At 63.5% G+C, this 41,495-nt stretch carries 44 protein-coding genes; 16 read left to right on the plus strand and 28 right to left on the minus strand.

All coding sequences use genetic code 11. The annotated features are described in order from the left end of the window. Positions 1 to 198: 198 nt before the first annotated feature. The 21 genes from OJ996_RS25515 to OJ996_RS25615 all read right to left on the minus strand — a co-directional run bounded on the left by OJ996_RS25515 (position 199) and on the right by OJ996_RS25615 (position 25,726). Positions 199 to 717, minus strand: a complete 519-nt coding sequence (locus OJ996_RS25515; RefSeq protein WP_264516593.1) for a hypothetical protein — start codon at positions 715 to 717, stop codon at positions 199 to 201. A gap of 190 nt (positions 718 to 907) precedes the next feature. Further along, a complete protein-coding gene (locus OJ996_RS25520) occupies positions 908 to 1,399 on the minus strand; it encodes a hypothetical protein (protein WP_264516594.1) in 492 nt (163 codons plus the stop codon). A 70-nt stretch (positions 1,400 to 1,469) separates the two neighbouring features. After that, positions 1,470 to 1,892, minus strand: a complete 423-nt coding sequence (locus tag OJ996_RS25525; protein ID WP_264516595.1) for a hypothetical protein — start codon at positions 1,890 to 1,892, stop codon at positions 1,470 to 1,472. A 612-nt stretch (positions 1,893 to 2,504) separates the two neighbouring features. After that, positions 2,505 to 2,957 carry a hypothetical protein gene (locus tag OJ996_RS25530; protein WP_264516596.1) on the minus strand — a complete coding sequence of 151 codons (453 nt, stop codon included), beginning with the start codon at positions 2,955 to 2,957 and terminating at the stop codon, positions 2,505 to 2,507. Beyond that, on the minus strand, positions 2,954 to 7,486 hold the full coding sequence (locus tag OJ996_RS25535; RefSeq protein WP_264516597.1) for a zeta toxin family protein: 4,533 nt from the start codon (positions 7,484 to 7,486) through the stop codon (positions 2,954 to 2,956). Before OJ996_RS25535 ends, OJ996_RS25530 begins: the two co-directional genes overlap by 4 nt. Beyond that, on the minus strand, positions 7,476 to 8,984 hold the full coding sequence (locus OJ996_RS25540) for a hypothetical protein (RefSeq protein ID WP_264516598.1): 1,509 nt from the start codon (positions 8,982 to 8,984) through the stop codon (positions 7,476 to 7,478). The genes OJ996_RS25535 and OJ996_RS25540 overlap by 11 nt, the downstream gene beginning before the upstream one ends. A 40-nt stretch (positions 8,985 to 9,024) precedes the next feature. Continuing rightward, positions 9,025 to 9,621: a hypothetical protein gene (locus tag OJ996_RS25545; protein WP_264516599.1), complete on the minus strand. Its 597-nt coding sequence runs from the start codon at positions 9,619 to 9,621 to the stop codon at positions 9,025 to 9,027. 5 nt (positions 9,622 to 9,626) lie between these two features. Next, entirely contained in the window at positions 9,627 to 10,019 is a 393-nt protein-coding gene (locus tag OJ996_RS25550; protein ID WP_264516600.1) for a hypothetical protein, read from the minus strand. A gap of 52 nt (positions 10,020 to 10,071) precedes the next feature. Then, positions 10,072 to 13,527, minus strand: a complete 3,456-nt coding sequence (locus OJ996_RS25555) for a phage tail protein (RefSeq protein ID WP_264516601.1) — start codon at positions 13,525 to 13,527, stop codon at positions 10,072 to 10,074. Between the two features lie 59 nt (positions 13,528 to 13,586). Then, positions 13,587 to 14,501: a phage connector family protein gene (locus tag OJ996_RS25560; protein WP_264516602.1), complete on the minus strand. Its 915-nt coding sequence runs from the start codon at positions 14,499 to 14,501 to the stop codon at positions 13,587 to 13,589. 106 nt (positions 14,502 to 14,607) lie between these two features. Next, the gene (locus OJ996_RS25565) at positions 14,608 to 15,069 is read right to left on the minus strand and encodes a hypothetical protein (protein WP_264516603.1); all 462 of its coding nucleotides are present in this window, start codon (positions 15,067 to 15,069) and stop codon (positions 14,608 to 14,610) included. Positions 15,070 to 15,114: 45 nt separating this feature from the next. Further along, on the minus strand, positions 15,115 to 16,056 hold the full coding sequence (locus OJ996_RS25570) for a phage capsid protein (RefSeq protein ID WP_264516604.1): 942 nt from the start codon (positions 16,054 to 16,056) through the stop codon (positions 15,115 to 15,117). 1,193 nt (positions 16,057 to 17,249) lie between these two features. Continuing rightward, complete coding sequence (locus OJ996_RS25575) at positions 17,250 to 17,774, minus strand: hypothetical protein (protein ID WP_264516605.1); 525 nt, start codon at positions 17,772 to 17,774, stop codon at positions 17,250 to 17,252. Between the two features lies 1 nt (position 17,775). Then, positions 17,776 to 18,657: a hypothetical protein gene (locus tag OJ996_RS25580; protein WP_264516606.1), complete on the minus strand. Its 882-nt coding sequence runs from the start codon at positions 18,655 to 18,657 to the stop codon at positions 17,776 to 17,778. A 140-nt stretch (positions 18,658 to 18,797) separates the two neighbouring features. Beyond that, complete coding sequence (locus tag OJ996_RS25585) at positions 18,798 to 21,386, minus strand: alpha-galactosidase (protein WP_264516607.1); 2,589 nt, start codon at positions 21,384 to 21,386, stop codon at positions 18,798 to 18,800. Positions 21,387 to 21,565: 179 nt separating this feature from the next. Continuing rightward, a complete protein-coding gene (locus OJ996_RS25590; RefSeq protein WP_264516608.1) occupies positions 21,566 to 22,051 on the minus strand; it encodes a hypothetical protein in 486 nt (161 codons plus the stop codon). A 138-nt stretch (positions 22,052 to 22,189) separates the two neighbouring features. Next, positions 22,190 to 22,999 carry a hypothetical protein gene (locus OJ996_RS25595; RefSeq protein ID WP_264516609.1) on the minus strand — a complete coding sequence of 270 codons (810 nt, stop codon included), beginning with the start codon at positions 22,997 to 22,999 and terminating at the stop codon, positions 22,190 to 22,192. Between the two features lie 76 nt (positions 23,000 to 23,075). After that, complete coding sequence (locus OJ996_RS25600) at positions 23,076 to 23,285, minus strand: hypothetical protein (protein ID WP_264516610.1); 210 nt, start codon at positions 23,283 to 23,285, stop codon at positions 23,076 to 23,078. Beyond that, a complete protein-coding gene (locus OJ996_RS25605) occupies positions 23,254 to 23,574 on the minus strand; it encodes a hypothetical protein (protein WP_264516611.1) in 321 nt (106 codons plus the stop codon). Before OJ996_RS25605 ends, OJ996_RS25600 begins: the two co-directional genes overlap by 32 nt. Positions 23,575 to 23,751: 177 nt before the next feature. Then, complete coding sequence (locus tag OJ996_RS25610) at positions 23,752 to 25,377, minus strand: portal protein (RefSeq protein ID WP_264516612.1); 1,626 nt, start codon at positions 25,375 to 25,377, stop codon at positions 23,752 to 23,754. Positions 25,378 to 25,492: 115 nt separating this feature from the next. Further along, positions 25,493 to 25,726: a hypothetical protein gene (locus OJ996_RS25615; RefSeq protein ID WP_264516613.1), complete on the minus strand. Its 234-nt coding sequence runs from the start codon at positions 25,724 to 25,726 to the stop codon at positions 25,493 to 25,495. Between the two features lie 310 nt (positions 25,727 to 26,036). On the opposite strand from OJ996_RS25615, the gene OJ996_RS25620 reads away from it, so the two are divergent. The 7 genes from OJ996_RS25620 (at position 26,037) to OJ996_RS25650 (ending at position 30,256) form a co-directional block, all read left to right on the plus strand. Further along, positions 26,037 to 26,456, plus strand: coding sequence for a hypothetical protein (locus tag OJ996_RS25620; RefSeq protein WP_264516614.1), 420 nt, complete (start codon positions 26,037 to 26,039; stop codon positions 26,454 to 26,456). Next, on the plus strand, positions 26,453 to 26,887 hold the full coding sequence (locus OJ996_RS25625) for a hypothetical protein (protein ID WP_264516615.1): 435 nt from the start codon (positions 26,453 to 26,455) through the stop codon (positions 26,885 to 26,887). The genes OJ996_RS25620 and OJ996_RS25625 overlap by 4 nt, the downstream gene beginning before the upstream one ends. 510 nt (positions 26,888 to 27,397) lie before the next feature. Continuing rightward, complete coding sequence (locus OJ996_RS25630; protein WP_264516616.1) at positions 27,398 to 27,877, plus strand: hypothetical protein; 480 nt, start codon at positions 27,398 to 27,400, stop codon at positions 27,875 to 27,877. A gap of 569 nt (positions 27,878 to 28,446) precedes the next feature. Continuing rightward, positions 28,447 to 28,833 (plus strand): hypothetical protein, encoded by a 387-nt coding sequence (locus OJ996_RS25635; protein WP_264516617.1) that lies wholly within the window; start codon positions 28,447 to 28,449, stop codon positions 28,831 to 28,833. 19 nt (positions 28,834 to 28,852) lie between these two features. Further along, positions 28,853 to 29,323 (plus strand): hypothetical protein, encoded by a 471-nt coding sequence (locus OJ996_RS25640; RefSeq protein WP_264516618.1) that lies wholly within the window; start codon positions 28,853 to 28,855, stop codon positions 29,321 to 29,323. Between the two features lie 20 nt (positions 29,324 to 29,343). Further along, on the plus strand, positions 29,344 to 29,820 hold the full coding sequence (locus OJ996_RS25645) for a hypothetical protein (protein ID WP_264516619.1): 477 nt from the start codon (positions 29,344 to 29,346) through the stop codon (positions 29,818 to 29,820). Positions 29,821 to 29,839: 19 nt separating this feature from the next. After that, complete coding sequence (locus OJ996_RS25650; protein WP_264516620.1) at positions 29,840 to 30,256, plus strand: hypothetical protein; 417 nt, start codon at positions 29,840 to 29,842, stop codon at positions 30,254 to 30,256. 159 nt (positions 30,257 to 30,415) lie between these two features. On the opposite strand, the gene OJ996_RS25655 is transcribed toward OJ996_RS25650, so the two are convergent. The 3 genes from OJ996_RS25655 to OJ996_RS25665 form a co-directional block, all read right to left on the minus strand. Then, positions 30,416 to 31,501, minus strand: coding sequence for a hypothetical protein (locus OJ996_RS25655; RefSeq protein WP_264516621.1), 1,086 nt, complete (start codon positions 31,499 to 31,501; stop codon positions 30,416 to 30,418). Between the two features lie 98 nt (positions 31,502 to 31,599). Continuing rightward, complete coding sequence (locus OJ996_RS25660; RefSeq protein ID WP_264516622.1) at positions 31,600 to 31,809, minus strand: hypothetical protein; 210 nt, start codon at positions 31,807 to 31,809, stop codon at positions 31,600 to 31,602. A 48-nt stretch (positions 31,810 to 31,857) separates the two neighbouring features. Beyond that, a complete protein-coding gene (locus OJ996_RS25665; RefSeq protein WP_264516623.1) occupies positions 31,858 to 32,052 on the minus strand; it encodes a hypothetical protein in 195 nt (64 codons plus the stop codon). A gap of 55 nt (positions 32,053 to 32,107) precedes the next feature. Here OJ996_RS25665 and OJ996_RS25670 point away from each other — a divergent pair, with 55 nt between their 5' ends. From OJ996_RS25670 to OJ996_RS25695, 6 genes are all read left to right on the plus strand, one after another. Then, on the plus strand, positions 32,108 to 32,563 hold the full coding sequence (locus tag OJ996_RS25670; protein WP_264516624.1) for a hypothetical protein: 456 nt from the start codon (positions 32,108 to 32,110) through the stop codon (positions 32,561 to 32,563). Positions 32,564 to 32,583: 20 nt separating this feature from the next. Further along, positions 32,584 to 33,048: a hypothetical protein gene (locus OJ996_RS25675; protein WP_264516625.1), complete on the plus strand. Its 465-nt coding sequence runs from the start codon at positions 32,584 to 32,586 to the stop codon at positions 33,046 to 33,048. A 20-nt stretch (positions 33,049 to 33,068) separates the two neighbouring features. Next, positions 33,069 to 33,530, plus strand: coding sequence for a disulfide oxidoreductase (locus OJ996_RS25680; protein WP_264516626.1), 462 nt, complete (start codon positions 33,069 to 33,071; stop codon positions 33,528 to 33,530). Between the two features lie 31 nt (positions 33,531 to 33,561). Then, complete coding sequence (locus OJ996_RS25685) at positions 33,562 to 33,837, plus strand: hypothetical protein (RefSeq protein ID WP_264516627.1); 276 nt, start codon at positions 33,562 to 33,564, stop codon at positions 33,835 to 33,837. A gap of 64 nt (positions 33,838 to 33,901) precedes the next feature. After that, positions 33,902 to 34,390, plus strand: a complete 489-nt coding sequence (locus OJ996_RS25690) for a hypothetical protein (protein ID WP_264516628.1) — start codon at positions 33,902 to 33,904, stop codon at positions 34,388 to 34,390. Between the two features lie 68 nt (positions 34,391 to 34,458). Further along, complete coding sequence (locus tag OJ996_RS25695) at positions 34,459 to 35,505, plus strand: hypothetical protein (protein ID WP_264516629.1); 1,047 nt, start codon at positions 34,459 to 34,461, stop codon at positions 35,503 to 35,505. A gap of 605 nt (positions 35,506 to 36,110) precedes the next feature. Here OJ996_RS25695 and OJ996_RS25700 read toward each other — a convergent pair. Both OJ996_RS25700 and OJ996_RS25705 read right to left on the minus strand, forming a co-directional pair. Then, a complete protein-coding gene (locus OJ996_RS25700; protein WP_264516630.1) occupies positions 36,111 to 36,500 on the minus strand; it encodes a hypothetical protein in 390 nt (129 codons plus the stop codon). 103 nt (positions 36,501 to 36,603) lie between these two features. Beyond that, positions 36,604 to 37,035: a hypothetical protein gene (locus OJ996_RS25705; protein ID WP_264516631.1), complete on the minus strand. Its 432-nt coding sequence runs from the start codon at positions 37,033 to 37,035 to the stop codon at positions 36,604 to 36,606. A 100-nt stretch (positions 37,036 to 37,135) separates the two neighbouring features. On the opposite strand from OJ996_RS25705, the gene OJ996_RS25710 reads away from it, so the two are divergent. The 3 genes from OJ996_RS25710 to OJ996_RS25720 all read left to right on the plus strand — a co-directional run bounded on the left by OJ996_RS25710 (position 37,136) and on the right by OJ996_RS25720 (position 39,811). Beyond that, the gene (locus OJ996_RS25710; RefSeq protein ID WP_264516632.1) at positions 37,136 to 37,684 is read left to right on the plus strand and encodes a hypothetical protein; all 549 of its coding nucleotides are present in this window, start codon (positions 37,136 to 37,138) and stop codon (positions 37,682 to 37,684) included. A gap of 110 nt (positions 37,685 to 37,794) precedes the next feature. Beyond that, positions 37,795 to 38,364 (plus strand): PEP-CTERM sorting domain-containing protein, encoded by a 570-nt coding sequence (locus tag OJ996_RS25715; RefSeq protein WP_264516633.1) that lies wholly within the window; start codon positions 37,795 to 37,797, stop codon positions 38,362 to 38,364. 85 nt (positions 38,365 to 38,449) lie between these two features. Continuing rightward, positions 38,450 to 39,811, plus strand: coding sequence for a terminase large subunit domain-containing protein (locus tag OJ996_RS25720; RefSeq protein ID WP_264516634.1), 1,362 nt, complete (start codon positions 38,450 to 38,452; stop codon positions 39,809 to 39,811). Between the two features lie 343 nt (positions 39,812 to 40,154). Here OJ996_RS25720 and OJ996_RS25725 read toward each other — a convergent pair whose 3' ends face one another. After that, positions 40,155 to 40,655: a hypothetical protein gene (locus OJ996_RS25725; protein ID WP_264516635.1), complete on the minus strand. Its 501-nt coding sequence runs from the start codon at positions 40,653 to 40,655 to the stop codon at positions 40,155 to 40,157. A gap of 57 nt (positions 40,656 to 40,712) precedes the next feature. Further along, positions 40,713 to 41,261, minus strand: coding sequence for a hypothetical protein (locus tag OJ996_RS25730; RefSeq protein WP_264516636.1), 549 nt, complete (start codon positions 41,259 to 41,261; stop codon positions 40,713 to 40,715). Positions 41,262 to 41,495: the final 234 nt, after the last annotated feature.

The raw sequence follows: 41,495 nt of genomic DNA on the forward strand, positions 1-41,495 counted from the left end.
GAAGAATCTCCCATTCGGAATCGGTGAGGCTACAGGGATACTCGCGCATCGCGAGCTTCTCCAATACCTCACCCGGCTAGTACAGATCAAAATCCGGACGGAGATGATTTTTCAGACGGCTTCTAAGCTCCTGTCCATTCGACCCCAGTCTCCCAGATCGTTTCCATATCTTTTTCCCATTCCTCCCCTTGTGATGTTCTACCTCGCTTCGAGGTCCCCGCAGAGGTTGCTCATAGTCCTGTCACGCGCCACCCCCAGCACCGCGCGCGTCGTCTCCTTCACAGCACGGAAGAGCGGCAGCAGATTCTCCGGAACCTTCACGTCCGCCAAGCGCCCGAATGAATGGTCTATCGCGAGCTCCGCGAAGGCATCCTGAATCGCAGCGCGCCTGGCTTCGCCTTCGAGCGACATCACATCCCCGGGCAGGACCGGCTCCGCCGAGCCGGCCTCAGCCTCGCGCAGGCTGGCGATCAAGCTTGCTTCGTCACTCTTGCCCCGGTTCATCACCGCGCCAGCGATGTCCGCGGCGTGATCCCGCAGAGGGCCGGTCACGTCACCGCCGCCTTCGCGCACTGCCCGTGCGAGTTTCGCTACGCCTTTCTGATAGGCAGGCAGCGAGGCACCAGGCAGGAAGGTCTTCGTCTTCGTGGCACCCCGACCGTGCCGGAGCCCGATGCCGGCCAATCCTTGCCGGACACGGGCATAGGCCTGGTCCACCGCAGCCTTGGCGGAACCGGTCCGATCCTTGGCCGACGCCGAACTGTTAGATCCGGGATCTCCTGTCCGCTGACCCTGCCCGATCTCACGAGCCGCCGCGCGGATCTCCTCGCTCTGGCGGACCGACTACTCCGCTTCCCAAGCTTGCACCCTATTCTCCGCGGTTGCCCAGCGTGGTCCCGCAACCTGTCTACACCCATTTCCCCGAATTATCTCCTTCATGGTAGATGCGATGCACAAGGGTCCTCGGGCGAGTCTCCTTGATCGCCATCAGGCCCCCCTCTGAGACCCCCAGGTAGCGATTGCTCGTCATGAAAAAGTCGGCCCCCTTATGATCCCCTGTCACACGCAGCCAGAGAAACTTGGGAAGTTCGAGGGAGGGCTTGAAAGCAAGGATCTGCTTGCCCCTCTCGACATCGACTGATGCGAGCTCGAATCCCGAAAATCTCTGTTCCAAGAAAGCTTCGGCCAAAGAATCTTTCACGAGGTAGATTGGATAGCTCGTCAGCAACTCATCCCCACCCCAATCTTCAAAAACAAAATGAAGAGAGGAAACCTTTGGAGGCCGTGCTTCGCGGTCGACCACCGATCGTTGGCCTATGTGTCCCGGGACCTCCGCGATGATCTCGTAATAGTTGTTCACTTCAATGGCTTGTTCAAGCTGCACCTGCTTCCCCGACATCCGCCACTTTCTTTGTGACCACCTCGGATTCTCAGGAGAATTCTGCCATGGCCCGCGCTCGATTCAAATCTCACCGTTGCTTGAAGGTTAGAAAGCTCGGTGATGTTCTCCTGATAATATCCAAAGCACGCTTTGAGACCCCCAAGTAGTGCTTCTCAGTTATAAAGAAATCATCGCGATCAATCTCGCCCGAGATCTTCAGCCAGAGGAATTCCGGGATCTTGAGAGCGGGTTCAAACTCATCCAATTGCTCGTCTCTTTCAATAGCAACTTCATCGAGAACAAAGCCAGTCAGACCTGCCTCTTCAAATGATCCGCCCAAGCTCCTGGCAACCAAAAAACAGGGGAAGCATTCGACCAAGTGATCCCCCAACCATCCATCAAAGATAAAATGAAAATTTGAAACCTTGGGAGGATGGACACTAGTATCCATTATCGTATCGGGTCCCAGCTCACCAGGAACTTCCGGCCTTAACTCAAAGTAATTGCTCATACTGGGGGATCAACATCATCATTTGGGACGCATACCATCTGAAATGGACGCGTGACTTAGATCGCATCCATAGCTGCTACGCACGGCCATGATCTACAACTTCTTTGAGCGTCGTGCGAGAATCAATCGAGATCGGATTCATCGAAAGGTCCATGCATCAGCATAGTCGGCTTGGTTGCTAGAATCAGTTCCAAAGCTTTCTCTGAAACAACCAAAGGCCCTTCATCCAGAAAGAAATCAGACCCCAAAAAATCCCCGGCTATTCCTAACCACACAATATTCGGAAGAATCTTATCAGGCCTCAACTCTTTAAACTGCGCATCCTTCTCTACCTCGGCCTCCTCGACCTCAAAGCCCGTCAGGCGTTGGCGAAGAAACGTTTAGGCCAGTGAAGCAGTGGTCAGAAAAACAGGCCAACTCGCTACCAACTCATCACCCATCCATCCTTCGAATACAAAGTGGAGGCTCTTGAAGTCAGGCGGAGAGCCTGGACCAACCTGCTCCGATTTCTCCGATGGGTACCCCGGAACTTCGGGATCAATCTCAAAATATTTCATCGTGTTCGGTTCGATCTTTCACCGCGCAAGCCAGCAAGTCGCGTCCGTTTCGAATCTAATTCCATTCCCGGGAACTAGTTCCCTCGTCATAAAGGCGATATCTCAAAGTCTGCGGGTTGGTCTCAAGGATGGCTGCTAGCGCTCTAGGGGAAACTCCTAGATGCTGGTTCCGGGTAATGAAGAAGTCGGCATCCTTATGATCACCGGTCACTTTCAGCCATAAAAATTTCGGCAACTCGCAGAGAGGTTGTAGGACCGAGATCTGCCTGCTTTTCTCCACTTCGACCGAACCCATCTCCGCACCTGTAAATCCTCTCTCCGAGAACGTCGCCGCCAGCGATTCTGTTACTAGAAAGACAGGAAAGCTCGTCAAGATTTCGTCCCCACCCCAGCCATCGAAGACAAAATGGAGAGAAGAAACGATCGGAGGGCGAGCACCCCGATCCACCACCGATCGCATTCCTATATGCCCAGGCACCTCAATACGAAGCTCGTAGTAATCCGTCATAGAATCGGAGGAATATATAGGTGTCCGTAGCGTTGGTCGATGATTCTTGCAAATCTCAGCAACTCCTCCTTGGGAGGCCAACCTTTGAACTGACTGTAGAGGTCATTGAGGTCCATCCTAATCATTCTCAGATGAAGGTCTGTATTGAGATCGATTGGGATTCCGCGGAGGTTTTCAAGCGAATTCATTTCCTCCTCAGGAATGGGTCCTCCGTATTTCTCCGACATCTGCTGCTCCACGGCATGATGGACCCAAACCTTCCCCTCCAGATCGGGGTGCTTAGCAAAGAAAGTCTTCTCGTAGTCATCCGACTTGTTCCATCCGAACTTCGCCTCGGGCACCGTGAAGTTCTCGACTTGGTCAAACTGCGGCGGACCGAATCCCAGATCAATCGTTCGGGTAGCTAAGTCCTCTCGCGCGTTGTTTCGCCGCTTTTCCCGCTCCCTCGCATTCCTATCCGAGGGGCTACGAGCCACGCTCGACCCCACCTTCAGCACCGCCCGCGTGGTCTCCTTCACGGCACGGAATAGCGGCAGCAGATTCTCCGGGACCTTCGCATCCGCCAGGCGGCCGAAGGCGTGGTCCATCGCGAGCTTCGCGAAGGCATCCTGAATCGCGGCGCGCTTGGCATCGCCCTCGAGCGACATCACATCCCCCGGCAGGACCGGCTCCGCGGAGCCTGCTTCTGCCCCGCGCAGGCTGGCGATCAAGCGAGCCTCGTCCTGCTTGCCACGGTTCATTACCGCTCCGGCGATGTCCGCGGCGTGATCCCGCAGAGGGCCGGTCACGTCACCGCCGCCGTCTCGCACTGCCCGTGCAAGCTTCGCCACTCCCTTCTGATAGGCTGGCAGCGAGTCACCGGGCAGGAAGGTCTTCACCTTTCTGGCACCGCGACCGTGCCGGAGCCCGGTGCCGGCCAGTCCTTGCCGGACACGGGCATAGGCCTGGTCCACCGCAGCCTTGGCGGAACCGGTCCGATCCTTGGCCGACGCCGGACTGTTAGATCCGGGATCTCCTGTCCGCTGACCCTGCCCGATCTCACGTGCCGCCGCGCGGATCTCCTCGCTCTGGCGGACCGATTCCTCCGCTTCCCAGGCTCGCACCCGCTTTTCCGCGGTCGCGACATCCGCTACTTTTTCGGTGGCGCCATCGGGGTATCGCAGCTCGGCACTACCGTCGGCAAGATGCTCCACCACCGGCACCTTCGCATCCAGCGGGTGGAAGCGATCAACCCGATCATCTGCTTTCGCGCCTTGATCTTCAGGCGAAGGATCTCCGCTGTTAGATCGACCCGGATCTGGTCCCCCACCCGCCGGAGCGGCACCACCAGTCGAGCCATTCCCACCGCGCGGGGCATTCCCGTCGCCACCGCTCTTGCCCTCCGGGCCGCCATTTCCCTTGCCATTCGGCCCGCCGTCGGCCTCCCCGCGGAAGGCGCGGACCTCCGCGTCAGTTAACTTTCCTTCGCTCCGATATCGCTCGAGGATGGCGTTTCCTTCGGCGACGAGTCTTCCGATTGCGGCTGCGACCGGGTCGTCTCCGCGAGATCCTTCTCGTGACGCTCCCGCATCTTCCTTCCTGCCTCGGCCATCGCTTCCGAGATCATCTTGCGGACCTCTTCCCGACTCTTCTTCAGCCCCGCGGGCTGCCCTTGGGGCTCTTCGTTCATCACTTTCAACGTATGAGTTTTGTTCAAGAAAATCAATGTCCCTCTCGATATGCGAGCCGATCTCACCGGAGTTATCGAACACCTGAATGTCCACCCCCTCCGCAGCGAGCTGCAGCGCAAACTGCTGCGCCCCCACGTGCCCTTGGGCAACAAAGGCTAGCGGCACGATCCGCTCTTCACCGCTCTTCTTGCCCTTCAGATAGCGGTCGATCACACCTCCGAAGGCATTCTCAAAAGGACGGTGCACATACACGACGCTCGCCTCCCGGCCCGAGTCCTTGATCTGTGCCAGGATCCTGCGCGCCGATCCTTCGACCGACAGTGTCGTGTCGATCACCGCATCGCTCTCCACCGACAGATCGTGCTCCACGGAGGATTTGCCGCTTCCCGGGCCACCGGCCATGATCACCACCAGGCCGTGCTCCGGCTTCCGCTTCAGGAGTTCGCGCAGCACCCGGTTGTTCAGCTCGGCGGACTTGCGTAGGAATTTCGCATCCCGCGTCAGCGGATCCGCATCGCGGTAGCCGGGGATCAGGTAGCGCACCTTGTCGAGATCGACGGAATTGCCACGACCCTCCGCTTCTTGCAGAGCCCGCTGGAAGATGCCTTCATCAGTCGTTGGCAGTTCATCATCCCGCTTCGGCGCCAGCTCTCCATCGAGATCGTCCCCACCCTGCTGCTGCTCCTGCTCGACCTGTTCCTGCTCGAACTGCGCGACATTCTGCTGCCGCTCTTCCGGCGTCATCCGTGCCGTGCCGGCCATCACATCATCCGCTGCTCCCGCGGGATCGTTCTCCGCCCTTGCGGAAATGTCCTCCGCCTCCTGGCGGCCGAAGCCCATCTGCCGCAGCGTCTTGAAATCCCCCAGCTCGCGCTTCGCCTGCGCCGGATCCACCTGATTGCGCCGCAGCAAGCTGCCCCCGCCACCGGCGAAGAGGGTCATTAGGAATGACACCCGCGCATTGTCACCCAGCGCCTGCTGCTCGCGCTCTCTCACCGCCTCCCACTTGACTCCGGGCACGTCCTTCGAGAGCGCGCTGTAGAACTGCTGCACGAGATCCGGCACGGTGCTCTGGAAGCTCTCCTGCCCTGTGGCACCCGCACCCTTCAGGCCGAACTCGGTCACCTTCCCCACCACCTTTCCCAGTGTGCCGGTACCCGCGAAGAGCGAGCTGACCGCGGGCAGCTTGAGCCCGAAGGTCTTCGCCTGCACGCGATCCGTCAGCGCCGAGAGCGTGGCGGAGATGAAGGCCATCTGCTCCACCGTCCGTGCGTCCGCATTCGGCGCGATCCGGCGGAAGTGCTCGCGCTGCGCCGGCAGCTCGATGGCCATCAGCACCGGCACGCCGACGACTTTCGTCATGCTCACCGCCGTGGTCGGCCCGGAGCGACCGAGCAGGAAGGTGGTGTCCGATAGCGTGTCCAGCCAGCCCTCGCGCTTGTCATCGATGTAGCTGCGGATCGCGACGCCATCCGCGCGGGCATTCATGGTGAAGGCTGCGAAACCCTCGGCGCTCTCCGCAGTCTCCCGCCAGTGCTCGCGCTCCTGTGGCGTCATCGGCCGCAGTGCGGGTCTCCGGGGCCCCATGGGATCGTGCTCGGCCCATTTCATCCGCGCCAGCACTTCGATCGGTGACAAGCCGCCCCCGCCATCCGGCACGCTCTCCGGCATGAATCCCTGCTCCATCAGATGGCGGGCGGCCTTCGCCTGCTCCTGATCGCCAAGCGAGCCCAAGCGATCGATGATCTCCAGCACGCCTTCATCCCAGCCGCCCTGGAAGTTGAACTTGATGTCCACCTTCTCGCCCTCCGCGGAGACCATGGTCCGCACCAGGCCCAGAATCTTCTCGCGGGTCGCATGATCACTCCGGCCGAAGGATGCGAACGCCGCCGATACCGGCAGCCGCGTGATCTGCTCCAGCGGCACATCCGCCATCGAGCCCAGGTACTCCACCAGCGAGCGTGCCACCACCAGCTCCTCCTCACTGTGATCCGCATGGACCGCCGCGTAGCCCGCCTGCACCCCCGGGCGAAAGCGTGCCCAATCCTCCGCCGGCACCAGCTTGCGCAGATCCTCGATCGCCTTGGCAGCAGACTTGCCCTGCAGGGCGGCATGCACGCCCGCTTCGAAGACCTTGCCTATCAGCGCCAGGTCCTGCTGCTGGCGGGATATCTCCTTCCCCGCGAGCTGATAGAAGGTCTTGCCATCGATCACCTCCGTGCCCTTCCAATCGAAGTTCGCGCGGGCGAAGGCATTCCGCTGCGCCGGCCAGAGTTGCGGATCCACCTTCTCCCCGCCCATACGTTCGACGAAGGCCTGGCTCACGCTCTCCATCATCTCTTCCTCCGCCTGCGGGGTGTCCCCGTAGAGATCGATGAACTGGCGGCGACTCTCCACCGGCAGCCCCGATAGCATCCCTTCCCTGCCGGAGAAGAGCTTGCCGAAACGCTCCAGATCGCCCTGCACCCGCTGGTTCTCCGCCCGCGCCATCGGCCCTTCCAGATAGGGCAGCGGACCCTCGCCCCGGCTGGTACGATAGTCCTCGTAGCGCTTCACGAGGCTCTTCACCTCCAGACGATCGTTCGGGTCCAGATCCGGCAGCTGCCGCATGGCGTCGTAGACGAACGCATCCAGATCCTCCTCCGTCATGGGACCGCTGAACCGCTGTGCCAGCCGCGGGCCGAGCACATCCTCCTTCTTCACCGGCTGGGCCTGCGGCAGCTTCCGCTCCGCCTGGATCGCCTCGATGGCCGGAGCCAGCGTCTGCCGCGTCTCCGCCAGCGTGTCCGCCGTTTCGAAGGTCACGGAATCCACCGGCTCCTCCACCGCCACACCTTCCTCCCTTGCTTCAGTTTCCATCGATTTTCGAGCGAACTTCCTCCCACGTCTTCGGCGGCTGATCCGCCCCGATCCCTTCCTTCCCGGATGCGAAGTTGAATGGGGTCAACTTCACGCCGAAGCCCGCCACGGACTCGGACACCAGCGTCTTCCCCGCCGTCACCCGCGGCACCTGCAGCAGGGATTCCGCATGCTTCCGCGCTTCCTCCGCGCTCACCGTATCCCCGCGCTGCTCGAGCCACCGGCTCGCCTCCGTGTGCGCCCTGCTCCACTCCGCGCGCGCCGCAGTGAGCTGGTCCTTCGTCCCATCCGTGCGGCCGAAGATATGCGCGTCATAGGCGCGCTTGAGCACGCCGTTCATCTCCAGGATCGCCTCGTGCCTCGGGGGTGTCGCCACGGCGGGCATTCCATTCCCGCCGAGTCGCGCCGGGCTGAAGCTCTCCAGCACGTCCAGGATCTCGCCCTTGAAGCCCTGCGGCAGGCGGCGGTGGATCTCTCCCCATGCCTTGCCATAGCTCTCGCGGAATTCCGTCTCAGACCGCCTGCCTTGCTTCACCCCGCCGAAGCCATCCCGGATCTGCCCCAGCGTGTTCCAAGCCCACTGAAACTCCTCATCGTCCGGCATCTCCACGCGGCGGAAATGTTCGCGCAGCGCCAATTTGTCGTCGTCGTCCAAGTACTGCGGCGTCTCCATGATCTCCCTCTCGGTGATCTCGCCGCGATCGATACCCGCCTTGATCGATTCCCGCTCCACCCCCTTGTTCCATGCCAGCTTCAACCCCGCGAAGAGTTCCAAGCCCGCACGGATTCCCTTCTCCATCAGCGGCTCGAAGATGGGATTACCATCCGCATCCTTCGCCTTCAGCTTATCCAGAATGGCCTTCGGATTCTCCTTGGCGGCTTTCTCGACTCCCTTCTGCTGGATCTTCTTCACAGCCTCGCCCGCCTCCGCATTGGTATCCGCGATGTCCGCAGCGCCCTCGGCCTTCGAGAAGACCTGGCTCGCCGTCGCCTCTTGGATCACCTGGATCGCCGCCGGGTAGTTGCCGGCCTTGCGATAGGCCAGCGCCGCATCGGTCGCCGCCTGCCGCGAGCGCTTCACTCCCTGCGCCATCCCCTCTTGCCCGAGCCGCCATTGACCCTCCTGGTCCCAGGCCTTGAAGGTCTCCTGCAGCTCCGCCTTGGCCAGCGGGCTCATCTTCATGCCCAGCACCTTCTCCTGGGCCTTCGCGGTGCGCTGCGCGCGGTCCGCTTCCCACAGCGATTCATCCGGATTCGCGCGGCGGTATTCCGCACCCTCCGCTTCCGCGCGCTGCATCTCCAGCCGCGCGGTATTCCGCACGCCGCTATCGCGGATCTGTTGGTAGCGTTTGCTCAGGTCCAGCACGGAGTCCGCGATGCTTCCCACCGCCTCGCCCAGCTTCGCATTCGCCCTCCCCACCAGGCCCGCCGTCTCCGGCGATCCCGTGGCGGGCCGATGCTCGCCCTCCGCCGGCTTGTAGTCAGGAATGATTGGCATGTTAGATCGATGTTTTTCTGTTAGATCGGGGCTTCCGGACTCACAGCACGCCCACCGGACGGTCGCTGGCCTTGTGCACCGTCCCGCTCACCGGATCCGCTTGGGATGCCCCGCCACCGCCGCTGAAGGCGCCGGACATGTAGACGCCGCCCACCATCGAGGCCGCGGAGGACAGCAGCGATCCGGTCGCCTGTGCCCGGGTGGCTGCCGCTCCGGTCCGTGCCTCCCACAGCGAGATCTCACCGGCGCGATGTTGATTCGCCGCCTGCATCGCACCGGCACGCGCCATGTCCTGGATCTCCAGCTCCATCCGGCCCGCGCTCTCGGTGAAGGCATCTTCCAAGCTGCCCTCCATCACCAGCCCGGAGGTCCCGGCCATGCCCGCACGCATCCGCGCCAGCCGGCGGTCCTTGTTCACGCGTTCCCGGCGGATGTTCTCCGCATTCTGCAGCGAGGTATTCCTCGCCGCCTGATCGGCCGCCATCTTCTGATAGAGGCCCGCTTCTTCCTGAGCCTTCGCCGATTTACGGGATTGATCGTACGAATACGCCGCCGATGCCGCCGCGATGGCGAGATAGACGTAGATTAGATCATCCACGAAGAAGATCGCCAGTGTCTCGAATAGTGCCGTCGTCATGTCTGTTAGATTGCCTTTGCCAAATGAGTCACCCCCTCCGCCGTGGTGCGGAACCCGCAGGCCCGCGCCTCGCGCGCCATCGGGGTCCGTAGCGCGCTGGCGAAAATCATCCGCAGCCCCTTTTCCCGGGCCGCTCTCTCCAATCCCTCGTAAACCGCCTTGCACGCCGCCCGCGCCTGCCGCGGTGCCAGCCCCGGCCTGCCGATCAGCCAATCGATCTGCCCCGCCGCCACGCCTTCGAACACCGTCAGCCAGCCCGCCGCGCAAGGCCCGTCATCATCCACCGCCACCACCCCGCAGGGCGGCAGCAGCCATGCCGGCATCTCGCCCTCCCCGCGTGCCGACCACCACGAAAGGACCTCTTCCAAATACTCCGCGCTGAAGCTCTCCACTCTCATACCCACTGCGCCCCACGCGCACCTCATTCGTCATTCGGGAATTCTTCATTCGTCATTCCCCATACACATTCATCTTCAGCGCCAGCGACCGCACCGCGAAGGGGTAGGGCTCATCCGAAACCAGGCACACATTCCCCTGCGTGCCGTGGCTGCCCTCGAATTCCTTCTCGATCTCGCCGGTGAAGATCCCGCCCGCTCCCGCATCCAGCGGATCGAGCTTGCCCTCCGGCGTCTCCCCGATCTTCCCGCCGCGGCTCCAGCGCAGCGATGGCACCACGCGGTGGATCCGCAGCTCGCGCGAGCGGCTGCTGCCATTCCCCAGGCCGATCTCCGGCGTCATCGGCTGCAGCACCGCCTGATAGCTCAGGCCCGCCACCAGCACCGGCCCCGTGCTCGGGATGCCCTTCCCGTCGAGAGGCTGCCAGTTCATGGCGAATCTCGGGGAGCTCGTAGGCGATCCGCTGGACCACGCGCCGCTCTCCTCCCCGTACTGTCCCTTCTGGGTGTAGAGGATCCACACCGCGCCATTCCAGTAGAGCTCCGTGTAGTCTCCCTCGCCGATGAAGTCGGGGCCGTAGTTCGCGTACTTCGGCTTGCCATTCGAATCGCCCTTCCTCTCCAGCACGCCGGTGGCATCCGGGGACAGCTTGCCGCTCACGGTGATCGTCGCCGGCGGGATATCCACCGGCACCTCGCCTAACAGCAGCACCGTGGGATCACCCGTATCGGAAAGCGAGAGACGCTGCCAGACGGCCAGTTGCGGGGAAACCACATCACCCGTCGAACGGAAGAAAGCGTCGCCCGCCGCATAGAGCACCCAGCGGTGGGAGTCATCCAGCGTGTGCACCACCCGCTCGATCCGGAAGGACTCGCCGAGTGTCTCGTGCCGGAACCACGGCCTGCCCTCGCGCAGACCCGCCACCACATAGCGCCCGTTCGGGTTTCCACTGCCCGCGCTGCCATACAGCGGGATTGTCAGGCCGCTCACCTGCACCCCGGAGGTGAAGGGCCACTGGTCATCGGTGAGCAGGACTTCCGGGTAGGAGAGGCCGTCGTACCAGCCGGCCACCTTGAAGCCCTCCAGGTGATTCACCGGGGAGAAATCAAAGGGAGGCGGCACCGCCGCTGCCGAGTCCAGCCACCAGCCCTCGTCCGTCGGCCGCGCCATCTGCCCCGGCCGGAAGCGCTCGATGAAAAGCTCCACTCCCCGCTTCACCACGAACCAGATCTCGTCCTCCTCGCTCGTCGCGCGGATCGCGCCCACGCCCAGCACCTCGCCCTGCGTGCTATGCCGGTGCCATGCCGCCACATTCTGCGCCCGCTCGTAGGTCAGCCCGTACAGCTTCCCGCCCGAGACGAACCACACGATCTGCCAGGGCATGCGCTGCACCGCGATGTCCGCCACCGGCTGGTCGAAGAGATGGTCCGCCAGCAGGTTCAGGTTCGCGGCCTCGTAGCGGTCGGCATCGTAGCGGTACGAGAACTCTCGTACTCGCGTGCCCCCGCGCTGCACGAAGAGCGAAACGCTATCCGAGAAGCAGGCCGGCACCCCGCCATCATGCGCACCGTAGCTGGAGTGCCGCTTCGCCTGGCCGAATTCCGGCGTGATCGACTTCTCCTCCTCCTCGCCATGCATGATCCACTCGCCGCAGCCCGTGCCCACCAGCAGGAAGCGCTCGGAGACCAGCCACAGGATCGGGTCCCGCTCGCCGATCGCGATCGTGTGCGCGAAGGCCTCGTCCGCATTTGTCCCCGGATAGAAGTTCTCGTAGTCATCCACCGCGCTGCCCCACAGCGTGTGCGGCCGCAGCTTGCTCGCCGCCATCACCACCCGCCCCTGGTGCAGCTCCACCGTGCGGGGATAGCCCTGCACGCCGCTCCATGCCCCCTCCCGCCAGTAGGGCGTGGTCGTGATCTCCACCGGCGTCACCACCTCCGCCTTCACGCTCTTGGGATTGGTGAACTCCGTGATCTTCACCAGACCCCGGATCATGGATTCGCTCGCCGTCAGCGTGGCGATCGGCTTCGGCGTGCCGGTCCCGTCGCCCGATGCGCTGCTGGATTTCTCCCACTTGATCCGCATCTGCACCCGGGCCTCCTCCTCGCCCTCCGCACTCACGTTCCGGTCCGTGTCGGATTCCCACGAGCGCACATCCTCCCAAGTCTTGCCGCGGTCGGTCGAGCGCTCGATCGAGAATGTCCCGTTCCAGTTCCCCGTGGTGATGAAGGTGTAGCCGCCCTGAATGATGATCGGCTTGGAGTACTGCGGGCTGGCCGTCGGCTTCAGCTCCACCTCGTAGCTGTTCATCCGCCGCTTCTTCGAGATCTCGTAGATCCCGCCCTCGTGTTCTTTCAGCCAAGTGTCCGCCGTTGCGGTTAGGATCACGTCCTCTCCCGGCACGGTGGCATCGTCCAGGAAGGTCTCCACCCACATTGGCATGGTCACTTCCGGAATCACCTGTCCCGGCCGCGGTGCGCGCGGGTTATAGCTCACGAATTCCCGGTAGGTCGCCGTCAGCGGCGTCTTCCCCGCCTTCGAGGTGTGCTTCCGCATGCAGATGTAGGTCCGCACATCTCCCAAAGCCACTTGGTAGCGCACCTTCTTGCCCGCGGCATACTCCTCGCCCACCGCCCAGTTCGGGATCGTCGTGTTCACCACCGTGGGCGTCACCGTGAGGGTGTGCGTCTTCTCGATGTTCTCCGGCAGCAGCGGCGGCTTCTTCGCATAGTCCACCGCCCGCAACACCCAGGAATCCTCCGCATAGCGCGTGAGCTTGTATGGCGGGTGCTCCGGATGTACGAAGTACGCCACGCTGTTGATCTGCTTCCAGCGCAGCCGCTCCAGTTGGGTATCCGCCCAGGGAATCGCCAGCTTGAGCGGATAGAGCGCCGCACCGCGCGTGAGCACCGGCAGCCCCGTACCGCCGCTCTCCATCGTCCATCCGTTCGTCGTGCCGCTCACCTTGTCCGGCAGCGGCACCGTGGAGGGCACCGTCGCCCGCCATAGCGCGGTCCGCGCGGAGCCCGTGATCTCCTCGATGATCCAGCCCAGCTCCAGATCATAGGAGATCACCGCATCATTGCTCTGCGGCGCGAAGAGCCCGCTCAGGCAGTAGACCGGATAGCCGTTCGCCATCCGCATCGGCTTGTAGGTCCCCGCCATGCTCCCGCGCGTCCCGCTGATCCCGCTCACCGTCATCCAGGCGGATCCCGGATCCTTCACCGGCTTCCCTTGGGAGAAGATCTGCATCCCCTCGTCCACCAGCACCAGCATCGCCGCCTCCGAGGTGGATACCTGGAACTCCACCAGCCGCGCCGCCTCCGCCCCGCCCGGCAGCTTGCCCATGAACTCCGTGCCCGGCCGCTTCTGCACCGACCCCTGCGGCAGCACGATGAAATTCTCCAGCAGCCTGCAGCCGCCCGAGTACTTCTCGATATCCGTCCGCCCGTCCAGCCACGGCGAAAGCTCCCCCGCCCCGAACGACACCTGATGTTTTACGATACCCATCGTACTAAATTTGAGATCTCAACCCGACTGACTTCCCACTGATCACTGATCACTCGGCACTACTGCCTTCTCCCCGTCAGCGAACTCCCCAGCAGCTCCTCCAGCGGATGGTTCTCCGCGCTCCGCGAGTCATGCCCGTCCGCCGTCCGCGCCGCCGGCAGGTCCACCTGCTCGTAGCGCTGCAGCAGCGCTTGCTCGAGCTGCTCGCTCCCCGTGATCGCCCGCGCCAGCCGCGATGCCAGCAGCGTCACGAAGGCCGCCGTAAACAATGGATCGTAATCGTTCGGCTCATCCACCCTGCTCACGTAGTGCAGCCGCAGCGACTCCGCGTCCGCCAGCAGGCAGCGCTTCAGATTGGCCCGTTGCAGGCGGAAACGATCGATCCTGCCGTGATCTCCCTCCAGCGCCTCCAGCTTCAGGAAGTCCGCCGGCAGCGCGAAGGCCGCCCCATGCTCCCCGCGCTCCTCATCCAGCAGCGTCCGGAATACCGGCGCGCCGGAGGAACCGGCCAGTACCGTCCACTTCTCCACCAGCTCCGGAGCCGCCACCTTCTCGTAGCTCTCGAAGCGCCTCACCCCCGCGTGATAGATCGCCCAGCGCTTGTCCGTGAACATTTCGTTCAGCTCATACTGCAGCTCGTAGCCCGGCAGCGGGGTCCCGCCCAGACTCCACTTCGGCTTGCTCTGGGAAGTACCCAGCGGCCTGTAGATCTGCGGATCGGTTCCCCATGGCGCGGACCCGCCCCAGGACGCCCCGGTCACCACGCGATCATAGCTGCTCGCCGCCACCTCCGGCACCAGCCGCACCGCCTTCAGCGCGAAGCCCCAGAAATGCGCCCGCAGCACCTCATCCCGCACCTGCGGGAAATGCAGCGCCGCATGCCGCGCGTTCTTGTCGTTCGGATCGTCCAGGCTCGCGATCGCGCGCTCCCCGATCTTCCCCAGCGCCAGATTCGTCAGGTCCGTCTTCGTCATCGTTCTGCTAGATCTCGTACCCGCCGCGGCCACCCGCGGCTTCCTCCGGAATCAGGCCGCACCCGCCCCTCGCGGACCGGGTGCGGCCGTCCCCTTTCCTCCCTACTCAGCAGTTCAGCGAGTAAACCACGTGCGCCCGCACCGCCGTATTCGCCGGCATGGTCGGCACCGTCGTCGGAATGAATTCCAGGTAACTTTCCTTCGCCAGCACCGGATACTCGTGCCTCAGGAAGGGCAGCGGCATCGCCCCGCCGATCCCGTCCTGTGCCATCGTTGCGTTGTTATAGACCGTCTTGTCCGAGCCATCCACCGGCACCACCTCCATGGTGCCCATGATGGTCGTGCCGTGCCCGGAGGTGATCCAGGTCAGGTGCGGCACGATCCTCGCACCGGCCGGCAGCGCGGCAAAGCGCACCCGGTCCATGGTCAGGGCCGATGCCCCCACTTGGATCGTCTCGTTGTAGCTGTAAAGCGGCCGATGAATTTCCAGACCCGAAGGCCCCGCATTCGGTCCGCGTGTCGCGGCCAGTGCCTGCTTCGCTGCTGCGCTTGATGTGAAAATAGCCATGTGTTTCTCCTATTGTTCTAGTAGTTCTCCCTATCCCGCCCCGCATCAGGCGGCCTGCTCGCACTCCACCAGCACCACCTGCTTCTCGTCCTTGCGCGCCGCACCCACCTTGATCCGCGAATACACCTGGATCGCCTGCGACTGCGTCGGCAGCGTGTCGATCGAGGTCTTCACGTCGTACCAGAAGTCCAGATAGACCCCGGTGGACACCCACATCGGACAGGAGCGGATGATCTTGCCCGCATTCGGGGAAGTGCGCTTCCCGATCTGCTCGGAGCGGATGAAGTGGATGCCCATGAAGTAATCCACCTCGCCATCCACCAGCGCCTGCACCTTGTTGTAGTCCGCGCTGCCGGTCTCCTCCACGTCCGCCAGCAGGTTGTTCAGCTCGTCCTGGGACACCGCCATGCAGAGGTGCGCCCCTTCCTCGTGCTGGTCCTGGCCGTACACCTCGTTCTTGCCGAAGATGCCTTTCGCCCGGATCAGCTTCGCCAGGTTCAGGCCGGTATTACCCACGACCAGATCCGTGCGGTAGTCCGCCAGCACCGTCTGGCTCGCCGGCAGCGTCAGCGAGCTCATGTTATCCTCCAGCCCCTCCAGGTTCGCCCCGGTGATGCCGTCCAGGAAGATCTTGTCGATCTTGCGGCCCGCCGCCATGCGGTGCTGCAGCGCGATGTCGCCCGTCGGGGCCACCGCCAGCGCCAGCGTCGCGGCATCGTCTTCATCGATCAGCGTCGCCTTCTGCGCCTTGCGCGGGAAGATGTAGCGGTGCTCCAGACCCAGCTCCTCGCCGATCGTCGGCTGGATGCGGCCCGTCACATCGGTCATCTCCGTCGCCTGGATCCGGCGGTGGGCCGAGGCCTTGCCGGTGCAGCCGGTCTTCACCGTCGCATACTTCTGGAAGCGGCTCGCCTTCTGCTGGGCCAGATGCTCCATCCCGTCCTGGAATACTGCCCGCGCGCTTTGCGGGATCGTCAATGTGGACATATCGTCTCTAAGTTTGTGTGTGTGGTTCTGTCTTCGGATTCACGGGCGGCGCCGCTCCGGCCCGTCCCTCGTGTCTCCTCCGATGCTCCACCCCGGACCGCAGGTCCCCGCTCCTCTCGGACCGGGAATTGTCTGCGCGCATGGCGGGTCGGGTGATACGACCTCAAACTACTCCAAACCTCGTACTTCGCGGAAGCGGCAGATTCCTTGCCGGCCTCACTTCGGAAAAAAGCCATTCCGCTACCGCTCGCATCCCCGCGGGAATCTCCTGCCTTCCCACGGATCACTGCTCACGGATCGCTCGGCACTTTTACCACTCCCCGGCCCAGGGCGGCCTGTCGCCGCCCCGGCGACCCCCTCACCCTCAGACACATGACAAGCACCTGACTACACCTCGATATCTTCAGCTTATCCGGCCATAAGAGACTGGTCCTTGCAACATCCCTGCACCGCCGCTAAAGATGTCCGGAGACGATCCTTGGATTGTCTTGGCTGCCCGGCTGAATCCGGGGGGAATCTACCTGGCGGCCTCAGCGGCCATCGGTCTCAGGATCGGTGGCCGCTCTTTTTTAGCCCACCCCCTCCAACCACACTGCCATTCCACTGATCACTGCTCACTGATCACTCGGCACTTCTTCCTCCCCGTCCCGGAGGACCGCCGGAGTCTTCTTCCCCGCCCCGGAGGGGCATCGGAACTTAGCCGGTCGGCAAGCGCAGCGCAGCCACCGGTTAGACCCGCCACACCATTGGCGCCCCGGAGGGCCGCCGGAAGTCCCCGACCCACCCTTGCCGGCCCCTAAATGGAAAAAACCAAAATCACCCCCGCTTCCGCACCCTCCGCCACCGCCACGCTAGGCAACCCGTCCACACCACCACCACCGCTAAAAGCAGACTCGCATGGGGTACCTTTGCCCAACCCTGCTTCTTTCTCGAGCCAAACGAGATCCCTCTCACTCTCATGGGCCTTCTCTCAACCGCTGCCGTCCGATATCCGTCCCATCCGCTCCAAACCTTCCATCCTCCCAGATTCCAATTGGTGTGGTTCAAGTGAAGGAAGACTACCGAGTTAGTGTTCTCCACATAGATGCGGTGGTTCCCAGCGTTAGAATTAAACCGCTCCGAATCCCGCCACGCCCACGTGATAAACCCCATCACCACCAGCCCCGCCCAGAAGATCAGCGAGCGATGCAGCTTCACCCCTCACCTCCTTCCATCACCGGGCTCGCTTTCCTCATCCTCCGCCACCTCCACGCCATGCCTCCGGCCCACACTGCCGCCACCACCAGCGCGATCAGCCAATAGGGCAGATAGACCAGCCACTCCCCCGGCCTGCCGAAGAGCAGCAGCGAGAACGCCAGCGAGGTGCGGAAGTCCATCCGGCCCACATTGCCTTCTTCATCGAAGACTCCCGCCAGCTCGCGCTCCGTCGTCGCATCCGTCCCATCGGCCTGCACGAACCACGGCGCCGACCATGGCGAGGAAGGCGCCAGCTGCCCCGGTGCATCAAGCCGCGAGCTCGCCGCCTCGATCCCCGTGCTACGGTCATGAAACCAGCGGAACACGCAGCCATGCCCGCCGCTCCCCACCGTCGCACGCCCGCTCCGCAGTTCCCGGAAGTTCACCCGCGAATCCCACCACCCGATCAGCACCGCCGCCATCACCAGCAGCCCCGCCCAGAAGGTCAGCGAACGCCAAAGTCTGTTCGATCGCGCCTCCATCTCACCTCAATTTCCCCGTCTCCGGATACAGCTCCCAGCGCGGCTCCGCCCAGGCCTGCTCGATAATCTCGACCGTCCTCTTCTGCACCTCGCGAGGCTCTTCGCGCAAGGCTGCCGAGAAGGAGTCGTCCCCCCACGATTGCATCAGCCACAGCAGCGCGTGGCCATGGGTCTGCCCGGCATTGCCCACCAGACTCTTCGCGTCTGCATTCCCCTTGAGCAAGGCATGCAAGGCTTCGGGCGTCCTCGACCGCATCGCCTCTCCCAGAATCTTGCGATAGTTCTCCTCCAGCCTGAGGGACATGGCCTGCACTCCCCCAAGATAGCCGTTCGCCTCTAGCAACTCGTTCAGCCTCTGACGCGCTCCGGACGCGAACAGATCAATCTGAAGATCCGGCCGCAGCTTCCCAAGATTCGCCATCACCACCTCCTTCCCCGGCCGCTCCGAGGGAATGTCCACGGAGCCGAATAGCTCGATGATCGGCGCACGCCACTCCTTTGGCAGAGATGCCACGCCCTCTCCTTCCATCCGGATCGAGTCGCATCCCAGGCAGATATCGATCTTCCTCACTCCTGTGCCGGTCTTCAGCAGGATCCGGTGGTGCGGAATGTGACATTTGTCCATCGGTGCCTTCATCCTCCCCGTCTTCACCGGCAGCCGCGCCAGCCACTCCTGAAAGCTTACGAGGCCCATCGGCTCACTCTTCAGCGCGGCACCCTCATAGGTCCACTGCAGCTCCACATCCTTCGCCGCATTTGCATGCGCAACCATCCTCCGCTTGTAGATCTCCTCTCCCTTGAGAGCGGACGGCGCCAGCCCGATCCCATAGATCACCAGCAAGGCCAGAATCGCGGTGATAGAAACTGTCTTGAAGAGCTTCATGGGGCGGCATCGAACACCGCCCCACTCTGCCCACAACTCCCCGTCCAGCAAAAGACCCATCTCCGTCCTCCGCTGGAGAAACCTTCAAATCGCTTCCGTGTGTTCCGTGTATTCCGTGGTTCGCCTGCCTTTCGGATTCCTCACTCCGCCATGATCTCCACCACCGCGCTCTCCGGGCCCGTGCTCCAGCTCAGCGGCAGCCCCTGCTCCATCAGCTCCTGCCCTGAGAAACTCCCCGCCTGCACATGCCGCACCGCGCCCACGTGAGCCTCGCTCACGCGATACCGCTTCGCCGCATCCAGCCCCGGCACCTTCACCCGGCCTTCCTTCGCCGCCCCGTGATCCTTCGTCCGGAAGGCAAAGAAGACCGCACGCGCCTTGTCCTCCGCCACCACCGCGCTCGAGCACACATCCGCCGCATACGGCGATACCCCGCGGAAGACCTCGCCCGCATGCAGCAGCGGCCTCAGCCGCTTGTAGACCTCGATCCCCGCACGCATCTCCTCCAGCTGATCCGCCTTCAGGTGCGATGGATCCAGCTCCACGCCCAGCCGCGCCGTCATCGCCACATCGATCCGGAATTTCATCGGGAACTTCCCCGAGTCAAAGCTTTCCGCGATGTGCGCGCCCCATGACATCGGCGGGAAGAAATGCGAATAGCCCCAGTGCATCTGCAGCCGCTTCAGCGGATTCTGGTTATCGCTCGCCCAGAATTCCGCATGCCGCGGCAGCGATCCATACTCCGCCCGGCCGCCGCCGCTCGCGCAGTCCTGGAAGATGATCTTCGGATACTTCGCCACCAGCCGGTCCAGGATCCGGTAGTAGGCCCGCGTCATCTCCGTGGTCATGTTCATCTGCCCCGCCGGCTTCGCCCCCTGCGATCCCGCATCCTGCAAGTGACCGTTGTTATCCCACTTGATGTACTCGATCCCCGGGTAGCGATCCAGGATGTCCGCCACCACCTTGTAGGCGAACTCCTCCACCTCCGGCTTCGAGAGATCCAGCGGCAGCTGATTCCGCCCCAGCCGCTGCTCCCGGCCCGGCAGCTTCACCGCCCAGTCCGGATGCTTCGCGAAGAGCTCGCTGCGCGGATTCACCATCTCCGGCTCCACCCACAGGCCGAATTTCAGCCCGCGCTCATGCGCCTGCTCCGCCAGCCACTGGATATCGTGCGGCAGCTTCTCCCGGTTCACCTGCCAATCACCCAGCCCCGCCGTGTCGCTGTTGCGCGCATTCTCGCCATTGCCGAACCAGCCGTCATCCAACACGAACATCTCCACGCCGGACTTCACCGCCGCATCCATCATCGCCAGCAGCCGCTTCTCGTCGAAATTGAAGTAGGCACCGTCCCATGAGTTCAGGATCACCGGCCGCGTCACCTCCACCTGCCGCATCCCGGAGTGCTTCGCCCAGCGATGCAGGTTCCGCGAGGCCGCACCCTTGCCCTTCCCGGATACTGTTAGAATCAGCCGGGGCGTCACCAGCTCCGCGCCCGCTGCCAGATGCTGCGGCTGGAAGGGATGGATCCCCCCGCTCACCCGCACCGCATCCTTGTACTCGCTCTGGAAGTCCAGGTGCCAGTTCCCGCTCCATGCCAGCGACCCCGCCACCACCTTGCCGCTCTCCTCCTGCGCCGCTCCCTCGCTCACCACGAAGCTGCTGCTATACCCATGCGTCGGGTGCGTGAAGCTCTGGTTCCCGATCCGCCGCAGCCCCGTGCTCACCGGCGCCTCGCTCCAGTTCATCTCATCCCCCCAGCCGCCACGGAAGGTTGTTAGATGCAGATCCTTCCCGCCGAGCGAGAACGCAAAGGAATCGAAGCGCAATAGCGTCACCGCTTCCTTGCTGCCGTTCACGATCGTGCACCAGGTCTCGATCACATCCTCCTTCTCGTGCGCCAGGAAATGCAGCACCACGCGCATCCCGCTCACCTCATCCTTCAGGCGGATGTCCGTGCGCGTCTTGCCGCCCTCCTTCGTCACCTCCTGCGAGTCATAGCGCAGCGCCAAGTTCCTCAAGCCATCCGCACCCAACACATCCAGCGTCGGCTCCAGTAGCGCCACATCCGCATTGCGATCGATGTAGTCCGGGTAGGCATACACCCCCGGCGCGCGCGTCTTGTCCGGATCGCTCTTCAGCCCGAAGCGCCGCTGCTCCAGCTTCCCCTGCGAGGCGGAGAAGGTCCACGCCAGCGCCGCCGTCTCCACCGTGATCTCCTTGTAGTAGTTCGCCAGCGCCTTGCCGGAGTGCTCCAGCTTCAGGTCCAGCCAATCGCCGTGATCCTCCGTGCTGCCATCCCCGCCATCGTTCACCACCAGGCGCAGCGCCTTCACGCCATCCAGCTTCACCGCGAAGGGCTGGGCGGCATCGCCCTTCTTCATCACCGGGCTCTTCCACAGCACCTTGCCATCGCCCTCGATGATGAAGACCACCGAAGCCTTCTCCCCCACCTCGTCATCCACCCCGCTGGCCCCCCTCAGCGCGGTCGCCTCGCCTCCCAGCGCGATCGGCCACTCGGCATTCGCATGCGTGCCGATCCCCGATTCATAAGTCTTCCCGCCCACCCGCAACGGATTCCCATCCACCGAGCGATTCGCCCGCGCCTCCGCCCAGCCCTGCGTGATGCTATTCTCCGGCGATGGCAGCGTCGCCAGATCCGTCGTCTCGGCAGCGGCAGTGAAAGCCGGCAGCAACACCGCCGCGGCAAGAATCAAGGTGCGGGAACTCATGGGTTTGATCCACCACGCACCAATCCCGCGGCCAGATCAATGACTCTCTCCGCCAGTCGCCCAAACATGCGAGGCCCCTAAGAAAAAGAAACAGGAGGCAACCGAGAAAACGGAGGCCATGAGTCAAACTACATTCCCTCCCTTCCCTCCTGTTCCGAGAAACTCCGCAGCGCCACCCATCAATCTCCCTTCACCCGCACCGGCTCCTCACACGCCACGCTCTTCCCTGGCAGACTGTAGAAGCGGCTATCTCCGTCCACCGGCTCCTCCCACGTCAGATGAATCAGCGCCCCTTTCTCGAGGGACGCACGGATCGCAAAGCCCATCACCATGCAAGGCTGCTCCCGCCCCGTCGGCCAGCTCGTCTCCTTCCGATTCATCACTCCGTAAGAAGCCGGCGTCCGCGCAAGACACTCGCCCTTCTCATCCCGCAGCACGAGATTCGCGACCACCGATTCCGAGGGCGGAAAAGGCCCCGTCAGCTCGCGGCTATAGATCCGGACCTGATAGTGGATCAAGCCATCCTTACCTTCCACCCGGTCAATCGCGATCGCCTTCGCAAACCCCTCCTCGATCCCCGGCTGTGCACCGGCGGGCACGAACTCACCCTGCCCGAGACCGAAGGCCCGGGACACCAGGACCAGCATCAGCATCAACAACCTCATCCCCTAATTATGATGAGGACATCACCCATCTCTCAAGCCGATTTCCCAAGCACGGAAAAAGCCGGGGACACCCGCGCATCCCCGGCCCACCCGCCATTCAGAATTCAGAGTTCGAACTTCAAAGTTCAGAGTTCACCCTCAACTCCCATAAAGCCTCAAAACCTTCGCCGTCACCTCCGGATCTCCCGCCATGTAGCGGGCATGCTCCGGATGCCCCGGATCCCGCGTGATTGCACGCGCTTCCTCCGCACCGCTCGCGAAGTTCGTGCCGCCCGCCACCGTGCCCTTCAGCGATGACACCGCATCCTCCGACAGCATACCCGTCACCTTGCCCAGGAAGCCCAGCACCCTCGCATTGCCGAAGAGTTCCGCATCGTTCGGGTCGAAGCCCAGCGAGCTGACCAGCTTCGTGATCTCGCCCACCTTTTTCCCGTAGCCCGCGCCCCACTCCTCGCGCAGGCTCTCCTCGCGGCTCGTCATCAGTTGATCGTAGGCCGCCTTCGCCAGCTTGTGGTTCTGTAGCTCGCCCTGCATGAAGTCGTCCACGATCGCCTGTGCCGCCGCCGGGGTCACATTGTGCTTGTGGAAGGTCTCCGCCATGCGCGAGCCGCGCACATCGTCCCAGCTCAGGCCTTCCGGCAGCGCTTCCGGCCGCAGGCGATAGCCCGCCGGCAGATCCGGAATCCCGATCGCACGCCGATACTCCGCGATCTGCTCCTCGCTCGCATCCGCCCCCGGCACCAGCGCCCCCTGCGGCGCGCGCTTGCCCAGCGTGGACTCCAGCGATTTGTAGCTCTTCACCAGATCCGGCAGCGAGCGGAAGCGGTCCATCCCGCCGTAATCCGCATACTCCGGCCGCGCATGCCAACCCTCCGCGAAACTGCCGTCCGCATTCAGATAAGACCCCGGCGCATCCCGCGCCACCGTTGCTTCGATTTGATCGCTCATGTGTTAGAAATTATCTCCGCATTCCACTGATCACTGATCACTGATCACTGATCACTGCTCACTGTTCACTTGGCACTCACTTCCCCTTCCCCGGACAAATCCCCAGCCGGCTTTTGAACCACGCCCGCACCAGCGCCCGCTTGTCCTCGTGCTCCTCCTGCATCACCAGCTTCCTACGGTTCGCATCGTACTTCCCCACGTAGTCATCCCCCAGGAACACGTGCCTGCGCCGGAACAGCACGATCCGCGGCTTGTTATTCGTCGTCTCCATCTGCACCTCGCTCATCCGCCTTTCCTTTCACCGTTGAATTCAGGATGTCCGAGATCACCGCCCGCATCCCGTCGCGATGCGCCGCGTGCAGCGCATCCATGCCCTCCTCCGCGCTGAACACGGAGCCCATGAAATTGTAGCGCAGGATCGCCCCCTTCAGCCAATCCCGCCCGGCCTGCGATTGGAAGACCCGCCGCGTCAGCTTCCGGAACCGCCGCTCCGCCTCCAGCGAATCCGAGCGCGCCGCATCCGCCTCCCGGAACAGCGCCAGCGGATCGAGATCGTGATCAAGTGTGTCGTTCATGAGTGAGAAAATGTTCCTAGGCAGGGACCGCTCTCCGAGCGGTCCGGCGGGGGACGGCCTGTATCACCGGAGAGCCATCTCCCGGCCACTCGCGCCGCCAACAGCCGGACCTTTCGGAGAAAGGTCCCTGCCTCCGCGAAGCACACTTCATTCGTCATTCGCGGAATTCGACATTCGTCATTGCACCGCGGCACCCGCCTGCGCCTGCGCCGCCATCATCTGCGCCATCGCCTGCTCCTGCTGTGCCTTTGCCCGGTCCTCCCGCAGCGCATCCCGCTCCTTCACCGGCCGCAGCACCGCCTCCGGCACCCCGTCGTTCCGCGCCGCCACGCGCACGTATTCGTCCAGGTTCAGGTTATCCAGCGCATCCGGCGCCGCATTCGCCACGCCCAGCACCCGCTCCACCAGCCGATCCGCCGCGGCGCTCTCCGCCTGACGAATCGCCAGCGCGATCCTCGATTGATAGATCACCTTCGGCGCCGGCACCTCCGCGCCTTCGCTTGTCCGACGAATCACCTCGCGCGGGATCTCATCCATGCGCCCGAAGATCCCGGCCCGGAACAGGATCGCGAAGACCCGCTCCATCATCACCTGGAAGTCCGCGGTGAAACGCGTGAAGGCCGGGCTGAACTGCATCAGCTTCTCCGCCGCCCGCTCGCTCACCTCCCGCGCCGTCATCTGCTTGTCGATCTGCGCGAACATGCGGAACAGATCCACGTGGAAGGCCGCATTGATCGTCTCCCGCGCATCCGCCAGCTGCTCGTGCATGCCCTCCGGCCTGCCCCGGTTCAGCCACTCCTGCGGCAGCGCCCCCTGCCCGCTCGATTTGAAAACCGTCCTGCCCCCGGGCCGCGAATCCACGTTCCCCACCAGATTATCCGGGATCAGCACGCTCGGCACCGCCAGCCGCTGGCCCACCACCTGCAGGATCTGCCGCGTCTTGTTCGCCTCCAGCACCGCCGCCTTCACCTCCTCGAAAGGACTATACCCATAGTACATCCCGCTGCCGGAGCGCTTCAGGTAGCGGCTCACGCAGTAGGGAAGCTCCGGCACCCCGCTACGCTGCAGCACCGTCTTGCCATCCGAGCTCACCCACACGCTGGCGTATTGCATGTTATACACGTCATGCTTCCCGCGCTGGCGCTCCACGCGGGGAAAGATGGCATGCACCACCTCGTGCTCGGCATTCGACCCCTTCTCCTTGAAGCGCTCCCAGCTCTTCGCCAGCCGCTCGTTCGCCTTCACCGCTTCCTCGCCGAAGAGCTGCACCAGCTGGCGGATCCCGTGGCGCTTCTTCAGGAAAATCGTGTCCACATTCCCCTCCGCATCCTCATCGATGCAGTAGCTGCCCACCGGGTGCGCCTGGAAGCTCACTACCCGCTCCGCGCTCGGCATCGCCGCGATGCAGCACACCCCGAAGGCCGAGCGATCCAAGAAGGCCTCGTTCAGCGTCGTGTAGAAGTTCGTGGTCGAGAGAATCTTGGCCGCCTTCTCGCTCGCCTCGTTGTACCACGCATCCGCGCGATCGCCCTTGATATCCTCCGGCGCTTCCCACGCGAACCAGCGCGTGCCCGGCGGCGTGATGTAGCTGGCATGCCCGTTCGCCAGCGTCGTCACCGCCTGGATCGCCGTCGTATCATAGAGCCGGTTCCCCGCATTGCTCCCCGGCGGCGTCTCCGTGCGGGCGATATTCCCCTTCCGCGGCAGTGCGTAATCGCTCGCCATCTGCCAGGCAGAGTCCCACGGCAAACGTGCCGACTCCATCTCCGCCCACCGTGCCAAAATCGTCTTCGCGTCTTCCATAAGATCTCAATCGCTCCTCAAACGGTCTCCAAGCGCCTTTCCTGAAAACTGAACACTGAACACCAGCAAACTCCTGCCTCCCCACTGATCACTGCTCACTGATCACTTGGCACTCCTACCCCAGCGTGGTTTTCTTCCCGCCATTCTCCGTCGCCAGCATCGAGCGGTCCGGATACATCGTGAATTGGTAGCCGCGGCGTGCCTGCTGCTTGCGGCGCTCCTCCTCCTTGGCCCATGCGATATCCGCGCCCGTCTCGCGGACAGGCGGCGGCGGTGCGGTCGGCGGCAATTGTTTCGGCGGTGACTGGCCCATATGTCTTCCGAAATACCATGCACCTCGTACTTCCATCAACCGGCAGAATCCTTGCCGGCCTCACTTCGGAAAAAAGCCATCTGCATCGTCAATGGGTTCACGATCAGACCCATCGTAGCGGAACGACTTCGTCGTTCCGGCTGGGGGCATCACCGCACAAGCACCCCATGACGATTCCCAGGAGAACGCGAGCCGCCGGAAGCACGAAGTGCCTCCGCTACCCTTGAGCCCTCCCTACCTCGCATCCTATCCCATCCCGATCAGCTGCAGCATCATCGGGAAAACCAATGATCCTCGCTTCGATTATCAATCATCACTTCCCCCGCCCCCCTGCTATCCTCCCCGGATGCCACTGCTCCGGCTCCTCTGTCTGGCACCGCTGCCCCTGCTCGCCTCCTGCTCCGCACTCATCCAGGAGTCCGGTCGCGACCCGATGAAGCTCGTCGGCAGATCGCAGGCCTCCATCCATGCCGAGTTCGGCAAGCCGCTCAAGACCGAGCATCCCCACGTCTACTACGACACCGAGGAGACCTTCCACGTCACCGGCGCATGGAACAACGGGACCGCCACCTTGGGCTACACCCTCGGCACCCTCTACACTTTCGGGGCGCTGGAGCCCGTATTGACCGTCTCCTCCGCCTACCGGAAATCCCGCGATAATTCGCAGGGCATGCACCTCGTCGTCAGCTACCATGGTCGCGTCGTGAAGCATGCCGAGGCCAAGTCCATCGACCGCAACGCATCCACCACCCCTTCCCATTTATGAAACCGCTCCACATCCTCCCCGCCCTGCTCCTCGCGGGCCTCGCCTCCTGCAGCTACGACGAGCGCAGCCCCATCCCCGCCGCGCATCCCAAGACCGTGACCTTCACGCAGGACACCCTCCTCGAGCGCAACCCGCGGCGCAAGCTGCCCCAAGCCGTCCCCTTCCCGAATCCCAGCCAGCCCTCCCGCGGCATCGTGAAGCGCGGCACCCGCGTCACCTTCGAGTACAAGATCCAGGAGCGCCTCAAATACATGCCCAGCTCCTACCTGCTCTGCCGCACGCATGAGACCCCGCCCCGCTACTTCGAGTACTACGTGGGCGACTACCCGGAGATCTCCTACTACCTCGCGCCCCCGTGGAAGATGCCGGAAGGCCACCCCTTCCCCACGCTCAAGAATCCCTACAACCCGAATACGCCCCTCCAGCGCTAAGTCATATCGAGCCGCAGGCTCCTTGGACTGCGTGCAGCCTGCTGCCGCTTTCGCGAACGCAGCCTGCTGCGGAGCAGGGGGGATGGTCCTCACACCCCCGGGTCATCCCGGACCATGAGGTACCGAGCTTCCCGACCAAGCGGCTTCCGCATCGCCTGATACCAAGCGGACTCAAGCAGGTGAGTTTCCAGTGCTTCGGGCAGTAGCGACGGATTTACGGATTTCCGCGGGCTAGGCGGTGAATGCCAGTCCCTTCATCGGTTCAAGATCCGTGTAATCCGTCCAATCGGTAAATCCGTGATCGCTTGGCCCGCAGTACCCAAAAGTCACGCGAACTATGGGAGATGGCATGACACGCCCCCGGAGAGAATCCCGCAACCTTCCCCACTGCTTCACGGCAGCAAGGCTACCTGCCAAAAGCGGCAGCAGGCTGCACGCAGTCCAAGGCGGCTGCGCCGCATGCGCAGAGCAGGATTGAAGATCGGCGCAGCATGATCGAGATATCCACCAGTGCTCCGCCGCCCCTTCGCCTTCTGGCTACCTGCCTTCGTCCTGCTCTTCCTCTGCTGGGCATGGGCGGACTCGCGCCGGAATAGCTCCGCGATCTCTTGCAGCTACATGCGGAGAGACGACGACATCAAAACCATCATCATCACGGCGGAGGAATCCAGCCTCGTCCTAGGCGCCAGTCAAACCCAAGGCCTGCGCATTCCGAAACATCACCCCGTCTCCGTCGGCAGGCGCCGCTACGAGCTTCCGCCCAAGTCCTTTACCCCTTGGTTTCCCCTCCCTAAGACGATGACGCAAGGGGAAGGAATCGGAACGAGCGGTGGCCCCATCAGCTCGATTTATCAAACCCTGCACATTCCCTTCTGGTGCCTCATCCTCGCGTACATCGCGGGATGGCTACTGCTACTCCACCGCTGGCGCAAACGCCTAGAGCATCACGCTCCTCCCCCACATGGCCACGGATCACGCTCCCGGCCATGAACGGAATCCCTACAACCCGAATACGCCCCTCCAGCGCTAAGCCATATCGAGCCGCAGGCTCCTTGGACTGCGTGCAGCCTGCTGCCGCTTTCGCGAACGCAGCCTGCTGCGGAGCAGGGTGAATGATCTTCACACCCCCGGGTCATCCCGGACCATGAGGTACCGAGCTTCCCGACCAAGCGGCTTCCGCATCGCCTGATACCAAGTCGACTCAAGCAGGTGAGTTTCCGGTGCTTCGGGCAGTAGCGACGGATGATACGGATTCCGACGGAATTACGGATTTCCGCGGGCTAGGCGGTGAATGCCAGTCCCTTCACCGGTTCAAAATCCGTGTAATCCGTCCAATCCGTAGATCCGTGATCGCTTGGCCCGCAGTACCCGAAAGTCACGCGAACTATGGGAGATGGCATGACACGCCCCCGGAGAGAATCCCGCAACCTTCCCCACTGCTTCACGGCAGCAAGGCTGCCTGCCAAAAGCGGCAGCAGGCTGCACGCAGTCCAAGGCGGCTGCGCCGCATGCGCAGAGCAGGATTGAAGATCGGCGCAGCATGATGGAGATATCCACCAGTGCTCCGCAGCCCCTTCGCCTTCTGGCTGCCTGCCTTCGTCCTGCTCTTCCTCTGCTGGGCATGGGTCGATTCCACCTCGCATGTGAGCGGAGTTGATTTGAGCTTCGATACCCGCTCCTCCCTGATACTGGTCAGCGTCAATCACGGCAACTCCGTGCTTCACCTCAAGCTGGACCACACCGCTGGCGGCGGCGCTCCAGGCGATAGCTACGCAGCCAATCCTTGGCGCGTCCCCATGCCCGCCGGTTACCGGTACCGCTGGTTCCCCCCGCCGCGCTTCAGTGCCCGGCCCGGTTTCCTTGATGTGCCCCACTGGCTCGTCATCCTTGTTTATCTCATGGTCTGGTCCTTCGCCATCACCCGACGCAATCGCCGTCCCGTTTGAAAATTAGCAGTTCTCCTCCATGCTCCGCCGCCCCTTCGCCTTCTGGCTGCCCGCCTTCGTCCTGCTCTTCCTCTGCTGGGCATGGGCGGACTCGCGACGGAATAGCTCCGCGGTGTCCCTCGGCTTCATGCGGGGCCAAGAGATCGAGTGCGTGATCATCACCGCGGAGGACTCATCCCTGGTCTTGGGCGCAAGTCAGACCCACGGCCTGCGCCCTCCGAAGAATCGCCCCGTCTTTGCCGGCAGCCATCGCCACGATCTCCCACCGAAGTCATCCACCCCGTGGTTTCCCCGCCCGAAGACCGAGATCCTGAAGGAAGGCATCGGGACGAGCAGCGGCCCCATCCGCACGATCTATCGTAACCTCCACATCCCCTTCTGGTGCATCATCCCGGCTTACTTCGCTGCATGGATGTTCCTGCTTCACCGCTGGAACAAGCGCCTGCGTCTTCGTCCGATGCCGCAGTCCCGCTTGGAAACCAGTGCTTAGAAGTTCGTATTACTCCACCGATGCTCCGCCGCCCCTTCGCCTTCTGGCTACCCGCCTTCATCCTGGCTTTCCTCCTCTGGGCCTGGGGTCTCTCCTGCTATCAGAGCTTCCGCCTCACGCACTGGAGCCAGGAAGAAGAGCACAGCCGCCTCATCCAGCTCGACTTCGGAGCGTCCCAGCTTGCGACTACCGTCGCGAAAAGCTCTGCTGATAAGATCCGCAGGCCGTCCACTTCCGATACCCGCTTCGTCCGCGAGGAATTTCCGCCCACGCACTCCCACTGGTGGTTCCCGCTTCCCGGCATCGAGCACCGCGACGATTCCTCGCCCGGCATCCAATCCCACCTCTACCGGATCATCATCCCCTGCTGGCTCATCGTCCTCCTCTACCTCGGCCTTTGGCGGCTCGCCGTGCGCCGGTATGACCGCCGCACCCAGCGACTCCGCACCAAGGATCTCCCCTCATCCGGCACAGCCGAAGTCCCGTTTGGAAACTAGGGCTTAAGAAATTCCCCTCATGTCCTGGCGACGCTCCTCGGTCCTCTGGTTCTGCCTGCCCTTCCTGATCTTCCTCCTCATCGGCTGGATCGATTCCATGTCCCGGGATTCGCGGCTCGATTGCAGGGTCGCCGGTCGCTCGATCATGTTTCAGAACCACGGCTCCCAGATCAGCATCAGCTTCTACGAGAGAAGCCCCGGGGTGAGCCGCGCCCCCGACTGGAGCGTCCGCCCCACCCGCCGGAAGATCGCGGGCCGTGAATGGTTCCCGCTGCCCTCCTACCTGAGCAACGACGCTTTCTCCAGCTATCGCTGGCACGATCTGAATTTCTCCTACTGGTTCATCCTCCTCGTCGCCCTCGGCCTCTGGCAGCTCCCCTGGCTCTGGCGCTACCACCGCCGCGAGCACATCCGCCGCGCGATGCCGGAGATATAAGGAGCGACGACATTCCTGTCGTCGTAGTGCACGTGCCCGACGGGGACAGGAATGTCCCCGCTCCTTATCGCCCCGCGTTCTTCCGCTACGATAAGCACCGTACTTAAACCCCAGCCCGGGTTTAGAAATTAGTGCTTGGTCATTGGCAATTTCTTCCGATCACTCCGCCACCTCGATCACCTGGAAGAAGCGCTTCCGCTCCGTGCCCGTGTTCACCGGGTGCGTCAGCGTGAGCGGCGCGCCCGTGCCCGGCGTGCCGGTCGGCGCGACCTTCCAGCGCTTCAGGTCCGTGGAGCTCGCCAGGCGATAGTGCTTCGTCGCCACGCCCGGGAAGTTCAGCGTCGCCTGCCCGTTCGCGATCGTGAAGCTGCTCACCGGCGCCGATTGCTGGCGCAGCTGCGAGTCCGCCATCAGCGGATAGCCCATCGCGCGCAGGAAGTTCAGATCCGTGTCCACATAGGTGTTCCAGGTCGGATGATCGTTCGCATACGCGATGCCCTTGATGTGACTGAAGTCCACATCCCCTTCGTAGCTGATCGCCGGCATCTTCACCACCCGGCCCTGCTTGTCCCGTCCCTCGAAGTAGAGGCCGGTGCTGTGCTGGCCGGTCTGCCAATTCGGCTCCAGCGCGAAGTTGTTCATCGTGTAGGTGCGGTTCCCGGAATTGAAGGCACCCAGCAGCGGCAGGCCGTCCTTGTCCCGATAGAGCGTGTCCACCACGGAGGCATAGGTCGGCTGGCCGCGGGTATCATCGGCCGGAGAGAAGGCCATGTAGCTGGCGCAACCGAAAGCGTGGTGCATCTCGTGCCGGCCCAGCCCGCGGATGTTGTTGATCAGCCCCGCCGGGTTCCCGCCGTAGAGCGCGTTCACATCCAGATTCCAGTTCAGCGTCACATCGGAGGCCGCGCCGGGATTCGTGACACCCTTTACCACGATCAGCCACAGGCCCGGGGCGATCACCATGCGGCCCGTCGCCGGATCCGTGTACCACTGCGACCATGTGCTACCCGCGGAGGCATAGGCCGTGGTGTTATCCGTCACGCTCACGCGCACCGTCGCATCCACATCAAACATCGCGCCCAGATCGCTCAGGAAGGACTCCATCGCCGCCCGCGCATCCGCAGACCAAGGCTCGGAGAACCACTTCGTGCCCGTCTCATAGGTCGTGGTGAATTGGATGCCCGCCTGGGCAGGCAGGAGAAGTGCGGCAGCGAGCGAGAGGAAGAGCGAGGAGCGCGGGATCATGGGAGCGGGAGTAAGGGAATGACGCGGCGCACACTGCCCCGCCCGGAGCCCCCCGGACAAGCAGTTAAGATACCCGAAGCATCACGAAATCGCGTAGTCTAACTGTTAGCCGTCGCACGCAATTTCCGCCATCTCCACCACAAGGCCCCTAGCCACAGCGGAAGATACCCGCGCAGCAGGTAGGACACCGGCATGCGGGCGGAGAGCGCGAGCGGATCCGCATCCCAGCGCAGGTCCGGGCGAAAGAGCACGAAGCGGTTCAGCGCCCCCACCCCCGTGCGTGTCCGCGTGCACATCCACTCCGGCACCTCGCCCGCCTCGTGGCATTCCTGGATCAGGATGCCGATCGAGCCATGCTAGGTCTGCACCGACACATAGCCCGGCACCCGCCGCGAGCCGACCAGCAGCAGCGTCGTCACCTGCGCGCTATCCGCCCAGAACCAGAACAGGCACAGGAACCCGAAGAGACCCAGCAGGAAGGTCTTCGAGCGATACCACCGCGGCACCGCCTTCCCGGTCGGGTCCGCGCGATCGATTCCGGAAGCAGTCACCGTCCTTTCTTGAAAGCCCGCCGCCCGATGCATTGTCTCCACTAAGTTCTTTCCCGTGATCCGCCCTTGGCACAAATCCCCGCTCTTCTACCTCGGGCTCGCACCCCTGCTCTTCCTCCTCTGGGCATGGTGGAATTCCTGCAGTCGCGCCTCCGGCTTTAATCACTGGCTCCAAGGACACACCAAGGGACTCGGCCTTACGGTCGTCAGCGTGGACTCGAAGCTCACCATGCGGTGCACACGCACCGACGGCGTCAAACTCGTCCCGTTTGGAGTCCACGGAGACTTTCTCCGCGAAGAGGTCTTCTTCGAGGAACCCAGCGACATCTTTCCTCCCGCCAAGGCGAGCCACATGGATCAATCCGAACCCGGCGACTTCGAGTATCACACCTACCATCTCACCCTCCCCCACTGGCTCCTCATCCTCGCCTACCTCGCCCTCTGGTCCCTCCTTCTCTTCTGGCGTTCCCGCCGCATCAAGCGCCTCTCCCGTTTAAGAATTAGTGCTTAGTCATTCGTAATTCTCTCTCCATGCCCCGCCCTTGGCACAGATCCCCGCTCTTCTATCTCGGCCTCTTCCCGCTGCTCTTCCTCCTCTGGGCGTGGTGGGATTCAAACCACCACAGCACCACCTTCATGAAGGTCCGGGGCAGCACCAGCCTTGTCCATCTTCAAGTCATCACACACTCTCGCGGCGCTCTAAGGATCACGGATCAGAAAGTCGAAGTGATTCATGCCTCCATCTCCACTGGAACCGATTTTGGACGAAGCTCAGTCGCCAGTGAAGAAAGACTATGGTGTCCAGCTCCCCATCTCGAGATCGCCCGGCAAACGACAAGTGAGACAGCGGACTATCAGCCGGAGATCATCACCGAGTCGCATCTCACCCTCCCCCACTGGCTCCTCATCCTCGCCTACCTCGCCCTCTGGTCCCTCCTTCTCTTCTGGCGTTCCCGCCGCATCAAGCGCCTCTCCCGTTTAAAAATTAGTGCTTAGTCATTCGTAATTCTCTCCCCATGTCCCGTCCCTGGCACAGATCCCCGCTCTTCTATCTCGGCCTCTTCCCGCTGCTCTTCCTCCTCTGGGCCTGGTGGGATTCCACGCGCCACCTGAGCGGCATCCACTGGAAGATCACCATCTATGCCTCGGAAGAGGGCAGGAGCCTGTTCATGTCCGGTCGCGAGCATCTCACCCAGCACGGCGGCAAGATCACCCTCCATCTCACCGAGCCGCGGAACCTCGAATCGGCCACCATCAACCGCGACCCCGTCGAGACCATCTTCACGGATAATCCTACCGCGGAGTGGCTACCCCTGCCCGAGCGCCGCGAGACGCTCCTGAGCGAAACGGTCGCCGCCCCCAGTGTTAGCCTGCCGCACTGGATCCTCGTCCTCGCCTACCTCATTCCTTGGTCGCTGCTCCTCTTCTGGCGCTCCCGCCGCCGCAGGCACCTTTCCGGTTTAAAAATCAGTGCTTAGTCATTAGTAATTTCTCCCGGATGATCCGCCCTTGGTACGAGTCCCTCGTCTTCTGGCTCGGCCTGCCGCGGGCCATGTGCGGAATGTGCTCACCCTGCCCTACTGGGTCATCGCGCTCGCCTACTGTATCCCTTGGCTCTGCATCTATCAGCTCCGCAGCCGCTGGGTGCGCCGCCGCTATGCGGACCTGCAGCGCGCGGAGTGGACCGCGCGCAATCACGCCGCACTCGCCGCCGGTGAGGAACCACCACCCCCGCCCGCCGATCCCCGAGCCACCCGCTCGAAGATCTTCCGCCGCGGGGAATAACAAACTCCGCATTTCATCGAATAGACTCCAGCGAGCATCCGTCCCACGCGGACGACTTATCATCATGAAGCCCATCCTCCTGCCCCTCCTCGCCCTGTTCATCGCCACCGCCCCGGCCCAGACCGTGGAGGCCCCGCCCGCCGGTGGGCAAGCATCCCTCACGCATGAATCCGACTACACCTTCCTCCTGAGCTTCCGCGTGCGTCCGGATCCGAAGCAGGAACAGAGCGTGAATATCGACAGCAGCGCCACCCTGCATGTGGATCTCACCGATGGCGACATCACCGGAAATGTCATGATCCCCATCCGCAACTTCAATGTCATGTCGGCGAATGCCGATATCTTCCTGGGCATGCCGGCGGACAATCCGCGCCGCCTTGTCGTAAAGATCAACGAGCATGAGAGGACCGATGGCACGGGCAAGCAAGGCGTCACCCGCCCCCAGCCGCTGCTGTACTCGCAGCTCGTCTATCGCGGCCCCGGCACCTATCGCCTCGGGGCCATCGATGACTTCGAGTTCACCCTCACCGTGCGGGAGAAGGCCGCGCGCTGAACCGGGCAGCAGGGCCGGGTTCATCAACAATCCTTGAATATCCAGCGAGTTATGATATCCCCGCGATTGTGCCCCGCCCTTACCTCCTGCACCCCATACTGGCCGGTGGCCTGATCACCGGCAGTCTCGCCGGCCCGCCGCCCGGATCCGGCGCTGCCCCGCACTTCATCCCGCAGCCGCCCAGCCATGCGGAGATCGCCGCCGTGCCGCCCGTGAATGTGCTGCTGCAGGAGACGTATAAGATCATGCAGCTGGATGCGGAGGGCTTCCGCCTGCGCGATCCGAAGCGGGAGACACCCGCCACGCCGGAAGAGCTGGAGGCCCTGCGCCAGCGCGATCGCAGCGAGCGCGCCGCCGCCTTCAGGACCATCGATGACGCAAAGGCGAAGATCACCAGCCTGGTCTTCATGCACGAGACGAAGGGCCTCGTCGCCCCCGCCATATCGATGGTCGGGCTGGCCCGCCAGCTCAGCGCCGTGCACCAGGAGATGCATGCCGCGCTGGATGCCGGGAAGGGCTGGGACTCACCCGGGATGAAAGTCCTCGTCGCGAAGGCGGAAGTCTTCGACAAGCCCTATCATGAACAGACGGAGACCGTGATGCGGGAGCTGAAGCGCGTGATGGGTGCCATGCAGGAGGAGAAGACCGCGAAGGCCGCCGTGGCCGCCTCCGCCGCGGCGGATGAGCAGAGCCTCGAGCCTGCGCTCGCCCTCATCATGGAACACCGCAGCATCATCGTCTCGCTGGTCGATGAGATCAGCATCCGCAACCAATACCTTGGCCAGACGATCCCCGCGGACGTGCAGGCGGATCTCGTCAACCATCCGGAGGAACGGAAGGCCAGCCAAGACGCCATCGCGGAGCTCACCGCCAAGCTCCGGGAACTTTCCCCGAAAGCCGGTCCCGATGGCGTGAATGCCCGTGCCCTGAAGCTCGACCAAGCCGGAGCGGAAGTGCGAGCCAGCTTCGAGCAAGTGCTCCAGCTCGTCCTGAGCGGCAAGCCCGCCGACTCCCCGGAAGCCCTCGCCATCCGCAGCAAGGCCGACCCCGCCCGCAAGACCTACACCGAGGCCGCAGCCTACATCCAGCAGCGCGGCAAAGCCGCCGCGAAGTAGCGGGTAGGCGCGGGCATGCTACGATATCCATCGTAGCGAAATCATAAGGAGCGGGGACATTCCTGTCCCCGGCGGGCACGCCCACCCCCACGACAGGAATGTCGTTACTCCTTAGGTGCCCCCAATTGGAGCCGCAGGCTCTTTGGAGTGCGTGCAGCCTGCTGCCGTGAAGCAGCGGGGAAGGTTGCGGGATTCTCTCCGGGGGCGTGTCATGCCATCTCCCATAGTTCGCGTGACTTTCGGGTACTGCGGGGCAAGCGATCACGGATTTACGGATTGGACGGATTACACGGATTTTGAACCGATGAAGGGACTGGCATTCACGCCTAGCCCGCGGAAATCCGTAAATCCGTCGGAATCCGTATCATCCGTCACTACTGCCCGAAGCACTGGAAACTCACCCGCTTGAGTCGACTTGGTATCAGGCTATGCGGAAGCAGCTTGGTCGGAAAGCACGGCACACCGGGGCTTGGGATGATCGAGGGGAATAAGCACGCACCCTTGCTCCGCAGCAGGCTGCGTTCGCGAAAGCGGCAGCAGGCTGCGCGCAGTCCAAGGAGCCTGCGGCTCGGGAGAACCGGCTCCGAAACACGGGAGTGCTCCCGCTACGATTGATCACCCAACACCTCCGCCCTTCCCCTATTCCCCTTCACGCCCATGCGCACATACACCGCCATGAAGACCGCCACGTAAGCCGCCACCAGCGCCCACTGCGGCACGGCGATGTCCTTCTTCACCGCACTCTCACTCCAGCCAAAGAGATGATAGAAGGTGCCGGTCGGGGAAAAGAAACCGTGCCCGTACCGCGGCAGACCCATCGGCGCATCCAGCTTCAGCAGCCGCAGCTCATCGCCCTTGTGCACCAGCAGCCCCGTATCGGTCCCCCACGGAAACCTCACGAAGGCCGGATTCCGCATTCCCGCTCCCCACAGCCACAGCAGAAAGACGAAAGGCACCAGGCCCACCACGATGATCGTCATTCGCCGCCACGACATCCCATCACTCGATCAGTTCCGCATCTCCCTTCAACTTCCGAGTGATGCATCCCCTGATCACTGCTCACTGATCACTTGGCACCTGCCTTCCCTTCTCACTCCCCTACCTCTTCTCCAGCCCCTTCGCCGAGATCTTCCCCTCCCCCGTCACCGCCAGCATGCTCCAGCCGGTCCGCTCGCGCGTGAAGGTCAGCACCGCATCGTGCGGGCTCGGGATCCCGCGCATCCGCATTACCTGCAGCTCGCTCCCGTCCTTCTCCGTCGAGATCACCCGCACCCAGCCGCGCATCTTCGGGATCTCATAGGGCCGCTGCAGCGACATCCAAATGACGTTCCACGTGATCGGATAGGGATCCCGCCTCGTCAACCCGTGCTGCACCACCAGCTCCTGCGCATGCCCGCGATACTCCGCGGGGATCTCCAGCAGCTCCGGCACCGGCGCATCCATCCAGATCCAGTGCGTGCACCACGCCGCATACCCCGCGAAGAGCAGCGTGATCGAACCGAAGAGCGCGATGGCACCTTTCTTCTTCACCGCGCGATGCTGACCCGCCGCGCGCCGCCGCTCAAGTCCGGGAATCCCCGTAGGCATCGCCCCTTGACCCGACCGGGCATCCTGCCTTCCCTCCGCGCGGATGTTCCGCACGCGCAAGTTCCTCGTCATCTTCTGCCTCATCGGCCTGGGGCTCGGCTACATGGCCGGCCAGATCTTCCGCAAGCCGGACGTCCCCGCCGCGACGGAGACCTCGCGCCGCGTTCACGCGCAGGACGCCGAGATCCGCAGCTTCCACATCGCCAAGAGCATCCTCTCCGCCGCCGAGCGGATCCAAGCCGAGGACAGCGCCCGGCTGGAAGGGCAAGCACCGCCCGCATCCCCGCATAGTATCAGCTTCCGCGACCTGCATCTCGAGGAGATCGGCGAACTCATCCCCCACCTTCAGGAACTCTCCCGCGACGAACAAGCCAAGCCGCTCGCCACCGCCGCCATCGGGCTCGGCCACACCGCGCAGGAGCTCGCCGCCGCGCGTGACAAAATCTTCACCGCGCTGGATGCGGGACAGGCCGCCGACTCCCCGGAGCTCAAGCCCCTGCTGGAACAAGCCGCCCGTCTGGAGGCCGCCTACCTCCGGCAGCGCGAGCTTCTCGCGGAACAGCTCGACGCGCCCGAACAGGGAACTCGTTGAGACTCTAGACATATCTCCCCCCACCTTGCGCACGGGCCTGCCCTGCTAGGGAAATGTGATTGAATCCGGCCGCAGCGCCTCCTTTTCTAGCAGGCGCAACACACCCTAACATGCACAACACCCTATCTCTATTCTGCGCTGCCGCACTGCTCGGCACCGCGGGCGCGGATGCCGCCGTGGCGGTGGACATCACCGGAGGCAACGGCGCCCCTATCACCGTCACCATCCTCCAGCCGATCGAGTACACCGTGAACAACGGCACCTCCTTCTGGCCCGTCTTCGTCCTCGATGGCGCGGGCGACCTCCTGTCCATCGCCACGAATTCGGTCACCGGAACCCTTTCCTTCTCGGTGAACGGCGGCCCGGAACAGTTCATCAACCGCGCGAACTCGGAGTTCACCAGCGGTGTGGTGGGGCCCGATGATTTCTACTTCTATCTGATGAACTCCTCCACCCAGCTCCAGACCGGGGACACGGTGGTGCTGAATGCCGGGAGCTTCACCACCACGGGCTCCTTCGCCGTCGCCACGCCAGGCCAGATCTCCATCGAGACCTTCCTGATGGGTGCCTTCGGCGAGCAGGTCTCCGGCAATGGCGTGGCCGTGCCCGAGCCCGGCTCCGCGCTGCTCCTCGGTCTCGGCTGCGCCGGCATGTTCCTGCGCCGCCGTCGCGCCGCCTGAGCACCGGAATGGCTTTTTTCCGTTTTGCGGCCGGCAAGGAGCTACGACTTCCATCGTACCTCCCTGCCGTGCGAAGCTATCCGGCATGCCGAAGAGCGCCATCGAGCTTCCCCACCGCTTCACCCCGCGCCCGTACCAGCAGCCCGTGGTCACCGCCTTCCTGCGGGATGGGGTGAAGCGCGGCGTGTGCGTTTGGCACCGCCGCGCGGGGAAGGACAAGACCTTCATCAACATCATGGCCGCGAAGATGGCGGAGCGCGTGGGCAGCTACTTCTACTACTTCCCCACCGCCGCCATGGGCCGGAAGATCCTGTGGGAGGGCATGGATGGCGCGGGCATGAAGTTCCTGGATCACTTCCCGCAGGACTTCATCCGCAAGGCCAGCCACACCGAGATGAAGTTCGAGGCGGTGAACGGCTCGATCTTCCGCATCATCGGCACGGACCGGCTGGACGTGGTAGGCACGAATCCGGTGGGCTGCATCTTCTCTGAGACCTCGCTGCAGAACCCGCTGGGCTGGGAATACGTGCGCCCCATCCTGGCGGAGAATGGCGGCTGGGCGCTCTTCAATGGTACCCCGCGCGGCAAGAACTGGTTCCACGACCTGACCCGCATGGCGGAGAAGAATCCGGACTGGTTCTGCCAGGTGCTGACGGTGGATGACACCGGCGCGATCCCGCCGGAGGCGATCGAGGACGAGCGCCGCATGGGCATGCCGGAGGAGATGGTGCGGCAGGAATTCTACTGCGACTTCACGGCGGCCACGCCCGGCGCGATCTATGCGCAGCTCATGGAGAGCGCCCGCCGCGAGGGCCGGATCGGCAGCGTGCCGCAGGATGGCGGCCTGCCGGTGTGGACCTTCTGGGATCTGGGTGCGCCGGTGAATACCGCGGTGTGGTCGGTGCAATTCCTGGGCCGCGAGATCCGCGTGCTGGCCTGTGATACCGGGGCGGACTGGACCACCGGCCGCCGCGTGGCGGAGATGATGGCGCGGAACTGGGCCTACGCCGGCCACATCCTGCCGCACGATGGTGCCGCCCGCCAGAAGGGCGGCCTGACCTACGCGGAGGAACTGGAGAAGGCGGGGCTGCGCAATGTGATCACCCTGCCGGTGGCGAAGGACCGCCGCGCCGGGATCAACCGTCTGCGCTCGATGCTCCCCTCGATGTGCTTCGATGAAGCGCGCTGCAAGACCGGCATCGCCGCGCTGGAAGCCTATCACCTGGAGTACGATGCGCGCCGTAAGATGTACAAGGACGAGCCGCGCCACGACTGGAGCAGCCACGCCTGTGATGCCCTGCGCTACCTGGCGGAAGCCGCCGCCTGCGGGGCCGTGAAGGTCGGCGGCATGGAACAACCGAGCCGCGTGATCAGCCCGATCGAAGGCCTCGGCGATGTCTGGGCCGGGGGACGAAGACGCGCGCACTACATCTCCGCGCTGGATTGAAGGGAAGCAAGCTCCCACGCCCGGCCTCAAGGGTAAGTAGTCCCGCCTTCAGGCGGACGAAGCCCCCCCGCGTGCTACGACACTCACCGTAGCGGGACGACTTCTCCCCGCCCCGGAGGGGCATCGGAACTTAGCCGGTGCGCAAGCGCAGCGCAGCCACCGGTTACGCCCGCCCCACCATTCGCGCCCCGGAGGGCCGCTGGAGGGAGGCGATCCTCCAACCCATCCTCCAACAGCATCATCTCCCGCGGCCCTCCGGGACGCCATTCTCTGCACTCACCTACCGGTGGTTTCACCACCGGCTAAGCTCCGTTGCCCCCCCGGGGCGAAGATTCCGGACGATTCACCCGGATAGCCCGGCACTTTTACCCCTCCCCCGCCGACGCCGCCAGATCAAGACCGAGCCCCACCCCAAGATGAAGCCTAGCAGCAGCGCCCACAGCGGCACCTGCACGTGATAGGTGCGCAGCGGAAATCCCTTTGCGGGATCCTCCCTCATCTTCATTATCTCCGCGCGGGTCATCCCGCCCCAGCCGAAGTAGCGCCGCCCGTCCCACCACCCGTAGAAGTCCGGGAACCACAGCATCGCGAGACGATCCGGCCGCCGCCATGCGGCAAAGGGGAAAGCTCTGCGCGGCACCGAGTAGCCCGGAGGGTAGCCCCCTTCCGTCCAATTCAGCACCAGCATCCCGCCATGCACGCCCAGCTGGTAAGGCTCGTTATAGGGCGCCTGATAGTAGACCACCTCGCTCCGGTGCCACTGCGAATCCACCCAGGCCCAGACGAGGAACGCGATTACGAACAGCCCGCACCAGAAAGTCACGGAGCGGCGCAGGGGTTTCATCTTCCCTCTATCTAGCGGAGCCCTGCGCGAAGGGAAGGACGGACTCCATCGCCCAGCTCACCGCGCGGCGGGCAGCTCGCCCATCTCCTCCGCATCATCCGCCGCCTGCCGGGCGCGGACGAGATCCCGCTGCCAGCGCCGCATCAACCAGCTGCGACGGAAGCCCATGAGGACCCACCACACGGCGATGTAGGCGGTGAGCAACATCCAGATCGGCAGGCCGAACTGGTACTGAACCATGGGCCCGCTCACGTGCACCGGATTGCCGTCCTGGAGTTGGGAGCCTGTGATGACACGGGAATGCCGTTGATAGCCCGGCACCCAGCAAAACGAGCTCCCCACAAGCCTCCAGGAGCTGCTCATCCAGCGATCCACGTGAAGCTTCCCGACCCCCGGCGGCGGGCGTACCGCGAACCACTCCGGCGCGGTGATCCATTGTGCCTCGATCTTCCCGCCATAGACCTCCACGAGCCGCGCATGCCGTGCCGGGTCCGGCTGCCAAGAAATCTGCGTGCGCCACTGGAAGGCATCCGCCCAGCACCACAGCAGCAGGATCGCGCCGATCAATCCGGCGGCGAAGCATTTCGATTGGCGGAGGGGTTTCACAGGTATCCGCCATCATCGCTCATTCCGCGCGATGCGAAAGGAGGAAAAGATGAGGGCTAACAGGAATCGCTCCGCCGCTGCACCGGACTGCCTGCAAGCCGCCCCGGAGGGCATGCGCGTCAGGTTAAGGCTCCGGAGTTCCAGGTTTGATTGAAGTTCGCCCGTTTCCTTTTGTCGTAGCAGCAGTATTTGACCAGGGCTCGCAGCGTCCGGTGCTCATGCTCCGGGTCACCT

It is taken from the genome of Luteolibacter rhizosphaerae (assembly GCF_025950095.1).
GTDB classification, from domain to species: domain Bacteria; phylum Verrucomicrobiota; class Verrucomicrobiia; order Verrucomicrobiales; family Akkermansiaceae; genus Haloferula; species Haloferula rhizosphaerae.

What these genes read in the sequence shown, in the direction of transcription:
- OJ996_RS25675 (WP_264516625.1), top strand. Translation starts at nt 32,584, where the DNA reads ATGCCCCGCCCTTGGCACAGATCCCCGCTCTTCTATCTCGGCCTCTTC.
- OJ996_RS25525 (WP_264516595.1), bottom strand. Translation starts at nt 1,892, where the DNA reads ATGAGCAATTACTTTGAGTTAAGGCCGGAAGTTCCTGGTGAGCTGGGA.
- OJ996_RS25615 (WP_264516613.1), bottom strand. Translation starts at nt 25,726, where the DNA reads ATGGAAGTACGAGGTGCATGGTATTTCGGAAGACATATGGGCCAGTCA.
- OJ996_RS25560 (WP_264516602.1), bottom strand. Translation starts at nt 14,501, where the DNA reads ATGACGAAGACGGACCTGACGAATCTGGCGCTGGGGAAGATCGGGGAG.
- OJ996_RS25605 (WP_264516611.1), bottom strand. Translation starts at nt 23,574, where the DNA reads ATGAACGACACACTTGATCACGATCTCGATCCGCTGGCGCTGTTCCGG.
- OJ996_RS25580 (WP_264516606.1), bottom strand. Translation starts at nt 18,657, where the DNA reads ATGAAGCTCTTCAAGACAGTTTCTATCACCGCGATTCTGGCCTTGCTG.
- OJ996_RS25520 (WP_264516594.1), bottom strand. Translation starts at nt 1,399, where the DNA reads ATGTCGGGGAAGCAGGTGCAGCTTGAACAAGCCATTGAAGTGAACAAC.
- OJ996_RS25715 (WP_264516633.1), top strand. Translation starts at nt 37,795, where the DNA reads ATGCACAACACCCTATCTCTATTCTGCGCTGCCGCACTGCTCGGCACC.
- OJ996_RS25610 (WP_264516612.1), bottom strand. Translation starts at nt 25,377, where the DNA reads ATGGAAGACGCGAAGACGATTTTGGCACGGTGGGCGGAGATGGAGTCG.
- OJ996_RS25545 (WP_264516599.1), bottom strand. Translation starts at nt 9,621, where the DNA reads ATGACGACGGCACTATTCGAGACACTGGCGATCTTCTTCGTGGATGAT.
- OJ996_RS25590 (WP_264516608.1), bottom strand. Translation starts at nt 22,051, where the DNA reads ATGAGGTTGTTGATGCTGATGCTGGTCCTGGTGTCCCGGGCCTTCGGT.
- OJ996_RS25645 (WP_264516619.1), top strand. Translation starts at nt 29,344, where the DNA reads ATGCTCCGCCGCCCCTTCGCCTTCTGGCTACCCGCCTTCATCCTGGCT.
- OJ996_RS25680 (WP_264516626.1), top strand. Translation starts at nt 33,069, where the DNA reads ATGTCCCGTCCCTGGCACAGATCCCCGCTCTTCTATCTCGGCCTCTTC.
- OJ996_RS25565 (WP_264516603.1), bottom strand. Translation starts at nt 15,069, where the DNA reads ATGGCTATTTTCACATCAAGCGCAGCAGCGAAGCAGGCACTGGCCGCG.
- OJ996_RS25550 (WP_264516600.1), bottom strand. Translation starts at nt 10,019, where the DNA reads ATGAGAGTGGAGAGCTTCAGCGCGGAGTATTTGGAAGAGGTCCTTTCG.
- OJ996_RS25530 (WP_264516596.1), bottom strand. Translation starts at nt 2,957, where the DNA reads ATGACGGATTACTACGAGCTTCGTATTGAGGTGCCTGGGCATATAGGA.
- OJ996_RS25690 (WP_264516628.1), top strand. Translation starts at nt 33,902, where the DNA reads ATGAAGCCCATCCTCCTGCCCCTCCTCGCCCTGTTCATCGCCACCGCC.
- OJ996_RS25720 (WP_264516634.1), top strand. Translation starts at nt 38,450, where the DNA reads ATGCCGAAGAGCGCCATCGAGCTTCCCCACCGCTTCACCCCGCGCCCG.
- OJ996_RS25540 (WP_264516598.1), bottom strand. Translation starts at nt 8,984, where the DNA reads ATGCCAATCATTCCTGACTACAAGCCGGCGGAGGGCGAGCATCGGCCC.
- OJ996_RS25595 (WP_264516609.1), bottom strand. Translation starts at nt 22,999, where the DNA reads ATGAGCGATCAAATCGAAGCAACGGTGGCGCGGGATGCGCCGGGGTCT.
- OJ996_RS25655 (WP_264516621.1), bottom strand. Translation starts at nt 31,501, where the DNA reads ATGATCCCGCGCTCCTCGCTCTTCCTCTCGCTCGCTGCCGCACTTCTC.
- OJ996_RS25640 (WP_264516618.1), top strand. Translation starts at nt 28,853, where the DNA reads ATGCTCCGCCGCCCCTTCGCCTTCTGGCTGCCCGCCTTCGTCCTGCTC.
- OJ996_RS25600 (WP_264516610.1), bottom strand. Translation starts at nt 23,285, where the DNA reads ATGAGCGAGGTGCAGATGGAGACGACGAATAACAAGCCGCGGATCGTG.
- OJ996_RS25535 (WP_264516597.1), bottom strand. Translation starts at nt 7,486, where the DNA reads ATGGAAACTGAAGCAAGGGAGGAAGGTGTGGCGGTGGAGGAGCCGGTG.
- OJ996_RS25575 (WP_264516605.1), bottom strand. Translation starts at nt 17,774, where the DNA reads ATGGAGGCGCGATCGAACAGACTTTGGCGTTCGCTGACCTTCTGGGCG.
- OJ996_RS25725 (WP_264516635.1), bottom strand. Translation starts at nt 40,655, where the DNA reads ATGAAACCCCTGCGCCGCTCCGTGACTTTCTGGTGCGGGCTGTTCGTA.
- OJ996_RS25650 (WP_264516620.1), top strand. Translation starts at nt 29,840, where the DNA reads ATGTCCTGGCGACGCTCCTCGGTCCTCTGGTTCTGCCTGCCCTTCCTG.
- OJ996_RS25700 (WP_264516630.1), bottom strand. Translation starts at nt 36,500, where the DNA reads ATGTCGTGGCGGCGAATGACGATCATCGTGGTGGGCCTGGTGCCTTTC.
- OJ996_RS25570 (WP_264516604.1), bottom strand. Translation starts at nt 16,056, where the DNA reads ATGTCCACATTGACGATCCCGCAAAGCGCGCGGGCAGTATTCCAGGAC.
- OJ996_RS25620 (WP_264516614.1), top strand. Translation starts at nt 26,037, where the DNA reads ATGCCACTGCTCCGGCTCCTCTGTCTGGCACCGCTGCCCCTGCTCGCC.
- OJ996_RS25555 (WP_264516601.1), bottom strand. Translation starts at nt 13,527, where the DNA reads ATGGGTATCGTAAAACATCAGGTGTCGTTCGGGGCGGGGGAGCTTTCG.
- OJ996_RS25710 (WP_264516632.1), top strand. Translation starts at nt 37,136, where the DNA reads ATGTTCCGCACGCGCAAGTTCCTCGTCATCTTCTGCCTCATCGGCCTG.
- OJ996_RS25585 (WP_264516607.1), bottom strand. Translation starts at nt 21,386, where the DNA reads ATGAGTTCCCGCACCTTGATTCTTGCCGCGGCGGTGTTGCTGCCGGCT.
- OJ996_RS25625 (WP_264516615.1), top strand. Translation starts at nt 26,453, where the DNA reads ATGAAACCGCTCCACATCCTCCCCGCCCTGCTCCTCGCGGGCCTCGCC.